Origin of the sequence: Nonomuraea sp. NPDC050663, assembly GCF_044456985.1 — a bacterium.
Lineage (GTDB): Bacteria > Actinomycetota > Actinomycetes > Streptosporangiales > Streptosporangiaceae > Nonomuraea.
On the sequence record NZ_JBITGL010000022.1, the window covers coordinates 55,768 to 111,231 of the forward strand.

Consider the following 55,464-nt stretch of genomic DNA (forward strand, 5'->3'; position numbering starts at 1 on the left):
CTGCCGACCGACAAGGCCTTCCAGACCAGCGGATGCGCCGAATGGGTGCGTCAGGGCTAGCCAGCGGCGTCGCGGCGCACGAAGATGCCCTCATGTCGGTCCTGCAAAGCTTCGTCACCAGCATCCGCAGCGGCGCCATCGAGGTCATCGACCTCACCGCGCCCTTGTCGTCCGAGACGCCCATCCTCCAGCTGCCCGAACCCTTCGGCAACACGATCCCCTTCAGCCTGGAGGAGATCAGCCGCTACGACGACCGGGGCCCGGCGTGGTACTGGAACGACATCCACACCGGTGAGCACACCGGCACCCACTTCGACGCGCCCGTCCACTGGGTGACCGGCCGCGAGGGCCACGACGTCGCCCAGGTGCCCGTCTCCCGGCTGCTCGCGCCCGCCGTGGTGCTCGACTTCACCGCCGAGGCCGGCAAGGACCCCGACTTCCTGCTGCAGATCGAGCACGTGCGCGAGTGGGAGCGTGCCAACGGCGCCCTGCCGGAGGGCGGCTGGCTGCTGTACCGCACCGGCTGGGACCGGCGCGCCGACAACGCCGCCGACTTCCTCAACCAGGGCAGCTGGCCCGGCATCTCCATCGAGTGCGCCGACTACCTGGCCTCCCAGACGGCCATCCTGGGCCTGGGCGTCGAGACCGTCGGCACCGACGCGGGCGCCGCGCACTCCTTCGACCCGCCCTTCCCGTGCCACTCCTTCTTCCTGGGCAACGACAAGTACGGCCTGACCCAGCTGCGCAACCTGGAGCGCCTGCCGGTCACGGGCGCCGTGATCGTGGCGCCGCCTCTGCCCATCGTCGGCGGCTCCGGCAGCCCCGTGAGAGTGCTGGCGCTGGTCGAACGATGATCGTCGCCCAGGCCGTCGGCCGCGTCCTGGCCTCCCTGGGCTGCGACGCGGCCTTCGGCGTGGTCGGCAGCGGCAACTTCCACGTCACCAACGCCCTCATCGAGCACGGCGTGCGCTACGTCGCCGCCCGGCACGAGGCGGGCGCGGCGACCATGGCCGACGCCTACGCGCGCCTGAGCGGCACCGTCGGGCTGCTCACCGTGCACCAGGGGCCGGGCCTGACCAACACGATCACCGGCCTGGCCGAGGCGGCCAAGAGCCGCACGCCGATGATCGTGCTGGCGGGCGAGGCCACCGACCCGCGCTCGAACTTCGCCGTCGACCAGGAGGCGCTCGTGCGCGCGGTGGGCGGCGTCGCCGCCCGCGTCCGCAGCGGCCACACCTGCGTCGAGAAGACCATCGCCGCCTACCGCACGGCGGTGCGGGACCGCACCGTGGTGCTGCTCAACCTGCCCCTCGACGTGCAGGAGGAGCAGGTGCCCTGGGACGGCGTCATGGGGGAGTTCTACGAGCAGCTCATCCAGGGCGCGGACGTGAGCCCCGCGCAGCCCGCGCTCGCAGCCGGGCCGCGCACCCTGGAACGGACCGCGGTCGAGGCCCTGGCCGACATGCTCGCCACGGCCGAGCGTCCCGTCTTCATCGCCGGGCGCGGCGCCAGGCACGCCAGGGCCGAGCTGGAGGAGCTGGCCGGCCGTACCGGGGTGCTGCTGGCCACCTCGGCCGTGGCCAGGGGCCTGTTCCGCGGCAGCCCGTGGGACCTCGACGTCAGCGGCGGCTTCGCCACCCCGCTGGCCGCCGAGCTGATCGGCGCCGCCGACGTGATCGTCGGATGGGGCTGCGCGCTCAACATGTGGACCACCCGGCACGGCAGGCTGATCGGACCGCGCACCAAGGTGGTGCAAGTTGACGTGGAGATGGCGGCGCTCGGACGGCAGCGCACCGTGCACCTGCCGATCCGCGGCGAGGTCTCGGCCGTCGCGTCGGCCGTCTCCCGCGCCCTCGACGACAGGCGCGGACGGCTGGACGAGCAGGGCGGCGCACCGGAGCCCGGATACCGCTCGCCTGACCTGGCCGAGCGCATCGCCGGACAGGGACGCTGGCGCGCCGTGCCGTACGAGGACGAGAGCGGCGGCGGCCGGATCGATCCGCGCACGCTCACCATCGGCCTCGACGACCTGCTGCCCGCCGAGCGGGTGATCGCCACCGACTCGGGCAACTTCATGGGCTACCCGGCCATGTTCCTGGAGGTCCCCGATGAGCAGGGCTTCTGCTTCACCCAGGCCTTCCAGTCGATCGGGCTCGGCCTGGCCACCGCCGTCGGCGCCGCCCTGGCCAGGCCGGACCGGCTGCCGGTGGCCGCGCTCGGCGACGGCGGTGCTCTCATGGGCGTCTCGGAGCTGGAGACCGTGGTCCGCCTGGGGCTGCCGATGGTGATCGTCGTCTACGACGACGAGGGATACGGGGCCGAGGTGCACCACTTCGTGGGCCGGCCCCTGCAGACCGTCACCTTCCCGCCCGTCGACTTCGCCGAACTGGCCAAGGGGTACGGCTGCGCGGCCGTCACCGTGACCGATGCCGGCGACCTGTCGGGCGTGGCCGAATGGCTGAAGGGGCCGCGCGAGCGCCCGCTCCTGGTGCACGCCAAGGTCACCAGGGAACGCGGATCGTGGTGGCTGGAGGAGGCGTTCAGGGGCCACTGACGCGCTCACCCCGTTTTGCGGAACCCCCGCGCCTCCTCCGCGGCGGCGAGCACCTGCTCCAGCGAACCGCCGCCGCCCGCCGTCACGGCGGCGGCGATGGCCCCCTCCACGAACGGCACGTCGGCCAGCACGATCCGGCCGGGCTCCTCCAGCAACCGCGCGGTCAGCACCGAGCTGCCCAGATCGGGCACCAGCACGACGCCGTCGCCCTGGTCGACCGCGGCGACGGCCGCCTCGATCAGGTCGACGCTCGTGCCCAGCCCGCCGCCCGCGTCGCCGCCCGCGGCCGCCACGGGTACGTCGGGCCCGGCGATGCCGCGCGCCAGCGCCGCCGCCTCCGCCGCCAGCCCCGCGCTGTGCGAGACCAGCACCAGGCCTACCACGTCACCGCCAGGGCCCTGATCAGCAACGCCGCCGAGGTCGCACCCGGGTCCTGATGGCCCTCGCTGCGCTCGCCCAGGTAGCTCGCGCGCCCCTTGCGCGCCCGCATCGGCGCCGTGGCCGCCGCGCCCTCCTCGGCCGCCCGCGCCGCCCGGTCGAGCGCCTCCCGCACGTCGAGACCCTCCTGTACGGCGAGCGCCATCGCCCTGGCCGCCGGGCGCAGCGCGTCGACCATCGTCTTGTCGCCCTCCACCGCCTTGCCGAGCTTCTCGACCGCCTCGACGGCCTGCTCCAGCGCGGTGCTCAGATCGGCGCCCTGGGACAGCGCCCTGCCCATGGACCGCAGCGCCGAGCCGTACAGGGGGCCGGAGGCCCCGCCGACGCGGCGGATCAGCAGCGAACCGGCCGCGACCAGCTGCGCGCCCGGCTCCGCCTCGTCGCCGAGGTCGAGTTCGGTCACGATCGCCTGGAAGCCGCGGTCGAGGTTGGCGCCGTGGTCGGCGTCGCCGATGGCCGCGTCGAGCTCGGTCAGCCGCTCGCGCTCGGCGGCGACGACCCTGGCGCACTCCTTCAGCCACGCCCCGGCGGCCATCAGCGCCCCCACCGCAGTCCGGGGGTGGACACCGGGGCGTCCCACAACCGGGTGAGGTCGTCGTCGAGACGGCACACGGTGACCGAGAAGCCCTGCATGTCGAGGCTCGTCACGTAGTTGCCGACCAGGCTCCTGGTGATCGTCGCCCCCTTGCCCTTCACGTAGGCGGCCACCTCGGCGAACACCCCGTACAGCTCGATGAGCGGCGTGCCGCCCATGCCGTTGACCAGCACCAGCAGCTCGCCCTCCAGTGGCAGGTCGCCGTGGACGGCGTCCATGGCCACCTCGGCCAGCTCCCGCGCGGCCGCCAGCGGCACCCGCCGCCTGCCCGGCTCGCCGTGGATGCCGATGCCCAGCTCCACCTGGTCCTCGGGCAGGTCGAAGGTGGGCTTGCCGGCCGCGGGCACCGTGCAGGAGGTGAGCGCCACGCCGAAGGAGCGGCTGCGCGCGTCGACGAGTTCGGCCACCGCGGCCACCGCGGCCAGCGGCGCGCCCGTCTCGGCCAGCGCCCCGGCGATCTTCTCCACGAACAACGTCGCGCCCGTGCCGCGGCGGCCCGCGGTGTAGAGGGAGTCCTCGACCGCCACGTCGTCGTCGACCAGCACGCTCGCGACCTCGATGCCCTCCTCGGCGCACAACTCGGCGGCCATCTCGAAGTTGAGCACGTCGCCGGTGTAGTTCTTGACGATGTGCAGCACCCCCGCGCCCCGGTCGGCGGCCTTGGTGGCCTCGATGAGCTGGTCGGGGACGGGGGAGGTGAAGATCTCGCCGGGACACGCCGCGTCGAGCATGCCGTACCCGACGAACCCGGCGTGCAGCGGCTCGTGCCCCGATCCGCCGCCGGAGACCAGCCCGACCTTGCCGGGCGTGAGCGACGCCCTGGTCACCACCTGGTTCTCGAGATCGACGGCCAGCTCGGGATGCGCGAGCGCCAGCCCGCGCAGCGCATCACGGACCACGGCGTCGGGGGCGTTGATGAGCTTCTTCATGGTCATAACCTGTACCCAAGCCTGCCTTATCGCAAGGTTACGGTGGCGTAGGTTACTGTTCGGTTCATGGCCGAGCTCGTCTACACCCCGGTGATCACCGCTGCCAAGACCGTCTTCCGCGTCATGGACTACCGCTTCCGCATCGAGGGCACGCACAACGTGCCGCGCAGCGGCGGCGCGGTCCTGGTGAGCAACCACATCAGCTACCTCGACTTCATCTTCGCCGGATACGGCGCGTTGTTGTCGGCGGGCAGGCTGACCAGGTTCATGGCCAAGAAGCCGGTCTTCGACCACCCCGTGTCGGGGCCGCTGATGCGCGGCATGCGCCACATCCCCGTCGACCGCGCGGCAGGCGCCGACTCCTACGCCCAGGCCGTCGGCATGCTGCGCGCGGGCGAGGTCGTCGGCGTCTTCGCCGAGGCCACCATCAGCCGCTCGTTCACGGTCAAGGAGATCAAGAACGGCTCCGTGCGCATGGCCCAGGAGGCCGGGGTGCCGCTCATCCCGATGGCGTTGTGGGGCACCCAGCGCCTGTGGACCAAGGGCCGGCCCAAGCAGCTCGGCCAGCGGCACGTGCCCATCACGATCGTGGTCGGCGAGCCGATGGACCTCACGCCCGACGACGACGTGGCCGCCGTGACCCTGGACCTGCGCGAGCGCATGACCTCGCTGGTCGAGCGGGCCCAGAGCGACTACCCCGACCGTACGGCCGGCGCCTGGTGGCTGCCCACCCACCTGGGCGGAAGCGCGCCCACCCCGGAGGAGGCGGCGGCGATGGACGCCGAGGAGGCGGCCTCCCGGCGCAAGGGCGACTGACCCCGCACACGGAAGGCGAGCCGCTCGGCAGATGGGGCGCTCACCAGACGGGGCGTTCAGATGGCGGGGCCGCTCAGATGGCGGCGGGGTAGGAAGGGCGCAGGTCGGCCAGGAGGATGGCGGCCTGCTCCTGGGTGAGGCGGCGCGCCGGGTCGGAGCGCAGCAGGCCCTCGATCACCGGTCGCAGCGCCCCCGCCCGGCGTGGGGGCGGGTAGGAGCCGCTCTGCACCATCGCCACGACGGTGGGCGCGTCCTTGCCGGGAAAGGGCGGCGTGCCCTCGACGGCGGAGTAGAGGGTGGCGCCGAACGACCACATGTCCGCCTCCTTCGTCGCCGCCCCGCCGTACAGGCGCTCGGGGGCCATGAAGGCGGGCGTGCCGCGCAGGCCGCGTGAGGTCGTGGCGGTCGCCGTGCCGCTGTCGGCGGTGGCGATGCCGAAGTCGGTGAGGACCACGCGGTCGCCGGTGAGCATGACGTTGGCGGGCTTGACGTCGCGGTGCAGGACGCTGGAGCGGTGCGCGTTGCGCAGGGCGGCGAGCAGGTGGCGGCCGATGCCGGCCACCGACTGGGCGGGCAGGGTGCCGACCTGGGAGAGCAGCTGGTGCAAGGAGAGCCCGTCGAGGTATTCCATGACGATCCAGAGCCGTCCGCTCTCCTCGATGAGGTCGTGGACGGTGACGATGTTGGGGTGCGACAGGCCTGCGGCCATGCGGGCCTCCCGCAGGACCCTGCGGCGCACGGCCGCGGCCTCCCCGGTCAGCGTCAGCTCCTTGAGCGCCACCTCTCGGTGGAGAAGCTGGTCGAACGCCCGCCAGACAACGCCCATCCCCCCACGACCGGCCTCCTCGTTCAGGAGGTACCGTCCGCCGATCTCCCGCATACCATCCCCTCGTCGCTCGATCGTAATCATGTCACTTGATCGAGGCGTGAGGGACACTTAACGTGATCCGGATATGCCAGCCAGAGCGGTCTCGCAGGTCAGGCGGGGCGAAATCAGTTGGGGGAAAATCAGCGCCCAGGCGATCAGGCACAGGGCCACCGCGGTGACGAAGACGGCGGGCAGGCCGAAGGCGGTGCCGATGAGACCGCCGATGAGCGAGCCGAGCGGCATGCCGCCCATCCCGATGAGCCGGTAGGCGGAGTTGACGCGGCCCATCAGCTCCGCCGGGATGAGGCGCTGGCGCATGGAGATGACGACGACGTTGCTGCCGGCGTTGGTGAGGCCGAGCAGGAAGGCGACGGGGAACAGCGCCCACAGCGTGGGCGCCAGCAGGGGCACCAGCAGCAGGAGGCTGTTGACCAGCCAGGCGGCCAGGACCGTGTGGCCCTCGCCGAGGGCGGCGCAGACGCGGGCGGCGAGCAGCGAGCCGATGATCGCGCCGGTGGCCAGGACCGCGGAGATCGGGGCGAAGGCGGCGGGCTCCAGGCCCATGCGGGAGCCGGGGCCGACGGCGTAGAGCACGAAGACGGCGAAGTAGGCGGAGTTGGCCAGGTTCATCAGGCCCGCGGAGGCGGCCAGGCGGCTCAGGAAGCGGTGGTCGCGCAGGTAGCGCAGGCCGGTGGCGATGTCGCTCATCAGTGGGGCGGTGGAGACCTTCGCGGGCCGGTAGGAGCCGCGCATGCCCAGCAGGAACAGCGCCGCCCCGGCGAACAGCAGCGCGGGCAGGCCCAGCACCGCCGCGGGGAGCGCCGCGACGACCAGCCCGGCCAGCGGCGCGCCGAGGAAGTCGTTGCCGATCGTCTGCGAGCTCACCACCCGCCCGTTGGCCCTGGCCAGGTCGCCGGGCTCGACCGTCATCGGCAGCACGCTCTGCGCCGAGGTGTCGGAGAAGACCTCGGCCACCCCGGCCAGCAGCACCGCCACCAGCAGGAGCCACAGGTTCAGCAGGCCGAGCGAGGCCAGCAGCGCCACGCCGCCGAGGGAGGCGGCGCGTGCCGTGCTGGCCAGCATCATGATGCGGCGCCGGTCTGCGCGGTCGGCGATGGCGCCCGCGTGCAGGGCCAGCAGCAGCCAAGGCAACGTGGTGGCCACGCCGATCAGGGAGACGAGCGCGGGGTTGCGCGTCATCGTCACCGCCAGCAGGGGAGCACCGGCCTTGAGCACGCCGTCGGCCAGGTTCGACACGACGCTCGAGGAGAGCAGGTAGCCGAAGGGTCGCATGGGATATCCTCGTTGCAGAGAAAGGTGTGCATAACTTCCTTTGCAAAGATAGGTGTGTAAGCCGTGAACCGCAAGCTGGACGCCCAGACCCTGAAGTCGTTCACGCATCCACTGCGCCTGAAGATCTACGAACTGCTCGAGGACCGTGGCCCCCAGACCGCCACCACCCTGGCCGTCGAGCTCGGCGAGAACACCGGCGCCACCAGCTACCACCTGCGCGAACTGGCCAAGCACGGCATGATCGAGATCGCCGAGGGCGTGGGGAAGGGCAAGGAGAAGTACTGGCGCGTCACGCCGGGCGGCTTCATGACCGGGCCGCCCTGGGAGGAGAAGGACCCCGCGGCAGCCGCGGGCGCGGAGGTCATGCTCGACAGCACGCTGCGCCGCCGGGGCGAGGAACTGGCCCGCTGGCGGGAGGAGGGCGCGTCGACGCCGCAGGAGTGGATCGAGGCGAGCGTCCTGGCCCACCGCGTCTTCCGGCTCACCGCGCCGCAGATGGGCGAGATGACCCGCGAGGTGCTGGCCGTGCTGGAGCGCTACCGGCTGATGAGCGAGGACCACGTCCAGCGGCCGGCCGAGGGCACCGAGCGGGTCGTGGTGCACTTCGACACCTTCCCGGTAGGGGTCAGCGCAGCACCACCGGCGTGAGGTCGGGGTCGGCCATCGAGGCGTCGAGCGGGTGGATCGGGCGCTCCAGGCGCCGGTAGCCGAGCGAGTGCAGGTCCTGGCAGACCCCGCCCAGGCTGAGCGCCAGCACCGAGCCCGCCGCCGCGCGGTGCAGGTCGGGCTCCAGGTACCCGATCTTGATGGCGGTCAGGTCGTGATCGCGCGGATCCAGGCCGAGCTCCAGCAGGTCCTTGACGAAGTGGTACGGCTTGCGCCGGCTCGTCAGCACCGCGTGCACGCCTCCCGCCCTGACCACCGCCAGGTCGCCCCCGACCGGGTCGCCGGGCCGTACGGCATGCACGACGCCGGACAGGCGGGTCGGCTCGTCACCGGAGAAGCAGCCGCCGACGGCCAGGTCGACCCGGCCCCCGGCACCGGCCGCGAGGCAGGCGGCCACGGCCGCGGCGTCGACGCAGGAGGCCCAGATCGCGCTCCTGCCGTCGGGCACGGTCTCCAGGAGATCGGCCAGCAGCCAGGTGGCGTCGCCGGAACCGCCCGCGGTCGGGTTGTCGCCCGAGTCGCTGACGAAGTACGGCCGGGCGGGCGAGGCCAGGGCCTCGGCGATCGCCTCGCGCGGCGCCAGCGCGGGCACGCAGAAGGCGAAGTCGTCACGTGCCTCCCACAACCGCGCGGCCAGCTCGCCGGCGCGCCGCTCCACGGCCGGGGCCGAGGTGCCGGAGACGAGCACGTTGACGCTGCTGCGCGGGGCGTCGGCCCAGGCGTACCCGATCCAGATCGAGGAGTCGAGCACCCCGTCCGGCTGCTCGCCCAGCTCCGCGTAGATCGACCGGGCGGGCTCCAGCCGCGTGCTGGTGCGCTCACCCGGCAGCAGCAGCGGCACCCGCACCCAGGCGCGCACCGGCCGCTCGCCCGAGCGCAGGCACTCCACCAGCATCCGGCACGCGCGCTCGCGGGTCTCCTCCACGTCGACGTGCGGCGCCGTGCGGTAGGCGGTGGGCAGCTCCACCAGCTCGGCGAACCGTCGCGAGACCTGGCCGTGCAGGTCCATGGAGGCGGCCATCGGGCAGCCGGGGCCCACCACCGAGCGGATGCGCCCGGCCAGCTCCGCCTCCACATCGTCACGGCCCTCGACGTGCATCGCGCCGTGCAGGTCCAGGTAGACGCCGTCGAAAGGTCCGGAGGCGGCCAGGCGCTCCACCAGCTCACCCTCCAGTGCGCTGTAGGCCGCCTCCGTCACCTGGCCGCCGGGCAGCGCCCGGGCGACCAGGAGCGGGACGAACTCCACCTCGTCCCGCCACTGGTCGAGGAAGGGATAGCGGGACAGGTCCCGCCACACGGTGAAGTCGCTGTCCACCGTGCGGTGGGCGCTGAAGGTGCTGGACTCGGTGCCGATGCCGGCGATGGCGACGCGCTTGCTCACCAGAGCTTTCTACAGGCGCTGCCAGAGGGCGGGCACGTTCGGGGGCTCCCAGCCGGCCTGGGCGGTGTGCCCCTGCAGGCAGCGGTAGCTCGCTCCGCCGTAGGTGACCTGGTCGCCCGCGCGGTAGGCCGTGCCGGCCCGCCACGTGCCGGTGGGCGGCGGCGAGGTGGGCGGGGGCGAGGTCGGAGGCGGCGACGTCGGCGGGACGCCGGGGACGTTCAGCACGAAGTCGAAGCTCGCCTCGCGGGCGTTGCCGACCGTGCGCACCGTCATCAGCAGCGCCGGGTTGAAGATGGTGTCGGTGGAGTTGCGCGGCTCGCCGGGGAAGTACAGCTGGGTGGTGAGCACCGGGCGGCCCGGCGCCTGCACCTTGACGTGGATGTGGCGGGTGCGGCCCGGATACAGGCCTGGCACGATCGTCGTCAGGCGGAAGGCGCCCGTGGCGTCGGAGAACTGGTGGCCGCGGAAGTTGTAGCCCACGTTGTCGTAGCCGCCGTTGTTGTCGGCCTGCCAGAAGTCCAGCAGCGCGTTGGCGATCGGCTGGCAGGCCAGGCCGAACACGAAGCCGCTGACCGTCAGCCGCACGCCGGGCGTGGTCGCGGTGATCAGCGAGGTGCGGCGGGGCGAGCTGGGCTTGAAGTAGGGCCCCTCGGTCTGCGGGGGCGTCGGGTCGTCGCCGTCGTCGCAGAAGGGCGTCGGGGTGAGCGGCTCGGTGGCGCTCCTGGCCAGCGCGGGCAGTTGTGGCACCAGCAAGGGCAGGGGAGCGGCCACCAGGGCGGCCTTCAGCAGAGTCTTGCGAGACAGGGGTGTGTCTTCGGACATGGGCTCGGCTCCAATCGGCTGTGCGGTCAACGCTGACAGCCGCGCCTTTCGGCGAACACCCTACGGATCCCTATCCGGTGCTGTTATGGGCTGCTCGCGAGGGGCCGCCTGGCCGAGCGGTAGTGCGCGGGCGGCGTGCCGTACTGGCTGGTGAAGGCCTGTCTGAGGGCCTCGGCCGTGCCGAAGCCGCAGCGGGCGGCGATCACCCCGACCGGCAGCGCCGTGGTCTCCAGGAGGTGCGCGGCGGCCTCGGTGCGCACCCGCCGCACGAACCTGGCCGGGCTGACGCCGAGATGGCGCGCGAACAGGCGGGCCAGGTGGCGCTCGCTGACGCCCGACGCGGCGGCGAGCGCGGGCGTCGACAGGTCGGCGGCCAGGTCCGCGGTGATCAGCTCGACCGCCTGGCGGACCACGGGGTCGCCCGCGGGCGGCGCGGCGGTGAAGATGCTCATCTGCGCCTGGTCGCCGGGACGCTGCAGGTAGGTGACCAGGTGGCGGGAGACCTCGCGGGCGACCTCGGGCCCGCGGTCCTCCTCGACGAAGGCCAGCGCCAGGTCGAGCGCGCTGGTGACCCCGGCGGCCGTGATCACCCTGCCGTCGCGGATGAAGATCGGCCGGGCGTCGAAGCACACCTCGGGATAACGGTCGGCGAAGATCGGCGCCCACATCCAGTGCGTGGTGGCCCGGCGCCCGTCGAGCAGGCCCGCGGCGGCCAGGACGGCCGAGCCGGTGCAGACCGAGGCGACGCGGCGGCTCTCGCGCGCCAGGCGGCGCACGTGGGCCACGATGCGGCGGTCGGCCGCGGCCTGCTCGCAGCCGACGCCTCCGGCGACGACCAGCGTGTCGAGCGGGCCCCTGACCCGCTCCAGGGCCTCGTGCGCCTGGACGGTCAGCCCGTTGCCGCAGGTGACGGGCCTGCCACCGGGAGCGGCCAGGCGGGTCTGGTAGATCGCCTGGCCGGGGTAGAGGTTGGCGGTCTCCAGGGTGGTGGTGACGGCGGCGATCTCCAAGAGCTCGGCCGCGTGGTAGCCGACGATGACGACCCGCTGGATGTCCACGCCCGCAATCTACGTCACGTGTCCCAAGATTTCCGACATGTTGCGGCGTGATCCTTGGGCGTCCCGCGCGAACCCGGCCACAGTGGGCCCATGAGATTCTGGCTGCACTACCTGGAGATGATCCTGGCGATGGTCGCGGGCATGCTCCTGCTCGGCCCCCTCGCCGACCTGCTGTTCGGTGACCTGCGGCCGGACGTCGACGCCCTCGTCATGGCCACGAACATGAGCATCGGCATGACCGTCTGGATGCTCATCAGGCGCCACTCGTGGCGGGAGATCCTCGAGATGGACGCCGTCATGTATCTGGCCTTCGCGGTGCTGCTGGTGCCGTACTGGACGGGCCTGCTCGACGAGCACGGCCTGATGATCGGCGGGCACGTGATCATGCTGCCCGCGATGCTCCTCGTCATGGTGGTTCACCAACGAAGGAATAGGTTAGCCTTGCCTAAGTCCTAAGGAGCAAACATGGTCGAACCCTTCCGAATCTTCGATGTCCGCGTGCGCCGCATGGAGCGGCTCAGCCCCCACTTCCAGCGGGTCACCTTCACCGGCGACCACCTGCACCTGTTCGCGGACAACGGGTTCGACCAGCGGATCAAGGTGATCTTCCCGCTGCCGGGCATCGGCGTCGCCACCTTCCCCCGCGGCGCCGACTGGTTCTCCGTCTGGCGCTCGACCCCCTCCGGCGAGCGGCACGAGATGCGCACCTACACCGTGCGCGCCGTGCGCCCCGAGGCCAAGGAGGTCGACGTCGACTTCGTCATGCACGGCGACGAGGGCCCGGCCGCCCAGTGGATCAACCGCGCCGAACCCGGCGTCGAGGCCGCCCTGTTCGGCCCGCAGGCGGGCTACGACGAGCGGCACGGCGGCCTGGAGTTCCGGCCGCCGGCCGACTGCGGCACCGTGCTGCTGGCCGGAGACGAGACCGCCACCCCGGCGATCCTGACGATCCTCGAGGGACTGCCGGCCGGATTCACCGGCGAAGCGCTGCTGGAGGTTCCGGGGCCCGAGGACTTCCTGGAGGTGCGCGGCTCCAGCGACGTCAAGGTCACCTGGCTGGCGCGCGGCGACGGCGGCTGGGGCAGCAAGCTGCAGCCCGCCGTGGAGCTGGCCGCGGGCCGCCTGCTGGTGCGCGGCGACGGCGCCGAGTCCTTCGTCGACGTCGACGTCGACGCGGAGGAGCTGTGGGAGGTGCCGGAGGAGACGCTGCCCTCCGGCTCGGTCTACGCGTGGCTGGCCGGCGAGGCCGCGATGATCCGCGGGCTGCGCCGTCACCTGGTGGCCGAGCGCGGCATGGACCGGCGCGCGGTCGCCTTCATGGGCTACTGGCGCATGGGCCGCGCGGAAGTCACCGAGTAACGGGCACCCCGGTGTTGGCACCGGGGTAAGGCAAGGCTAACCTAAGGGTACTTGCTGTCGCCTTCCCCCCGGAGAACCCATGTCCGACGCCCTGTCCGGCACCGACCTGGTTTTGGGCTACGCGGGCGGCACCGTCGTCGACGGCGCCTGCCTGAGCCTGTCCACGGGACGCATCACCGCCCTGGTGGGACCCAACGGCAGCGGCAAGTCCACGCTCCTGCGGGCGCTGGCCAGACTGCACCGGCCGCAGGCCGGCGACGTGCGCCTCGGCGACGGAACCTCCGCGCTGGGGCTGTCGGCCCGCGACTTCGCCCGCCGGGTGACCCTGCTGTCGCAGAGCAGGCCCACCCCGACCGGAGTGCGGGTCTGCGACGTGGTCGGCTACGGCCGCCACCCCTACCGGGGACGCTGGCGCACCGGCGACCCCGACGGAGAACGCGCCATCGCCCGCGCGATGGAGCTGACCGGCGTCGGCACCATGGCCGAACGCGCGGTCGACGAGCTGTCCGGCGGCGAGATGCAGCGGGTCTGGCTGGCCACGTGCCTGGCCCAGGACACCCGCGTGCTCCTGCTGGACGAGCCGACCAACCACCTCGACCTGCGCTACCAGGTCGAGCTGCTGGAACTGGTGCGCGACCTGGCCGACAACCACGACGTCGCCGTCGGGGTCGTGCTGCACGACCTCAACCAGGCCGCCGAGATCGCCGACCGCGTGGTGCTCCTGCACCACGGCCGGGTGCTCGCCGACGGCACACCCGCCGAGGTGCTCACCGAGGACCTCCTGACCCAGGCGTACGGCATCCGCGTGGAGGCCACGATCGACCCCCTCTCCGGGACGGTGCGGACGCGGCCGGTGGGCCGCCACCTCCTGGCGAGAACCTGAAAGGACATCCCCGAGTCATGCGTTCCCTCCTGGCCGTGCTCGCCGCCGCCCTGACACTGACGGCCTGCGGCACCACCGAGGCCCCGGTCGACACCGCGGCCGGCTCGAGCCCCGCCCCGAGCGCCTCCGCCACCCCCATCACCATCACCGACGGCCACGGCCGCGAGGTCAAGCTCGACAAGCCCGCCACCCGCGTCGTCGGCCTGGAGTGGGGCGAGATCGAGATGCTCGTCACCCTCGGCGTGATGCCGGTCGGCGCCGCCGACGTCAAGGGCTACGGCACCTGGGTGACCTCCGCCCCGCTCGACGCCTCCGTCAAGGACGTCGGCACCCGCCAGGAGCCCAGCGTCGACTCCATCGTCGCCCTCCAGCCCGACCTCGTCGTCATGGAGTCCGAGCGCGACGCCGCGCTGGTCCAGCAGCTGGAGAAGTTCGTCCCCGTCCTGGTCGCCAAGGGCAGCGACGCCTCGGGCAACCTCCAGCGTATGCGCGACGACCTCACCATGATCGCCACCGCCGTCGGCAAGACCGACGTGGCCACCAAGGTCCTGGGCGACTTCGACGCCGCCCTCGCCGACAACAAGGCCAAGCTCGCCGCCGCCGGCGCGGCCGGCAAGAAGTTCGTCATGGCCGACGGCTGGAAGGAAGGCAGCAACGTCAACGTCCGCCTCTTCGGCAAGGGCGCGCTGGTCTCCGACGTCGCCACCGAGCTCGGCCTGGTCAACGCCTGGACCGGCGAGGTCGACCCCGCCTGGGGCCTGGGCACCACCGACGTGGAGGGCCTGACCGCGCTGAAGAAGCAGGACGTGCGCTTCTTCTACAACGCCTCCGACGGCGACGACGTCTTCGCCGACGGCCTCAAGGACAACGCCATCTGGAAGTCGCTCGACTTCGTGGCCAAGGAGCAGGTCACCAAGCTGCCCGACGGCATCTGGACCTTCGGCGGCCCGCTGTCGTGCCAGCAGTACGCCGAAGCGCTGGTCAAGGCCTTCTCAGCGTGACCGACACTGTCAAGGCCCCCGTCGAGCCCATGACCCCCCTGCGGGGGCTGGGCGTGGCGGGGGCCTTCGCCCTGGTGCTGGCCGCCGTCGTCGTGCTCTCGGCCGTGCACCTGACCCAGGGCACCTCCAGCGTGGGCGCGACCGACCTGGCCAGGCTCGTCTTCGGCGGCGACGACCAGGAGACGCTCAGCGTCCTGGTCGCCTCCCGCCTGCCCCGCCTGCTCGCCGGCATCGCCGTGGGCGTCGCCCTGGGCGCGGCGGGCACCCTGCTGCAGTCGATCGCCCGCAACCCGCTCGCCTCGCCCGACACCCTGGCCGTCAGCAACGGCGCCTACCTCGCCGTCGTCATGGCCTCCGCCCTGGGCATCGCCCTGCCCGCCCTGCCCTCGGGCGGGCTGTCGTTCCTCGGCGGCCTGGCCGCCGCCGCGCTCGTGCTGGCCCTGTCGGGCGGCGGGCGCACCGGCACCACCCGGCTCATTCTGGCCGGCTCGGCAGCCTCGCTGGCCTTCAGCTCGCTGGCCACCCTCCTCATGATCCTCTTCGAGGAGCAGACCACCGGCCTGTTCGCCTGGGGCAGCGGCTCGCTCACCCAGAGCGACCTGGTCGCCGTCACCCAGATGGGCCCGCTCATCCTGCTGGCCCTCCTGGCGGCCATGCTGCTCGGGCCCCGCCTCGACATCCTCGGCCTCGGCGACGACACCGCCGCGGTGCTCGGCGTCAACGTGCGCAACCTGCGCCTGATCGTCACCCTGCTGGCCGTGCTCCTGTCGGCCGCCGCGGTGACCGTCGCAGGACCGATCGGCTTCGTGGGCCTGTGCGCCCCCGTCATCGTCCGCCTCATCGGCCGGATCCTGCCGGGCGTGCACCGCCACCGCGTCATGCTGCCGCTGTCCGGCCTCGCCGGCGTCGCGATCATGCTCGCCGCCGATATCATCCTGCGGGCCGTCCTCGGCGGCCAGGCGGGCGTCGACATCCCGCCCGGCGTGGTGACCAGCATGATCGGCGCGGTCGTGCTCATGTGGCTGGCCCGGCGCCACCGCGACGCCGGGCCCACCCGCCAGCCCCCGACCGTGCGCACCGGGCACCGCTCGCGCACGGGCTTCCTGGTCATCGTCTCGCTCTGCGCCGCGCTCCTGGTGGCCGCCGCCTTCGCCGGGATGCTGCTCGGCGACACCTGGCTGCTCGGCGGCGACGTCGCCAACTGGCTGCAGGGCCGTACGGGCAAGGCCCTCACCTACGTGCTCGACCAGCGCTACCCGCGCGTGCTGGCCGCCATCCTGGCCGGCGCCGCCCTGGCCGTCGCGGGCACCACCATCCAGGCGGTGTGCCGCAACCCCCTGGCCGAACCCAGCGTGCTGGGCATCACCGCCGGAGCGGGCGCGGGCGCCGTCGGCCTGCTCACGCTGGTGCCGCTCGCCGGCATCGGCGGGCTGTCGATCGCCGCCGGAGCGGGCGCGTTCGCCGCCTTCGCCCTGGTCTACCTGCTGTCGTGGAAGGGCGGGCTCAGCTCCGACCGGCTCCTGCTCATGGGCGTCGGCGCGCAGGCCCTCTTCACCGCGGTCACCGTACTGATCATCGTCAAGTCCGACCCGTGGAACACCGCCAAGGCGCTGACCTGGCTGTCGGGCTCGACCTACGGCCGCATCCCCGCGCAGCTCATCCCGGTCGCGCTGGCGCTGCTGCTGTTCCTGCCGCTCGCCTACCTGCTGCGGCGCGACTTCGACCTGCTGGCACTCGACGAGCAGACGCCGCGCATCCTCGGCGTGCCCCTGGAACCGGTACGGCTGGCGGCGCTCGGCGGGGCCGTGGTGCTCACCTCCACCGCCGTCGGGGCCGTCGGCGTGGTCGGCTTCGTGGGACTCGTCGCCCCGCACGCCGCCCGCGCGCTCGTCGGCGGACGCCACTCCCGCCTGCTGCCCGTCGCCGCCCTGCTGGGCGCGCTGCTGGTGAGCCTGGCCGACACGCTGGGCCGCACGGTCATCGCCCCGGCGCAGGTGCCGGCGGGCCTCGTCACGGCTCTGCTCGGGACGCCCTACTTCGTCTGGCTGTTGTGGCGATCCCGGGCCCGATAGAACTGGGGGCATGGACTCCAGCCAGCTCCTCCCGTACGGCGGCGCCCTGTTAGGTCTGTTCCTGCTGCTGTGGGTGCTCGACAAGTTCACCGGCGGCATCGTGGAGGAGCTCGGCAAGCGCAGCCTCGACAGGCTGGTGCGCCGCCCCCGCCAGGGCGGCCTGTTCGGGCGCCGCGCGCTGCGCTCCTACGCCGCCGCCGTACGGCACGCCTTCGGCACCCACACCATGGGCTTCCGCAAGGACGACGCCCCGGTGACGGTCGAAGAGGTCTACGTCCCGGTGCGATACGAAAGCGAGGGGCGGGGCGCCGAGCTGGAACAGCTGCTGGCCACCCGCACCCGCACTATCGTCGTCGGCGAGCCGGGCGCGGGCAAGTCGATGCTGCTCAAGCACCTCATGCTCGGCTGGGCCCGCGAACCGCGACGCGACCGGCGTGTCCCGGTCCTGGCCGACCTGCACCAGTTCGGCGACCTGACTCTGCTCGACCTGCTGACGCGTTCCCTCAGCGGCGGACGTCACCCGGTCACCGCCGAGCAGGTCCGCGAGGCGCTCGGCGGCGGGCGGCTGCGGGTCTACTTCGACGGGCTCGACGAGGTGGGCCGCGATCACCAGCCCGCTCTCCTGGCCGAGCTGCGGGAGCTGGCCCGCGACCACCCCGACTGCCCGATGGTGGTCACCTGCCGGGAGTCGGTCTACCAGGGCGAGCTGGCGGCCGAGTTCGGGGCCCCCGTCAAGGTCGTCGAGCTCGACGACGCTGCCCTGCGGGTGCTGCTGCGTCACCTGGTCGGCGCGGGGGAGCGCGCCGACCGGCTGCGGGGCGCGCTGCACGCCAACCACGCGGTGCTCGAACTGGCCCGCAGCCCCATGCTGCTCACCATGATCTCCTACCTGTTCCTGGAGGGCGTCTTCGGCGAGCGCGCCGAGAGGCTGCCCAGGTCCCGCTCGGAGTTCTACGAGCTGGCCGTGTCATACCTGCTGCGCCGCGACGCCGCCCGCGGTCTGGGCGGCGCGACGCGCTTCGACGCGCCGGTGAAGCTGGCGGTGCTGCGACGGCTGGCGCTGCACCTGATGAGCAGCGGCGACGGGCGCACCATCGGCCATCGCGACCTGCTGGCGCTGGTGCGGGCCGAGGCCGGCGACTTCAACCTCGACCCCGGCCAGGCGGGGGCGCTCGTCGACGAGATCGTCGACCGCAGCCGGCTGCTCATCCGGCTGGCCTCGGACGAGGGGGTCTACGCCTTCCGGCACCTGTCACTCCAGGAATACCTGGCGGCCGTCGAACTGTCGAAGGGCGGCCAGGAGCTGGCGCGGCGATACCGCGCGGCCCCCGCCGCCTGGCACGAGGTCGTGCGGATCTGGTGCGCGGTGACCAGCGACGACTGCACCTGGCTGCTGCGCGACCTCTACGCCGACGCCGGCTCCCACGTCCTGGTGCTGCGCTGCCTGGCCGAGGCGACGCGGGTCGAGTCCGCCTTCGCCGACGTCGCCATTGACGCCTTCCTGGTGGAGGTCAGACTCCGTGCGCCGCTGCCCGATCCGGCGGTGAAGGCGCTGGGCGCGCTGGCGGCCATCGACACCCCGCGCGGTAACCGGGCCTTCACCGAACTGCTGAGCCTCACCTCCGACGACCCCGGCAACCAGACCGCCTACCTGGCGCTGGCCGCCTCGGGACGCCCCGGGGCGCTCAGCGCCATCGTCGCGGCCGCGCAGGACTCCGCAGCCGCGCGCGAGGCGCTGAGCTCGATGGGCGACCTGGCGGTGCCCGAGCTCCGCAGGGTCGGCACCGATTGGGCGATCGACGAGCTGGGCTGGATCGGCACCCCGGCCGCCGCCGAGGCGCTGGCGCGGCTCGTGACCGAGTCGCGCAGCGTCCGCGCCGCCTGGTGGCTGGCGGCCCGCCTCAACCGCGACGACGTGCGGGCCGGCTTCAACGCGCACCGCGACCCCGCGCCCACCTCCGCGCTGAGCGAGCCGTACCGCGACGACTGGTCGCCGCGCCTGCGCGCGGTCTTCGAGGAGGTGGTCCAGGCTCTCGGCGGCGCTGCCGCCCCCGGAGCGCGGCCGGAAGGGTTGCCGCCGATCTTCCCGCCGGTGGCGCTGGCGGTCGTGGCCCTCGACAGGTCGCCCGGCATCGGCACGGTGTCGCAGGCGCCGCTCACCGACCAGACCAAGCGGGCGGCGCTGATGGTCCTGTCACAGGTACGCACGAAGCCCCCGCTGTCTGGCCGTGACGAGATGCAGATGGCGCTCGTGGCGCTGGCGGAGGTCACCGAGAGGCACGGCGAGGACCAGGACGTGGCGGACGCCGTGCAGCGCCTGTCCACCCAGCTCGTGCTTCGCATGACGATGCTCCCCGCCACCAGGACCGTGCTCCGCTCCGTCGAGTGGCCCACGCAAGCGGCCATTCTTGGCCGCTTCCCCAAGGGCTGGGGCCTGGACCAGTGGAGGCTGCTGGCCGACGAGCGGCCGGAACCGAAAGCGCTGCGCTGGGCCTACCTCGCCTCCGTGGTCGTCTTGTCGCTGGTCATCGCCGGGATGGGAGGCTACGGGCTGCTGAGCGCCATGATCGGCTCCCGGCCCCTGGGCCCCGCGTTCCTGCCCGCGCTGACGCTCGTCGGCACGTTGGTGTTCATCGTGGGAGTCTTCGCCGTCAAGACGAACCTGGGCTTCGTACTCTTCCTCATCGGCGCCCTGGGGGGAGCCGTCGGCTGGTTCTGGTTCGCCGTCCTGACGATGACCGGCTCCCTCGGCTACAACGCGGGCGGTGGATTGATGGCGGTCCTGACGGTGCTGCCGTTCGTCCTGCGTTCGATCTACGCCCACCGCAGACGGCGCTGGGCCAACCCCTTCCGTGAGGTGCTGGCCCAGTGCGCTCCCCGCCTCCTGCCCCGCGGCTCACGTGCCCGCTGAGCCGAGTTTGCCGGTGGCCAGGAAGTCGACGGCGATCCGGTAGAAGCTGGAGATCGACTCGCCGCCCTCGGTCCCGTCGAGGAACTGCTTGCGCACCTTGGTGAAGGGGAAGGCGACGGCGTTGTTGGGGAAGCGCACACCCCAGCCGTCGTCGTCGGTGTGGCGCCACGCGCCGGCGGCGGCCTCGACGAGGCAGGCGCCGAGGAAGGAGCCGAGCACGCCCACGAGGCCGTCGATCCGCTCGGGGTCGAAGTCGGGGCGCTCCCGCTGGCGGTCGATGAAACCCTCGACCCAGGCGACGGAGCCGGCGTTGAGGCCGAAGTCGACGTCGCTCAGTGGGCCGAGCTGGTCGATGGCCAGGCGCACGTTCTCCTCGATCATGCGCATCTCGTCGTTGGTCATGGCGAAATGGTGACATCGGCCGTGACGGGCGATCAATCGGAATTGTCGCCGGAGCCGTTCCGGGAACGGCGCCCGTCCCCGGAACGGCGCCCGTCCCCTCAGGAACGCCCGTCCGACCAGGCGCGCCACAACGCCGCGTAGCGGCCGCCCGCGGTCAGGAGCTCGGCGTGGGTGCCGGTCTCGACGACCCGGCCGCCGTCCATGACCACGATCCGGTCCGCCGAGGCGGCCTGGGTGAGGCGGTGGGCGACGACGAGCGTCGTACGGCCGGCCGACGCCTGGTCGATGGCGCGTTCGAGCACGCGCGCACCGGCGCTGCCCGCCTCGGCGGTCGCCTCGTCGAGCACGGCGACCTCGGGGTCGGCCAGCACCAGGCGGGCCAGGGCGAGCTGCTGGCGCTGGGCGGGGGTCAGGCGGTGGCCGCCCTCCCCGACGACGGTGGACAGGCCGTCGGGCAGGGCCAGCGCCCAGTCCAGCGCGTCGACCAGCGACAGCGCCCGGCGCAGCTCGTCGTCGGTGGCCTCGGGCCTGGCCAGGCGCAGGTCCTCGGCGAGCGGCCCGGCGAACACGTGGACCTCCTGGGTGACCATGCCGACGCCGCGCGCGGCGACCTTGCCGCCGGTCGGGGTGTGCAGGCCGGAGATCAGCTTGGCCAGGGTGGTCTTGCCCGCGCCGCTCGCGCCGACCAGGGCGACGCGTTCGCCGCCGGCCACGACCAGGTCGACGTCGTGCAGGACGGGACGTCCCGTGACGTAGGCGTGGCCGAGGCCGCGCACCTCGACGGCGGCCTCGCCCGAGGGCTCGACGTGGGCGGCGGGCGCCGGGAGCGGCAGGTCGGTGACGCCGACCAGGCGGGCCAGCGCCGCGGTCGCCGACTGGGCGTCGTCGAGCAGCGCCAGCGCCGTGTTGACCGGTCCGAAGAGGCTGTGGAAGTAGAGTGCGGCGGCCGTCGCCTCGCCGATCGAGGCCTGGCCGTTGCGGACCAGCAGGAAGCCGGTGATGAGGACGGCCGCCAGACCGGCGTACTCGGCGATGTGCAGGCGGCTGTAGAAGCCCATCGCCAGGCGAAGCCCGCGCATGGTCAGCTCGACCGCCGCGAGCGAGCGGTTCTCGACCCGGCCGAGGTGCTCGTCGTGGCGCAGGAACGCGCGGACCGTCGGCGCGCCGCCGATGGTCTCCAGCAACTGCTGCTGCTGGGCCCCCGCCGCGACCCGCTGGGCGGCGTACAGGGGTACGGCGTGGCGGACGTACCAGCGGGCGGTCAGCACCTGCACCGGCACGGCGATCAGCGCCGCCACGAAGAAACGCCAGTCGACCAGGGCGAGCGCGCCGAGCGTGAGCACGATCGTGAGCGCCGAGCGGGCCAGCTCGGGCAGCGCGCTGCGCACCGCGTCGGCGACCCTGCTGACGTCGGCGGTGACCCGCGCGGTCAGGTCGCCGGAGCCCGCCCGCTCCACCTGCTCCAGGGGCAGCGTCAGAGCCCGCGCGACGAAGTGCTCGCGCAGCTCGGCCAGGACGGTCTCGCCCAGCTGGGCGACCTTGGCCAGGCCGAGCGCGGTCAGCGCGCCCGCGGCCAGGGCGACCACGACCAGCAGCGCGATCGGCGGCAGCAGCGCGCCCTCGCCCGCGGCGACCAGGTCGATGACCCAGCCGAGCAGCGGCTGGGTGGCCAGTCCCGTCGCGGTGGCGACGACCATGACGCCGAAGCCGTACACGGCCAGGCGGCGGTGCGGCCTGACCAGCTCGCGTACGGCGGAGCGGGTGCGCGCCGGGGTGGCGACGGGCAGCAGGTGACGCTCGGGGGCACTCATGCCAGCACCGCCGTCCGGTAGGTGTCGCTCTCGTGGACCAGTTCGGCGTGGGTGGCGTCGGCGGCCACGCGCCCGCCGTCGACCAGGACGACCCGGTCGGCCGCCGCCAGCAGGGCGGGGCTGGTCGTGACCAGGATGGTGGTGCGGCCGGGGCGCGCTTCTCGCAGTCCGGCGGCGATGCGGGCCTCGGTGACGGCGTCCACGGCGGTGGTGGGCTCGTGCAGCACCAGGACCGGGCGGTCGGCGGCCAGGGCGCGGGCGAGCGCGACGCGCTGGCGCTGCCCGCCCGACAGGCTGTTGCCGCGCTCGCCGACCAGGCTCTGCCCGCCTTCGGGGAGGGAGTCGAGGACCTCGTCGGCGCCCGAGGCGGTGAGCGCGACGGGGGAGTGGGCGCCCAGGTTCTCCGTCACGGTGCCCTCGAACAGGTCGGCGTCGTGCGCGGCCACCAGGATCGCTTCGCGCAGGGCCGCCGGGTCGACGCCGGTGAGGTCGACGCCGTCCAGCTCGACGACGCCGCCGAGGGGGTCGGCCGAGCGTCCCAGGCAGTGCAGCAGCGCTGACGCCGCCGCCGGATCGGGGGCGACCACGCCGAGCAGTTCGCCGGGCCGTACCTCGAGATCGAGGCCGTCGAGGCCGCCCAGACGCACGCCGCGCAGCCGTACGGAGCCCTGGACGGGGGAGGGCGGCGGGGCGGACCCCGCGGCGACGGCGGGCGGGGCCGCGAGGACCTCGGCGACGCGGGCGGCGGAGGCGCGCGCCTGCGCCAGCTCGCTGTTGACCCAGGCCAGCAGGTGCAGCGGCCCCATCAGGAACAGGGCGAGGCCCACGCACGAGACCAGCTGGCCCAGGCTGATGGTGCCTTCCTGGGCCAGGCGGGCGCCGATGTAGGCGACGAGCGCGACGAAGAGCCCGGTCAGCGCGAGCACCATGCCGTTCTGCAGCGCCTGGGCGCGCGCGGCGCGCATGGTCGCGGCGAGCGAGTCGCGGCTGGTGCGCCGGTAGCGGGCGACGGCGGCCTGTTCGGCGCCGATGCCCTTGAGCACGCGCAGCCCGGCGACCAGGTCGGCGGCGACGCCCGAGGCGTGGGCGGCGCGTTCCTGCTCGGTGGAGCTGCGCCGCTCCAGCGGTTTGGCCAGCAGGTGGCCGAGCCAGGCCAGGGCGGGTGTGCCGAGCAGGACCAGCAGGCCGAGCGGCAGCGAGGTGTTGAGCAGCACGACGGTGCCGACGGCCAGACCGGACAGTCCCGCCGCGGCCACCGCGACGACCAGGTTGACCGCGCCCGCGCGCCGCACGTCCTCGGTGGCGATGGTGGTCAGGGCGCCGGGCAGCCTGCCGTCCTCGGCGCCGCCGCCCGCGTGCAGCACCCGGCGCACCACCCGCAGGCGCAAATCGTGGGCGGCACGCTCGGCCGAACCCTCGGCGATGCGCCCGCCGAAGCGGTAGCTGAAGGACAGCACGACGTAGACGCCGGCCAGCACGCCCAGCCACGACAGCAGCGACGACAGCTCGGTCTCGTCGATCATGACGCCGATCAGGACCGGGATCAGCGCCTCCGTGGCCTGGTGGAGGGCCAGCAGGAACGCGCCGAGAATGACGGCGCCCCGCTGGCCGCCGATCGCCTGCCGCAGCACACGGACTCCTTCACGAAAGGGTTGAACTTAGGCAAAGCTAACCTAAGGGGCGCTTGGGGACCAACCTATGTCACCCTGGGACGGTGTACGTCCGCCCTGACGCCCGTGACTGGAGGTGCGAGCCCGCACCCGCCGGCGTGCGCGACTTCCACCGGAGCCTGCCCGGATACGCGCCCACCCCGCTGACCGGCGTGCCCGCGATAGCCGCCGAACTGGGCCTGGGCCGGGTGCTGGTCAAGGACGAGTCGCAGCGCCTGGGCCTGCCCGCCTTCAAGGTGCTCGGCGCCTCATGGGCCATCCACCGCGCCGTGCCCGCCGGAAGCCGGGCGCACCTGGTGACCGCCACCGACGGCAACCACGGCCGCGCGGTCGCCCGCATGGCCCGCCTGCTCGGCCACACCGCCGAGATCCTCATCCCCGGCGGGGTGCCCGAGGAGGCCGTCGCCGCCATCGAGGGCGAGGGCGCCACGGTGCGGCGCGCTGACGGCTCCTACGACGAGGCGGTACGGCAGGCGGCCGGGGTCGAGGGCGCCGTGGTCGTCCAGGACACCGCCTGGCCCGGCTACGAGGAGATCCCCGGCTGGATCGTCGAGGGCTACTCGACGTTGTTCTCCGAGATCGACGACGAGGTCGGGGAGCCCGACCTCGTCGTGGTCCCGGCCGGGGTCGGCTCCCTGACCCAGGCCGCCGTCACCCACTACCGGGGCCGCCCCGGACGCACCGCGCTCATGACGGTCGAGCCGGAATCGGCCGCCTGCGTGCTGGCCAGCCTGCTGGCGGGCGAGCCCGTCACCGTGGAGACCGGCTTCACCGTGATGACCGGGCTCAACTGCGGCACCGTCTCCAGCCTGGCCTGGCCCTACCTTCGGGACGGGCTGGACGCCGCGGTCGCGGTCGGCGAGGACGACAGCCTGCGGGCGGTGCGCGACCTGGGCGCGCTCGGGATCTCGGCCGGCCCGTGCGGCGCGGCGGCCCTGGCGGGGCTGCGCGCGGCCCGGCGGCGGCTCGACCTCGGACCGGATGCCACGGTGGTGCTGCTCAACACCGAAGGATTTGTCGGTGGTGCAGATTAATCTCCTGCCCGTGGAACCGTTACAGATGCCGCCCCTGGTTCTCTTCCAGGGCAACACCCCCGCGTTCCTGCTCGCCTGGCGCCGCGAGGAGTCATGGGAGGGCCGGCTGGCCATCCCGCAGTCCAGCCGCGACGTGCGCGGCGAGCTCGTCCACGGGCACAACTACCGCTGGGCCCCGGCCGCCGACTTCGCCAGCCTGCCGGGCGCCGACTACACCGGGGTGCCCAGGGACGGCGCCGAGCCGCTGCGCCTGCCGCCCCTGGTGCTCTACAGCGGGCACCCCGCCTTCCTGCTGGCCTGGCGCCCGTTCGAGACCGACGGGCGCCAGGGCTGGCAGGCGAGCCTGGCCGTGCCCCCGATCGCGGGTGAGCCGCCCGAGCTGACCTACCTGCAGGTCGGCGCGAGCAGCGTCACCCGGTTGCCGGAGGTCGACTACAGCCAGGTGAAGCGGGGCAGCGCGGTCAGCTGACCGTGATGGTGTGCAGCAGGCTGTTGAGGCCGGTGCCCGCCTCCCACGTGCCGGTGTTGGCCAGGCGGATGGCATAGTCCGGCCGGGAGCCGAGCTGCGGGTCCGGCAGCGACAGCAGCAGCGTGTACGAACCGGCGGGGATCGACGCCGGCACCGTCAGCGTGCGCGCGACCGTCGTGGTCGTGCCGCCGAGCCAGGTGCGCGGGTCGGCGCCCAGGGGCAGCCGGTAGGTCCCGCCGCTGCCGCGCAGCACCAGGTCCAGGCCGCGCGGGTTGACCGGTGCGGCCCAGCCCTCGTTCCTGATCGTGATGGCCACGGGCAGCGCGCCGCCCCTGGCCGCCGTCGCCGGATAGGTGCCGCTCTGCAGCGCCAGCCGGTAGCCGAGCTTGCGGGTGACGTCGGCCATGCAGCTCGACCAGCTCGCCAGCACGCCGGTGTGGTAGTCGGTGTTCAGGTAGGTCCAGTGGAAGCGCGACATCTCGCTGAGCGCCGTGGGGCAGTCGGAGCGAGGCGGGTTGGGGTTGCACGTCTCGCCGCCCATCGAGGTGTAGGCGGTCTCGGCCTCCAGGTAGGGGTACTCCACGGCGGGGTTGGTGTAGGTGCCGTAGTCGTCGGGGCTGGCCAGGAAGCAGTCGTTGTGGTGCCCAAGCCTGGCCGCCGCGCTGCCGTTGTGCGCCTGGCCGGGGGTCAGCGCGGCCGTGCCGTACATGGTGCGCTTGATCGCGGGCGTGCGCAGCTGCACCGTACGGCTCGCGGGCAGGACGCTCAGCAGCTTGTCGGTGACGGCCTTGCGGTTGGCCCAGTCGGTGGCGCTGACGACGCCGGCGTTGCCGAAGTTCTGCGTGTAGTACCACTCGCCCCAGGCGCCGATGAAGCCCGCCTGCATGACGTGGATGACGTCGGCGTTGGCCTGCAGGATCGGCCGGAGCTGGTCGAGGTGGGCCAGCACGCGGTCCCTGGGCGCGTCGGCGCCGTCGGTGGCGGCGGTGTAGGCGAAGCGCAGGATCATCTTCAGCCCCGCCGCGCGCACGGTGGCCAGCTGCTGCTGGAGCTGGTCGAGCGCCGCCTGGCCGATGGGGGCGTTGCGATACTCGGCCAGGTAGAACACGCACATCACCAGCGAGATGTGCTGGTTGACCCGGTAGTCCTGCAGGGTGGCCTGGGAGAAGTCGTTCTTGTCGCAGTCTCCGGTGTGGTGGTAGAAGCCGCGGTCGGGGTTGGCGAACGTCGCGGTGGTCGGGGTGTAGGTGACGGTCGTGCCCGTGCCGCCTCCTCCTCCGCCCGAGTAGACGTGGGTGAGCTTGGCGGAGGTGTCCAGCGGCGCCTCGGTCTGGAAGACCAGGTCGGCGTCGTTGGGCGTGGCGCCCTCGCCGAGGTCGGCGCGGTCGACGGTCCAGCGGGCGGTGCCGCCGGTGGCGCTGTGGGTGACGGTCTTGACGGTGGTCCAGCTCCAGCCGCCGCCGTTGTGCCGGTAGAGGGTGGCGTTCTCCAGCAGGTAGTCGGCGCCGACGCCGCCCTGGGCGAAGCCGGTGGCGGCGTTGCGGTCGGTGTCGACGTAGACGCGCGTGTAGGCCGGGGCGCCGGTGTAGGAGAACTGGTAGGTCACGGTGGTGGCGGTGTTGGTGGCCGTGCCGCCGGTGATGGCCAGCAACAACGCGAGGATCAGACGCATCGCGGTAGCTCCTAGGAGAGGGTGAAGGAGGCGAGCGTGCCGGACGCGGCGGGCAGCCGGTCCGCGGGGTGGTTGTTCTTGATGAAGCCGATCCTGAGCCTTTGACCCGCGCCCAGGGTGCTGAGCGGTATGGCCGCCTCGACGACGGTGTCGTTGCGGGCGAAGGGGACCTGACCGCGCGGGCTCCACGACCAGCCGGAGCCGCCGTGCCGGTAGAGGTTGGCGTTCTCGAGCATCCATTCGGCGCCCGAGGGGTTGCTCCAGCCTCCGGCGTTGTAGCCGGTGGCGGGGTCGTGGTCGGTGTCGAGGAAGAACTGCTCGAGCACGTTGAGGCCGCTGCCCTGGGCGAGCAGGTAGAGCTTGACGCCGTCGGTGGCGGCCTTGAGGGTGTGCACGCCCGCGGTCCCGGTCAGCAGCGGGGGCACGGCCGACCAGTCGGAGGCGTTGCCGTCGATCGTGAAACCGGCGCCAGGGGTCGGCGTGGGAGTCGGGGTCGGGGTCGGCGTGGGTGTCGGGGTCGGGGTGGGTGTCGGTGTGACGGTGGGTGTCGGCGTGGGCGTGGGAGTCGGAGTGGGCGTGGGGACGGTTCCCGGCACCGTGAACCTCACCGACGAACCGCCGAAGTTCGCCACCCGGAACCACGTCCAGATCTCCCGCCCCGCCATCGACGAGGGGAAGACGTGCTCGCGCGCGAACTCCAGCTCCGCCCGGTTGCCCGCCTGGGCGACCCGCACCGGCCAGCCCCGGTTGCCGGGCGCGCCCGCGCTGGAGAAGCGGAACACGTCGCCCTGCCCGGCCACGTGCGGCAGCAGGTAGGCCTGGTGCAGCGACTCCAGGTAGACGCGCGCGTCGGGCGAGGTCGGCCACCACGGCTGCCACCCCGACGGCCCGTCCTTATCGACGTCGAAGTAGATCATCTCCTGGGCCAGGCTGAGCGCCTGTTTGGCCTCGACCATCAGCAGGAACCGGTCGCCCGCGAACCGGGCGAACACCTTCGTGATGCCCTTGCCGTTGGCCCCGGCCGGGTCGTTGAAAATCGGAGTCTCGCCCGACCACTCGCCGAAGGAGCCGTCGGCGGCGAAGCCCCCGCTCGGGTGCACCCCGGCCTGCGACGGCGCGGCACGGCCCTGCGCGTCGAGCCAGTTCTTGGCGTCGTCGTAGATCGCGGAGTTGAAGTGGGTGGCCCCGCTGACGTCGTAGGCCAGGTAGCCGCTGTTGGCGACCACCTCGTTCATCCACTTGTGGGTCCCGCCGGACGGCACGCGGAAGTCGATGATGACGACGTTGAACCCGTCGGCGGCGCCGGCCTGGGCGTTGACGTAGTCCTTCCAGAAGCCGCCGAAGTTGTCGCGGTGCCGGTAGGTCGCCGACGCGCGGTCGGTGTTCCAGTTGTCCGCGTAGCCGGGGCTGGTGTCGTAGAAGCCGGGAATGTAGGCGTTGTAGTACCACGACTCGGTGACGAAGACGTTGATCGCGCGCCGGTAGCGCGCCGCGAACTGCGAGGTTCCCTCGTCGGGGTTGAAGTACCAGTAGCCCCGGTTGGCCGCGACCACCTTCGACGGGTCGACGGCCTTGATCTTCTCCACCAGCTCGACCATGCCCTCGGCGGTGAAGCCGAAGTTGCCGCGCGGGCCCCACGACACCGAGGGCCCCGCCCCGCCGATCGGGTCGGGCGTGTCGACGGTGTCGAGGAAGACGCCGTCGTAGCCGCCGTCGTTGACGATCTTGTCGGTCTGGTAGGTGACGAACGTCTGCCAGGCCGGGTCGCCGCCGTTGACGTAGCCGCCGCCGTAGGTCTTGTTGACGTCGACCACGCCGTCGCCGTTCCTCCAGTACCCGCCGTAGGGGTAGCGGGCGTCGGCCACCCACGTGCCCTGCTGATCCAGGTACCAGGGCATGACGCCCTTGTTGCCCCACCTCAGGCGCTGCTCCCAGGAGGGGAAGGAGGCGTCGTAGGTCCCGTCCGGCGTGGCGCCGCCCTCGACGTCGAGGTAGCGGCCCGAGGCGTCGTAGTTCCACGGGTTGGGCCCGTGCACCGGCCCCGACGGGCCGCCGTAGCCCGCCGGGAGCAGCCCCATCTCGATGCCCTTGGCGACGCTCAGGTGCCCCGACGAGCCGGGGATGATCGTCGGCAGCATCTCGCCGATCGACAGGTAGCCGAGCACGATGACGTCGTCGGCGTTGCCCATCACGCCGTCGAGGCCGCGCTTGATCTCCTGCACCTGCGAGCTGGTCACCGACTCGAAGTAGAACTCGTCGCGCGTCACGTTCAGCACGCGCAGGGTGGGTTCGAGCACCACCAGGTCGTAGCCCTTGAGCTGGGTGAGCTTGGCCTGGTCGAGCTGGCCGTACCAGAAGGCGGTCCGGCTGTTGGCGCTGAGCGTCGGCACCTTGCCGTAGAAGGCGGCGCCGGCGGTGCTCTGCGCCGCGGGTAAGGGCAGCAGGAGGGCCATGGACAACAGCAGCCTCGATAACATGCGCTACCCCACCTCGACGATCGCGCTGTAGGCCTCGGGCGAGCTGCCGGAGCCGTGGAAGAGCACGCGGTGCGGTCCCGCGTCGCCGCGCGGGACCCGCCAGACGTACAGGTCGTCGGCGGAGGAGACCAGCGGGCTCGGCCCTTCGACGGGCGTCCAGTTCCATCCGGTGCCGGTGTGCCGGTAGTACCAGCCGTTCTCGATCAGGTAGTCGGCGCCGATGCCCTGGACCCCGAAGCCGGTGGCGGCGTCGGCGTCGACGTCCACGTACACGTGGTGGAAGTCGAAGGGCAGCGTGTACTGCGCGCGGTAGGTGACGGTGTCGCCCTCGATCGAGCCGGAGGCGTCGGTGATCGGCTCGCCGCTGGGCAGCGGCGTGGTCACCGTGAGCGGCCCGGCGGCCGGCGACAGGTTGCCGCTGGCGTCGCGCGCGGTGACGGTGAAGGCGTACGTCCCGCCCGGCGTCAACCCGCTGACCGGGATCTCCGTCGTGCCCGCGGGCAGCCGCAGCAGGGTGCGGCCGTCGAGCGCCACGTCGTAGGAGGCCGCGTCGGGCACCGCGTCCCAGGCCAGCCTCACGCTCGCGACCTTGACCTGGGTCGGGCGCAGGTTCGCGGGCGAGGCGGGCGCCGCCGGGTCGGCCGCGCGGGTGGAGATCTGGACGGCGCGGCCCAGCTCGGAGGTGTTGCCCGCCGCGTCGCGGGCGCGCACGGCCACGGTGTGCCGGGCGCCCGGCGGCAGGTCCCGCACGGTGGCGGCAGGCGTACGGCCGGCCGTTCCGGTGACGCGCACGCCGTCGACGTAGACGTCGTAGCCGACGGCGTCACGCACAGGAGGCCAGGCCAGCGTCAGCGAGGTGGAGCCGCGCGAGAGCGCCACCGGCGCGAGCGGGCGGCCGGGCGGCCGGGTGTCGGTGGAGCGGGCGGCGGCCAGCTCGGACTCCCAGTAGTCGGGCAGCGTGTCCCACGGGTTGGCCAGCACGTCGGGCGTGACGTAGATGAAGCCCGCCCCGCGCTCCTTGCCCAGGCGCATCGCCTCGGCCATCTGCTCGGCCGTCGAGGTGGCGTGCACGAGGTGCCAGAACCTGCGGGGATCCCTGCCGCGGTGCCAGTCCGGCGGCTGCCAGGTCCGGTAGGTCTCGTAGGTGCCCTCGAAGGTGAGGCTCACGTCGCCGATGTCGGCGTAGCACTCCTCGGTGCCGATGCCCGGGTTGATGACGGTGAACGCGCCCCGGTTCAGGCTCTTGACCGAGCGGTCGAGCCAGCGGTAGGTCCCGGCGTGCTGGCAGACGTTCTGCACCTCGTCGAGGAAGACGCCGCCCAGGCCGTGCTCGCCGTACAGCCGGTACCAGGTCGCCACGTCCTGCTGCGCCTGGGCCAGCCACGCGGCGTCGGTGGTCTCGCCCAGCCGGGTGGCGCGCCCGGTGCTGCCGAGGTAGCCGGTGGCGACGTAGCCGAGCACGGTGACGCCCTTGTCGCGGGCCCGGCGGATGGCGGCGGCGTAGTTGGGGTCGAAGTCCTTGCCGGGGCCGGAGAAGGGGTTGGCCACCACGACGGAGGCCTGGTCGAGCTGGTCCCAGAGCGGGCCCGGGTAGAAGTAGGCGGGCACGGCGATTCCCTGGCCGCTCGCGACGGAGACGGCCAGCATGATTTTCCCTAACATTTCAGCCCTTGATTCCGGTGTGGGCGATGCCCTGGATGAACTGGCGTTGCAGGAACACGAAGACGGCGATGACCGGCAGCGAGGCCAGCAGCGAGCCGGCCATCAGCACGGGGTAGTCGGTCTGGAACTGGCCCTGCAGCGAGGCCAGACCCGCGGAAAGGGTCATCTTCTCGGGGTCGGTGTTGACCACCAGCGGCCAGAACAGGTCGTTCCACGACCACAGCAGCACCAGCACCGCCAGCGCGACCAGGCCGGGACGGGCCAGCGGCAGCATGATCGACCAGTACACGCGCACCGGTCCCGCGCCGTCGAGGCGGGCGGCCTCCTCCAGTTCCTTCGGCAGGCTCATGAAGAACTGCCGCAGCAGGAAGACGCCGAACGCGCTGAACAGGCCGGGCACGATCAGCGCCTGGAGGCTGTTGAGCCAGCCGAGGTCGGCCATGATCTGGTACTGCGGGATGACGAACAGCTGCGGGGGCACCATCAGCACCGACAGGAACACCCCGAAGATGACGTTCTTGAACGGGAAGCGCAGCCGGGCGAAGGCGTAGGCGGCCATCGAGCACAACAGCACCTGCCCCGCCGTACGGCCCACCGCCATGAGGACGGTGTTGAGGAACTGGTCGCCGAAGGGCAGCAGGTCGAACATGCGCCCGTAGTTCTGCCACCGGCCGCTCGGCAGCAGGCTGGGCGGCACCTGGGTGGCCTCGCTGAGCGTCTTGAGCGAGGTGACGATCTGCCAGGCGAACGGCGCGACCATCACCAGCGCGGCCGGGATCAGGACCGCGTGAACACGCTTAGCCATAGTGCACCCACCTGCGCTGGAGCCGGAACTGCAGGGCGGTCAGCGCGATGATGATCACCAGGAGCATCATGACGACCGCCGCCGCGTAGCCGCGGTCGTTGGTGACGAACGCGCGGTCGTAGAAGAGCTGCACGACCGTCTGGAGCCGCGGGAAGGCCGGGTTGGCCCGCGCCGCGGCGCCGGAGCCGCTCATCACGTAGACCAGGTCGAACAGCTGCAGCGAGCCGATCACCGACACCACCGAGACGAAGAAGGCGGTCGGCGACAGCAGCGGGACCGTCACCTTGAAGAACTGCCTGATCGGCCCGGCGCCGTCGATCGCCGCCGCCTCGTAGTACTCCTTCGGGATGGCCTGCATGCCCGCCAGGAAGATGATCAGGTTGTAGCCGAGACTGCTCCACACCCCCACGACGACCAGCGCGTACAGCGCGGTCGCCGGGTCCGACACCCAGTTGGGCCCGTCGAGGCCCACCAGCGCCAGCAGGTGGTTGATCAGGCCGTAGTCGCCGTTGTAGAGCCAGCGCCACACCATGGCGATCGCCACCGGCATGGTGACCACGGGCAGGAAGAACAGCGTGCGGTAGGCGCCCACGCCGCGCAGGCCCTTCACGTTGAGCAGCGCGGCGAAGACGATCGCGAGCGGGATGGCTGCCAGGCCGAGCGCGGTGTAGAGCAGCGTGTTGCGCAGCGCCTGGCCGACTTCGGGATCCTGGACCAGCCGCAGGTAGTTGTCGAAGCCGGTCCAGGTGTGGCCGCCGAACGCGCCCCACTCGGTGAGGGAGAAGTAGGCGGTCTGCAGCACCGGCCACAGGTAGAAGACGGCCAGGCCGAGCCCGGTGGGCGCGATGAAGGCCAGCCCCCACAGCGCCTCGGAGCGGCGGCTCCTGTCCTGCCCCTTCTCGGGCGCCGCGTGCGCGGCGCCCGATCGGGTGGTGGTGAGGGTCATGTCATTCCTTGGCGAGCAGGTCGTTCATCGCGGTGGCCAGCGTGGCGGCCGCCTGCTCGACGGGCACCTCCCCGGTCCAGGCCTTGGTGAGCTGGGTCAGCTCGGCCTCGTTCCACGCCGCGGTGTTCTTGGAGACCGGGAACGGCGCGGCGTAGGAGACCGCGTCGAGGAAGGTCTGCAGCTTGAACTCGGGGTGCGCGCCCACCCAGTCGCCCTGGGTGCCGGTGTAGGCGGGGATCGGGCCCTTCTTGCCCAGCAGCTCGGCGGCCTGCTTGGAGCCGAGGAACTTCACGAACGCCCACGCCTCGGCGGGGTGCGCGGTCTTGGCCGACATCACGTTGGCCACGCCGTGGATGATGGTCGCCTGCTTCTCACCCTTGGGCAGCGGCGCGACGTCGACCTTGTCCTTGGTGTAGTCGTTGCCGGAGAACTCGGTGACGTTCCAGCTCCCGCCCCAGTACATGGCGATCTTGCCCGCCTCGAACAGCTGCAGCGGGGTGGTGTCGGTCATGGTCTTGAGGTCGGGGGAGTGCTTGGCCGCGATGAGGTCGGTCCAGAACTTCAGCCCGGCGATGGTCTTGGGGTCGTCGTAGCCCGACTTCCTGCCGTCGGGCGAGATCACGAAGCCGCCGGCCTGGGTGATCGTGTTGTACTGGTACTCCTGGAAGCTGCCCAGCTGGGCGGCGGTGCCGTAGACGCCCTTGCCGGCGTCGGTCAGCTTGGCGGCCGCCTGCTGGAAGTCGGTCCAGGTCCAGCCGTCCTTCGGGTACGGCACGCCGGCGCCGTCGAAGAGGGTCTTGTTGTACCAGACGCCGATGGTGTCCATGTCCTTGGGCAGGCCGTACAGCTTGCCCTCGTAGGTGTAGAGATCGACCAGCGGCTTGGGGTAGACCGACGCGTCGACCTGCTCCTCGATCGGCTTGATCACCCCGTTCGAGGCGTAGAGCTGGAAGTTCGGGCCGTTCATCCAGAAGACGTCGGGGGCGGCGCCGCCGGTGGCCGCCGCCTTGAGCTTGGTCCAGTAGTCGGCCCACGGGGTGAGCTGGACCTGGACCTTGACGGCCGGGTTGGCCTTGGAGAACTCCGCCGCCAGCTCCTCCATCACGGGCTTCTGGTTGGCGTCCCACACCGCGTAGGACAGGGTGACCGGCCCGCTCGCCTCCTTGGGGGCCTGGTTCCCCGCCCCGCTCTCCGTCCCGCTCGAACAGGCTGACAGGGCCACGATCGCCCCGAAGACTCCCGCGCCGACGCGCGTCCACTTCCGCATTCCCGGCCTCCTATGAGTGCCCAAAACCTTGGGATAATCATGGATTCCAGGGAAATTAAGTCAAGCCTCGATTCGGTCACGCGAGGAAGCTGGAGGGGGCCGCCAGCTCACCAGGGCGGTTCAGAGCTGCGTCGACGTGGTCGAGAGCCAGGCGAAGAGCGCCCAGTGCGACGCCCTCGTCGGCGAGCGCGGAGGCGCGGACTTCGGGAGTCCTGATGCATCTTCTGTCGAGTTCCGCGCGCAGCGTGCCCAGGATCAGGTCGGCCGAGCGCGAGAATCCGCCGCCGACGACGACCAGTTCGGGGTCGAGGGTCAGCACGAGAGCGGAGGCGCCGACGGCGATGTCCTTGACGTAGCGGCGGATCGCGGAGACGGCCTTGCGGTCGCCGTCGCGCGCGGCCTGGAAGATGTTCGCGGCTCCGGGGCCGGGCGTCCAGGCCTTCAGGTGCTCCTGGGCCCTGATCCATCCCACCTGCGGCAACGCCCCTATCTCGCCCGCCGCGTTGCCGAAACCGCGGTGCAGCTTGCCGTCGATGATCAGGCCGGCGCCCGTGCGCAACCCGGCGAGCAGGAACACCACGTCCTTGGCGTAGCGCGCCACGCCCCGCCACGACTCGGCCAGCGCCGCCAGCTTGCTGTCGTTCTCGACCAGCACGGGACCGGAGACCCGGCGCGAGACGTGCGCGGCCACGTCCACCCCGGTCCACTCGGGCAGCGCCTCCGACAACATCACCCGCCCGGTGCCGTCGACCAGCCCGGTCGTGGCCACCCCCGTCGCCCACACGTCGGCGGTGGAGACCCCCGCCCCGGCCAGCGCCCCGGCGATGGCCCGGTCGACCGCGGCCAGGCGCTCCATGCGCCCCATCGACGGATCGACGCCCACGCGCTCGCTGTGCAGCACCTCGCCGTCGAGGTCGGACAGCAGCGCCAGCACCTTGTGCCCGCCGATGTCGACGCCGAGCACCCGCCCGGCGTCGGCGCGGAAGCGGTACCGGCGCGCGGGCCTGCCGACGGTGCCGACCTTGAGCTCCGCCTCGGCCACCCAGCCGCGTTCGAGCAGGTCGCGCACGACGTCCTCGGTCGAGGCGCGCGACAGGCCCGTACGCTGCGCCAGTTCCGTCAAGGTCAGCGCGGACCCGCCGCGCAGGGTGCGCATCACCGTCAGCGCGTTGAGCTGTCGCAGCCGGTGCAGATCGCCGCCGCTGAGTTCCTCGGTCACCGCTTCCCCCTTGAGCCTTGCTCGATCAGACCCTAATAATGATGGAATCCTGAATAATCATGGCGGAAGGATCCCATGTCCGGTGTGACTCTAGCCCTCGTCGGCGCCGGTTTGCGCGGTCAGTCGTACGCGCGTCACGCGGTCGCTGCCAGGAGCGGACGCGTGATCGCGATCGCCGAACCCGACCCGGATCGCAGGCGGGCGGTGGCCGAGGAATTCGGCGTGCCGCCCGAGCGGGTCTTCGCCGACTGGGCCGACCTGGCCGCGGCCGGACGCCTGGCGGAGGCGGCCATCGTCGCCACCCAGGACCGCATGCACACCGCGCCCGCGATCCGGCTGGCCGACCTCGGTTATCACATTCTCCTGGAGAAACCGATGGCCACCAGCGAGGACGAGGCGATGCAGATCGCCGACGCCGCGCAACGCAACCGCATCATGCTCGCCGTCTGCCACGTGCTGCGCTACACGCCCTACACGCGGCTGCTCAAGCAACTGCTCGACGAGGGCCGCATCGGACGGCTCATCAACGTGCAGCACCTGGAGCCGGTCGGCTGGTGGCACCACGCCCACTCGTTCGTGCGCGGCCACTGGCGCAGCCAGGAGACCTCGGCGCCGATGCTGCTCACCAAGGCCTGCCACGACATCGACTGGCTGATCTACCTGACCGGGCAGTTGCCCGCCCGCGTGAGCTCCTTCGGCAACCTCACCCACTTCCGCCCGGAGGAACGGCCCGAGGGCGCCGCCGACCGGTGCCTCGACTGCTCGATCGAGCCCACCTGCCCGTACTCCGCCAAGCGCCTCTACCTCGGCTGCCTGGGCGACCCGGCCAAGGAGTTCTGGCCGCTCGGAGCGCTCACCGAGCGGCGCGACCTGGAGGGCGTGCTCGACGCGCTGCGCACCGGGCCGTACGGCCGCTGCGTCTACGCCACCGACAACGACGTGGTCGACCACCAGGTGGTCACCATGGAGTTCCCCGACGGCACCACGTGCTCCTTCACGATGGCCGCCTTCACGCCGATGGAGCACCGCCGCACCCGGTTGCTGGGCACGCACGGCTACCTCGACGGCGACGGCCGGACGCTGCGCCTGGTCGACTTCCGCACGGGGGAGGAGGAGCTCATCGACGCCAGTCTCGCCGCCGGGCACAGCGCCGCCGACGGCCACGGCGGCGGCGACGAGGCGCTCACCGCCGCCTTCCTCGCCGCGGTGGCGGGGGGCGATCCGAGCCTCATCTCCTCGGACGCGGTGTCGAGCCTGGCCAGCCACCGCGTGGTCTGGGCCGCCGAGCTCGCCCGCACGACGGGAACGGTGGTCACCCTGACAGAGGAGTAGAGCCATCGGGAAATGCGAAATACATTCAATTTTCGGCTTTATTGGGAAAGTGGTTGACCGCCCGGCGAAGAAGCCGATTGGATATTTCCCGTGATACCGGAAATTTCCGGTTGATCGGGGGCTCCAATTTTCGGGCGTTCTGAGAATGGTAAATGCGTTGACCAGCCCTTCCGGCTTACCGGTGCCCGTCGGCTCCTCGGCCGCGCTGCAGCTGCTGCAGGCGCTGGCCAGGGTCCCCGCGGAACGCCTGAGCGGCACGCTCACCGTGACCGGCCACCCCGGTGGCGTCTTCCACCTGCGGGACGGTTCGGTCATGGCCGTCGAGTCGTCGGGCGCGCCGAGCGTCGCGACGATCCTGCTGGCCACCGGCCGCATCACCGAGGGGGAGTGGGCGGCGGGCTCCGGAGTGCTGGCCCCCGAGTCGCTCGCGCGTGCGTCCGTCGGTCCGGCGACGCTCCACGCGATGCAGGCGATGGTGACGCTCGACGGCGCGTTCGCCGTCGCGGCAGGTCGGATCGACGACGTCGAGCTGATCGAGGGGGAGCCGGCCGCCGGCTGGGACCCGGCTCACGGCGTCGAGCCGGGCGTGCTCCTGGGCGAGGCGGAGCGCCGCCTGCGGGCGCTGGCCCTGAGCCGGGTGCCGATCTGTCCCTTCGGCGACCGGCCCCTGCTCGCGGGCCCGGTCGCCGCCTGCGCCAACCGGGCTCGCCGCGAGGTCCTGGAGAAGGTGAACGGCAGGCGCAGCTGCCGCGACATCGCCTTCCTCCTGGGCCGCGGGCTGTACGTCACGACGATGGAGGTCGTGGGCCTGCTGGCCGAGGGGATGGTGAGCCTGCCCGAACCTCCGGGCGAGGATCCGCCGCGGGACGACGCGGCCCCTGAGGTGCTCGCCGCCGTGCTCCCGCGCCGTAGCCGGGGTGCGAGCGGTATAAATCGCCCAGAGGTTGTACAAGCCACCTTTCGCCCCCCTTTTCAAGCGAGAATACGCCATCCGGGAAAAGGGCATATCGAGCCGAACGAGAGACCGGAATAGCCGTTCTCCGTTCATTCTTGGCATTTGTTCTTGGTGGGAGGATTCGTGGCTTCCGACGACGACAGCGAGCTGATCGCGGTGATGAGGGCCCTGCGCGAGCAGGTGGTGGGAGTCACCGACGTCGCCGTCGCGACCAGGGACGGGCTGCTGATAGCGGCTGACTCCGACGAGGAGGTCGACCTGGACCGGCTGGCCGCCCTGGCGGCGGCCACCCTCGGCCTGGCCTCGGGCGGCGGCGCCGCGGTGGACCGGGGCGTGCCCGGCCAGGCGACCCTGGAGTACAGCAGCGGCTACCTGGCCGTGCGGCCCGTCGGCAGCACGGCGCTGATGGTGGTCCTGGGCGACCGCGGGATGGACCTGGCCGGATTCCGGGCGCACGCGCAGGCCGCGGTCGAGAGCCTCGGCACCCTGCTCGCCGCCGAGAAGGCGCACGCGCACACAGACATCTGAGCGGACACGAGAAAGGACCGTGATGAACATGTCCTCCAAGTCGGACACCAACGCCGGGCTGAGCCTCAGCGACCGGGTCGGGCTCCTCGTCAAGGACCTGCGGACGGAGGTGCCCGACTGCGTCGCCACCGGGGTCATCGACATGTCGACCGGCATGCTGATGTCGGTCGAGACCGTCGACTCCCACCCGCCGGAGGTGCTCGACATGCTGGCGGCGGCGACGCTGGAGCTCTTCCAGGGCCGCAACGTGACGATGATCGAGAACATCTTCAAGGAGCGCCGCGGCATCGTCAGCGACCGCCACTACTTCCAGGAGATCCTCGTCAACAGCGAGAACCTGGCCCACCTGTTCCTCCGCCTCGACAGCGCCGACGACGTGGTCGCGGTGGTGGTGTGCCGCAAGACGGTCAACGTGGGCATGCTCTTCGCCCAGTCCAGGCGCGTCCTGAAGGACCACGGCCGGCTCTGAGCACCAGGGGTTTGCCGCCGCGGCTCCCGGATAGCTGAAGGGTCCATGACGCCGGACAGGGAGGAAGATCATGGGCCTGGACGACAAGGTGAACAACAAGGCCGAGGAGCTGGGGGGCAAGGTCAAGGAGGGCGCCGGCCGGGCCACCGGTGACGAGCGTCTGGAGGCCGAGGGCAAGGCCCAGCAGGGCGAGAGCAAGCTCAAGCAGGCCGGGGAGAAGATCAAGGACGCGGCCAAGAACGTCAAGGACGCGATCACCCCTGATCACAAGGACCGGCGCTAGCGGGTCATTGCAGACGAAGGGGGCGGCATCCTCACCGGATGCCGCCCCCTTCGTCCGCCTGTCACCTGGACCAGGGGCGCTCGTTGACCCAGATCACCCCGGCGAGGATCAGCCCCGCGCAGCCGGCGAGGATGACCCCGGTGGCGATGTCGATGTCGACCGGGCGCAGCGCGATCCCGGCCACGAGGAGGACCGCGCCCAGGCCCAGCGACCAGCGAAGGATCTTCTTGTCGAGGCTTGTCACCGTGGCTCCGCATCGCGCTCGTGAATCGGGGGCGTCCATTCAAGCACGACGGCGGGCGGCACCCTCCCTCGGTGCCGCCCGCCGTACGACCGGGAGCCGTCAGCCCATGTGCGGGTAACGGTGGTCGGTCGGGGGCACGAACGTCTCCTTGATCGTGCGGGCGTTGACCCACCGGATCAGGTTGAAGATCGAGCCCGCCTTGTCGTTGGTGCCCGAGGCGCGGGCGCCGCCGAACGGCTGCTGGCCGACGACGGCCCCGGTGGGCTTGTCGTTGATGTAGTAGTTGCCCGCCGCGAACCGCAGCCGTTCGGAGGCGGAGGCGATCGCGTGCCGGTCCTGCGCGATGAGCGAGCCGGTCAGGGCGTACGGCGAGGCGGACTCCATCTGATCGAGCACGGCGTCGAAGTTCGCGTCGTCGTAGACGTGCACGCCCAGGATCGGCCCGAAGTACTCCTTGACGAAGATCTCGTCGGTCGGGTCCTGGCCCAGCAGGATCGTCGGCTTGACGAAGTAGCCGGTCGAGTCGTCGTAGGAGCCGGTGAGCACCTCGACGCCGTCGGTCGCGCGGGCCCGGTCGATGGCGGCCTTGTGCTTGGCGAAGGCGCGGTCGTCGATGACGGCGCCCATGAAGGTCGACAGGTCGGCGGCGACGTCGCCCACGGCGAGCGACTCGGCGGTCGAGATCAGCTCGTCCTTGATGGCCGACCAGAGCGAGCGGGGGACGTAGGCGCGCGAGGCTGCCGAGCACTTCTGGCCCTGGTACTCGAAGGCGCCGCGGATCAGGGCGGTGGTCAGGACGGCGGGGTCGGCCGACGGGTGGGCCAGCACGAAGTCCTTGCCGCCCGTCTCGCCGACCAGGCGCGGGTAGCCCTTGTAGCCGGTGATGTTCTCGCCGATCGTGCGCCACAGGTGCTGGAAGGTGGCGGTGGAGCCGGTGAAGTGCACGCCGGCCAGCTCCGGGTGGGTCATGGCGACCTCGGAGACGGCGGTGCCGTTGCCGGTGACCAGGTTGATGACACCGGGCGGCAGGCCGGCGGCCTCCAGCAGGCGCATGGTGAAGTGCGCGGCGAACTGCTGGGTGGGCGACGGCTTCCACACCACGACGTTGCCCATGAGGGCGGCCGAGGTGGGCAGGTTGCCGGCGATGGCGGTGAAGTTGAACGGCGTGATGGCCAGCACGAAGCCCTCGAGGGGCCGGTACTCCATGCGGTTCCACACGCCGGGGGAGGAGATCGGCTGCTCGGTGTAGAGCTGGCGCGCGTACTGCACGTTGAAGCGCAGGAAGTCGATCAGCTCGCACGCGGCGTCGATCTCCGCCTGCTGGGCCGACTTCGACTGGCCCAGGACCGTGGCGGCGTTCAGCGTCTGCCGCCACGGCCCGGCCAGCAGGTCGGCCGCCTTCAGGAAGACCGCCGCGCGCTCGTCGAAGGCCAGCGCCCGCCAGGCGGGTGCCGCGCGGAGAGCGGCGTCGATCGCGGACTGCACGTCCTGGGCCGTAGCGTCGTTGGTACGGCCCAGCACGCTGCTCGTGTTGTGCGGCTGCACGACGTCGATCGTCGCCCCGCCGCCCATCTTCTCCACGCCGTCGATCGTCATCGTCAGGTCGATGGCGTTGCCCGCCAGCTCCTTGATGCGGTTCTCCAGCGCGGTGCGCTCCGCGCTGCCGGGCGCGTAGCCGTACACCGGCTCGTTGACCGGAGCCGGGACGTTGGTGAAGGCATCCATGATCACTTACCCCCAAGGGCACGAAGGAAGAAGGCGACGTTGGCCGGGCGCTCGGCCAGGCGGCGCATGAAGTAGCCGTACCAGTCGTCGCCGTAGGGCACGTAGACACGGACCGTGTGCCCGGCGGCCGCCAGGGCCTCCTGCCGGTCGGTCCGGATGCCGTACAGCATCTGGTACTCGTAGTCGCCGAAGGAGCGGCCGAAGCGGTCGGCGAGCAGCTCGGTGATCGAGATGATCCGATCGTCGTGCGTGGCCACCATGGGGTAACCCTTCCCCGCCATGAGGATCCTCAAGGCCCGCACGTAGGCCTTGTCGACGTCGTTCTTGTTCTGGTGGGCGACCGAGGCGGGCTCGCGGTAGGCGCCCTTGACCAGGCGCACCCGCGATCCCTCGCCCGCGAGGTCGCGCAGGTCGCCCTCGGTGCGGTGCAGGTAGGCCTGGATGGCCACGCCGGTCTGCGGGAAGTCCTTGCGCAGCTCGGCCAGGATGCCCAGCGTCGAGTCGACGGTGGTGTGGTCCTCCATGTCGAGGGTGACCATCGGGCTGGCCGCGCAGATCTCCCGCGCGTGCTCCAGCGCCATCTTCTCGTCGAAGGCCTGGCCGACGGCCGACAGCTTGACCGAGGCCTCGGCGGTGACGCCTGCCTCGCGCAGCGCTCCCATGAGCGTGATGTAGGCCTTGGCCGTCGCGGTGGCCGCGGCGGCGTCGCGCGTCTCCTCGCCGAGGTGGTCGACGGTGACGGCGAGCTTGGCGTCAGCCAGGCGCTGGATGGCGGTGACCGCCTCCTGGGTCGTCTCACCTGCCACGAAACGATCCACGACCTTGCGCGTGAGCGGCATGCTGGACACCGAACGGCGTACCAGTGTGCTCCGCGAGGCGGCGAGCAGAAGTTGACCGAGCATGTACACAAGCCTAAATGCCCAGTTCAGAAGGCTTCCATCGACGTCCGTAACGCGGGATGTGGCATGCTGTCATACAAATGCTCAATACCCTTCAGCTCCAGGAGACCGTCGACGAAATCGCCCGTGTTCTCGGGGCTTCCGCGACCCTGGAAGATCGATCGTTTCGCCTGCTGGCGTACGGCGCGCAGCACGGCGAGCTCGACGCCGTGCGCCAGGAGTCGATCCTGCGCCGCGCCGCCTCGCCGTGGGTGCGCGACTACTTCGAGAGCTTCGGCATCGTCAAGGCGCAGGGCCCGGTGCGCATCCCGGCCACTCCCGACCTCCAGGCGAGAATCTGCTGGCCGCTGCGCCACAAGGCGGTGACCTACGGCTACCTGTGGCTGCTCGACTCCGGCGCCCTGCCCGATCTGGAGCAGATCGCGCCCCTGGTCGAGCGCACCGCCGCGCTGCTGGCCCAGGAGGCGCGCAGCCGCCGCGAACAGGGCCGCGAGCTCGACCTGCTGCTCTCGCCCGACCCCGAGGAACGGTCGTCGCTCGACCTCGCGGGCCCGGTGACCGCGATCGCCGTGCGCGAGTCCGACCGGGTCGCGGCGTTGTGGACCCTCCCGCGCGAGGTCCTGGCCCGCGCCGGCTCGCCGGTGGCGCTGCTGGCGCCGTCGCACCTGGCCGTCGAGGTCGCGCTGACGGTCCAGAGCAGGTACGGCACCGCGGCCGGCCTGGGCGGCCCCCGCCAGGAGGCCTCCGACGCGTGGCAGAGCTGGCGCGAGGCACGCCACGCGCTGCGCATCGCCGAACACTTCCCCCGTTTCGCCCCGGTGGCCCGCTGGGAGGATCTCGGCGTGCACCGGCTGCTGGCCCGCCTGTCCACCGCCGACCTGCGCGAGCTGGCGGCGTTCGTGTCGAGCCTCGACGCCGAGCTCGTCGCCACGGTCGAGACCTACCTCGACCTCGGCGGCCACGTGCAGAAGGCCGCCGCCGAGCTCGGCATCCACCGCCAGACGCTCTACTACCGGCTGGGCAAGGCCGAGAAGGCCCTGGGCCGCGACCTGGGCGACGGCGACGACCGGCTGGCCGTGCATCTCGGCCTGAAGGCATCGCGCCTGCTGGGCGGTCAGCGGCGGTAGACGCGCCCCTTCATCATCCGCGTCGGGACCGGCGCCATCGGGCTGACCGCCAGGTCGAGCGGCTCCGCCGTACCCTCGCCCGATCCCAGCAGCACGCGGGTGAGCGCGGCCCGGTCGTCCGTCATCTCCCGCAGCGCCTCCAGCAGGCGCGGCGGCGAGCCCGCGCGCAGCCCGGCCAGGACCGCCCGCCTGACCAGCTCCTTGAAGAACGAGGCCGTCACGCCCTCGGTGGCCTGCACCACCTCGTCGAGGTCGGCCGTCAGGTCCAGCTCCCGCCCGTACAGACGCAGCAGCTTGCCACGGGCGTCGGCGTCGGGCCTGGGCACCTCGACCGCCAGGTCGACGCGTCCCGGCCGGTCGGCCAGGGCCCGCTCCAGCACCTCCACCCGGTTGGTCGTCAGCACGAAGGTGACGTCGGCGTCGGAGCCGACCCCGTCCATCGCGTCGAGCAGGCTGAACAGCAGCGGATTGCCGTCGGCGCCGAAGCTGCGGTCACTGGCCACCAGGTCGACGTCCTCCAGCACCACGACCGCCGGCTGCAACCGCCTGGCCAGCGCCGCGCCTTCGGCGACGAACCGCATCGCGGCGCCCGTCATCACCACGACGGTGACCTCGGGCAGGCGGCCCATCAGGTAGCGCACGGTGTGCGTCTTGCCGGTGCCGGGGGCGCCGTACAGCAGCAGCCCGCGCTTCAGGTGCTGGCCGAGGGAACGCAGGGCCCCGGCGTGCTCGGCGATGCCCACCACGTGCCGCTCGATGCTCTCCAGCACCCCCTCCGGCAGGATGACCTGCTCGGAGCCGAGCACCGGCCTGGGCACGAAGCTGACGAGCTTGTTGCCCAGGTGCTCGGAGAAGCCGAAGGTGAGGATCTGGCCCTTGAAGACGTCGTTGGCGGTCATCAGGCGCTGGATCTCGTCGCGCGTGGCGGTGGCGTCGGCCCTGGCCGCCGCCAGGACCTCGATCCTGCAGCCCTCCATGCCGAACTGCTCGGCGGGCCCGCGCATCACGAGCACGACGGGCGCGCCGCCGGGCGCGCGCGAGAGCACGAATCCGAAGGTGACGACCTCGGTCGTCGAGTCGGGGCCCACGGCCGCCGTGGTGTAGTCGACCGAGCCGATCTCGAAGCGGTCGAGCCGCCGCTCCGCGACGGTCAGCATGTCGATGGTGTCCTGGTGGTGACGCCCCTGGCCGGCCAGGCCGAACCACTGCGCGCCGTCGTCCGGGCGGGCGTCGAGGTAGGCGTCGAGGCCTCGCTGCAGGTTGACGTGCTCCCAGACCGGGAAGGTCTGGGTGACCACCACCAGGTGCTTCAGCCCGCAGCCCACGTGATCGGTGATCCGGGTGACCAGCTCCGGCGCCGGCTGTGACTCGTCGATGACGTTGTGCGCCTGCTCCAGCAGCTTCTTCAACGCCAGGGCCAACGACCTGGCTTCGTCAGTCTCCATGCGGCCACCCTGGCACACGGGGGAGCGGGACGCGCGCCGTCTAACGCACCCGCTCGGCCACGTCGGCCTCGCCGCGCTCGACGAGCAGCTCGCGGACCCTGGCCCGGTGCTCGTCGCTCTTGTGGCCGTCGTACTTGAACTTGCCGCGGATCTCCTCGATCGTCAGGCGCAGCCCGCGGATGCCCGACAGCAGCCGCGGCATCCGCGCCGGATCGCCCAGCCCGGGGTCGAGCTCGGCCAGCTGGGCGCGCAGGATCTCCAGCTTGCCGTCGGCCCCGGTGACGATCTCGGCGTGGCAGACGAGCTGGACGGCCGAGTAGAAGGTGGTGGGCACGCCCAGGCTGGGATCGGTGCCGGGCTCGGCCCGCCAGGCGCCGGGCACGTAGGTCCAGTTCTCCGCGACCGACAGCACGACCTTGGGGTTCTCCTCGATGGCCGCCCAGATCGGGTTGGGCCTGGCCAGGTGCAGCGCCACGGTGCGCCCGGCCTCCAGGAGGAACTGGGTGGGCACCACGACCGGCACGTCGCGGCCGCGCCCCGAGGCGATGAGGTGGCCGAACTGGTGGGCGCCGACGTAGGCGAGCGCGCTGTCGTCGTCACCGGCGTCCCAGGGGTGAATCAGCATAGTGGGCACTGTAAGGCCCGTACGGCTGAGCCGTACGGGCCGGGGGTCGCAGCCGGTCAGGAGGCGGCGGCGAGGGTGTCGGAGTAGACCCGCAGGAGTTCCTGGCCGATTCGCTCCCAGCTGTAGCGGGAACGGGCCCGGTCGGCTCCGGCGTAGCCGATCGCCGTGCGGCGGGTCGGGTCGGCCAGCAGCTCGCGGGCCAGGCGTGCGGTCCTGGCGGGCTTGTCCGGCGGCACCAGCAGCCCGGTGACGCCGTCGACGACCGAGTCGAGGTGCGCACCCACCGCCGAGGCGATGACCGGCACGCCGCAGGCCATGGCCTCCAGCGCCACCGCGCCGGTGCCGGGCTCGGCGGGCAGGGTCACGACCACGTCGGCGCCGCGCATCAGCTTGGGCACCGTGGTGCGGGGCACGTGACCGAGGATGGTCACCCGCTCGGCCACGCCGAGCCGCTCGGCCAGCGCCCGCAGGCGGCGGGCGTCGGGGTCGCGCTCGAGCTCCTCGGGCGACGGGCCGCCGACGATGACCAGCTCCACGTCGGGAAGCCCGGCCAGCGCGCGCACGATCGTCTGCGCGCCCGCTCCGGCGCCGATGCGCCCCACGTGCAGCAGCCGCTGGTGCGTGCCGCGCGCGGCGGCCGGGCCCTGGCGGCGGAACTTGTCGGTGTCGACGCCGTACGGCACGACGGCGATGTGCTCGCGCGGCACACCCAGCCGGATGAGCGAGGCCTCCTCGTCGAGGCAGCCGGCGATGACGGCGTCGGCGCGCCGTCCGAGCGCCCGCTCCAGGCGCAGGTGCGCGGGCTGCTTGACCGGTCCGAAGGTCTGGGTGACCGGCACCCGCAGGCCGTCGGCGCCGGCCACCGCGGCCAGCCCTCCGGTCCAGTTGTGGGCGTGGATGAGGTCAGGCGGCTCGTGGCTCCACCGCTTGGCCAGCTCGTCGCCCACCTGAGCGAGGTAGGGGGCCACCTCGTCGGCGGCCAGGGCGCGGGCCGGGCCGATGTCGAGCTGCTCGAGCACGACGCCGGGCGCGGGCTTCGTCCTGGACTTTCCCTCGGTGCTTTCGCGGCGGGAATAGATGGTCACGCGATGCTCGCGGCCCAGCTCACGGGCGGTGGCGAGGATCTGCTGACGGCGGCTGCCTCCGGTGGAGGCGACGATGGCTATGTTCATGGCACACCTGTAAAGGGCAGGGGGCTCCTTAGGGTGTGCCTGCGTCTTAGGCACGTTCAGCTAATGACCATGTATACCCTGGTTTGCTGATTTTTCAAACCGCTCGCAGGGCAAGAACGACGACTTCGTCCCAAACCTGGCCGCCGGAGAAGGCGTGCCGGTCCTCCTCCAGGGTCTTCACCACCGCGGCGGGAGCCTGCCCGACGCACCTGGCCAGCACGTCCGCCAGGCGGTCCTCCCCGTAGGTCTCACCCCGGGCGTTGCGCGAGGACAGCAGGCCCTCGGAGTAGAAGACCAGCAGCTGGTCGTGGCCGAGGGTGATCTCCTCGACCTGCGTCTCGCTCTCGGGGGAGATGCCGAGCGGCACCCCGCCACCCGAGGCGAAGCGCACGGTGCCGTCGGGGTGAACCAGCGCGGCCGGGTGGTGACCGGCCGACGAGACCCGCAGGGTGCGACCGGAGACGTAACCGGAGACGGCCATCACGAACATGCCGGTGCCCTGCGACACGAGCGCCTCGTTGACCTTGCGCACGGCCTGGTCGGGATCGCTCTCCCAGGCGCTGAGCACGCGCAGGCCGCCGCGCACCACCGCGCTGACGGAGGCGGCCTCCTGGCCCTTGCCGACCGCCCCGCCCATGGTGAAACCCCAGCCGCCCGGCCTGGGGAAGACGTCGTAGAACTCCGCGCCGACCGACGAACCCGGGTTGTAGATGGCCGCCGCCTCGAAGCCGGGAACGTCGGGCAGGGTGCGCGGCACCACGCTCGTGACCAGCGCCTCGGCCGCGCGCGAGCGGCTGACGAAGCTCTCCTGCGCCCGCAGCGCCAGGCCCAGCTGCCGGCCCAGCTCCTCCACCAGGCCCAGGTCGGCCAGCGTGAACGGAGGGCGGTCGTGCGAGCGCAGCAACGTCAGCACGCCCTGGTCGCGACCGATCAGCGCGCACAGCAGCGAACCCGCCTCGACCACGGTCAGCAACGGGCCGTCGGCGGTCACGCCGAACAGCAGCTCGTCGTCGACCATCTCGTGCACCTCGCCGGAGCCGCGTTCCAGCACCTGCGTCACGACCGGGCAGGCCGAGGGCTCGGCCTGCTCCACCGTGCGGATCAGGCCGCCCAGCGGCTGGTCGCGCGGGGCCACCACCGAGCTGCGGTGCAGGCGGCCGTCGCGCACCAGGTCGGCCACCACCCAGTCGGCCAGCTCGCCGCCCAGCAGGCGGGCGGCGCGGGCCAGAGCCACGGGCTGCAGCAGGCTGTCGGGGTCGAGCAGCAGGGCCGCCATCCTGGACAGCAACTCCTGGCGGCGGGCCGCCGCCACCAGCAGCTCGGCCTGGTCGAGGCTGGCCACGGTCAGCGCGGGACGCGGCGGCTCCACCTCGGTCGGCAGCGCCACCGCGAGCACCATCTGCTGCGGCTCGCCGGGAAGCTGCAACGGCGTGAGCACGAGCTGCACGGTGTGGGTGCGGCCCTGGTGGATCAGGCGCGTCTCGAACGCGGCACTCTGGCCCGTCTGTATCGCCGAGGTCAGGTGCGAGCGGAAGGCCGCCCGGCGCGAGACGTCGACCAGCAGCGGAAACGAGCGGCCGACCAGATAGCCGTCGGGGCTGCCGAGCACGCGGGTGGTTTCGGTGTTGACCCGGCGCACCACGCCTCCGCCGTCGAGCACCACGACGGGCACGGGGAAGGAGCGGAAGACCTGGCGCAGCAGCTTGAGCTCCCGCTGCCCACCGCCCCCGCCGCCCTTACGCGCCGCGCTGCCCGACCTGCGCATCTCCGCGCGAGCGCCGTACAGCAGCTCCACCGCGGTGTCGAGCTCGGCCATGGCGGCCTCGAGCGTCGGGGCCAGGTCCTTCGGATAGGCCGCACCGGCCCCCCGCAAGGATGAAACCCGCCTGGCCAGCTCGTCCACCGCGTGTTCGAGCGTGGCCAGCCCCATCGGCTCAGTCAAGGTCGCCTCCCATGGCTTCGACGCTACGCCATCGCGCATTAACGTAGCCATATCGGGAAGGAGTCTGCGCACCATGGAATCGACGGCTATGATCACGCCGGGCTTGGCGAGAGAGCTCGCCACGCTGGCCAGGCTGGGTGACGACACCTCCACCGAGAGCGTCCTGAGGTCGCTCACGACCACCCTGGCGGCGGGTGTGCCCGGCTGCTCGGGCGCCACGGTCGAGCAGTGGCGCGAACGGCGCGCCCTGGTCTCGGCCTCCCACAGCGAGCTCATCGCCCTCGTCGAGGGCGAACGCCGGCTCGGCGAAGGACCCTCCCTCGAGGCGCGCGGCACCGGACGCAGGGTGCTGGCCAGCGACCTGCTCACCGAGCGGCGCTGGCCCGGATACGCCGCGCTCGCCGTCACCTGCGGCGTGCGCTCCCAGCTGGTGCTGCCCATCGAGGTGGGCGCCGTGCAGTTTCTCGTGGGGCTGCACTCCGTGCGCGCCTCGGCCTTCGCCGACCAGGCCGCGCCGCCGCTCGCCTCCATGCTCGCCGAGCAGCTGAGCGTGGCGATGGCCAACCTGTGGGACTTCGAAGAGGTCCGCACCGACGCCGCCCAGCTGCAGGAGGCCATGGCCGGACGCGCCATCATCGACCAGGCCAAGGGCATCATCATGAAGACCAGCGGCTGCTCGGCCGAGGAGGCCTTCGACGAGCTGCGCCGCATCTCCCAGCACCATCAGGTCAAGGTCGCCGATCTGGCCAGGTTGCTGGTGGAGGAGCACTCACGCCGACGCTAGAGCCGTCTCGAGGTCTTCGAACATGGGCAGCCGCTCGGCCAGGCCGGTGATCCACATCACCTTGGCGGTGCTGTAACGCACCCCGACCAGGGCGAAACGGTGGCCCGCCGACACGTTGGTCTGCCAGCGGTGCACGATCAGGCCGAGCGCGCGAGAGTCCATGAACGTGACACCGGTGAGGTCCAGCAGCAGGTCTCCGGGCGATCCGGCCAGGCCGTCGGCGAAGCGCTCACGCGTGGTGGCGTCAAGGGCGCCCTCGACCCGAACCAGGGTGAACCCGTCGACCCTCGAAGAGGTCAGGCCAAAGGCGGGATCATCTGGGATAGTCACGAAGCAACCCTACTGTGACGGCCACCGACTTGAATACTCGGGCGGTTATGGGGCACACTTGTCGCAAGTCCAGCAGAGGGCTTGAGCGAACGTGTGGCCTCTGCATGGGCTTTTTTGCTTTCCCAGTGCAGAGGCTCTTGCCCATAGAAGGAGCGCAGAATGCTTCTGCGAGAGCTCGAAGAGATGACGGCCGAAGACCTGCTGGCCGACATGAACCGACCGGAGATCTCCGACTACGACCGCGAGCGGCTGCGGGAGCGCATCGTCGAGATGCACCGTCCCCTGGCCATGGAGATCGCCCGTCGCTACCGTTACCGCGGCGAGCCCCTGGAAGACCTGCTCCAGGCCGCCTACGTGGGCCTCATGAAGGCCATCAACGGGTTCGACGCCGAGCTCGGCCACGCCTTCAGGGGCTACGCCGTCGTCACCATGACCGGCGAGGTCAAGCGTCACTTCCGTGACCGTACCTGGGCCATCCGCGTACCCCGCCTCTACCAGGAACGCCGCTCCGAGCTCAACCGGCTGGTCTCCGACCTGTCGCAGGACCTCGGGCGTTCCCCGACGGTGGCCGAACTGGCCGCCAGGATGAACATCAGCGAGGAGGAGGTCCTGCTCACGCTCGACGCCTCCGCCGCCTACAGCACCCTGTCGCTCGACGCCCCCATGGGCTCCGACGACGACGCCGCCTCGCTCGGCGAGGTCATCCCCGAGGACGACGACACGCTCGGCACCCTGATCGACGCCGAGGCCGTGCGCCCCCTCATCGACGCGCTCCCGCACCGGGAGAAGAACATCCTCCTGCTGCGCTTCTTCGGCAACATGACCCAGGCCGAAATCGCGGCGGAGTTCGGAATATCACAGATGCACGTGTCCAGAATCCTGCGGAAGGTACTTGACCAGCTTCGTGCGGAGCTGGTCGGCTAATACAGCACATGGACGGTTTCCCTAGCCCGCCGGCTGGAGTGCGCACACTGGCATTCCGGCTGGCCGACCTGCCCCGAGTCCGGCAACTCACGGAGGAGTCGGCTCGCAGACTGGGCTTGGCAGAAGCCGTCATCGAGGACGTGGTGATCGCCGTCAACGAGGTCGCGACCAACGCCGTCACCCACGGCGAGCACCACACCGCCCAGCTGCGCCTCTGGATCGAGGAGGGCAGCCTCCTGGTGGAGGTCCACGACACCGGGTCGTGGACCCCGCCGGAAGACCGCAGACCCGGGCCCTACGCCACCAACGGCATGGGCCTATGGGTCGCCCGGCTGCTGGCCACCGAGATCTCCTTCACGAGCGGATCGGAGGGCAGCGCGGTAACCATGCGCTTCGCCGGGAAGGGGTGAGGGCATGAGTCCTCGCATCCTGATCCTGGGCGGCGGCTACGTGGGTATGTACACCGCGCTGCGCCTGCAAAGAAAGCTGAGGCGTGGTGAGGCGCGCGTCACCGTCATCGACGCCGACTCCTACATGACCTACCAGCCCTTCCTGCCCGAGGCGGCCGCGGGCAACCTGGAACCGCGCCACGTCGTGGTCCCCCTGCGCCGGGTCCTCAACCGGTGCACCCTGCTCAGCGGCTGGGCGACCGCCATCGACGTCGCCGGCCGTACCGTGGACTTCTCGCCCCACCGCGGCGAATCACGGAAGATCGAGTACGACGTGCTCATCGTGGCGCCCGGATCCGTCTCGCGCACGCTGCCCATCCCGGGACTCGCCGAATGCGGCATCGGCTTCAAGACCGTCGAAGAGGCCATCCACCTGCGCAACCACGTCCTGGCCCAGCTGGAGCTCGCCGCCTCCACCACCGACCGGGCCATACGGCGCGAGGCGCTCACCTTCGTCTTCGTCGGCGCCGGCTTCGCGGGCGTCGAGGCCCTCGCCGAGCTGGAGGACATGGCCCACGACGCGCTGCGCTACTACCCCGAGCTCAAGGCCGACGAGCTGCGCTGGTACCTCGTCGAGGCCACCGACCGCATCCTGCCCGAGGTCGGGCCCGAGATGGGCCGGTGGACCCTGGAGCAGCTGCGGGCCCGAGGCATCGACGTACGGCTCGGCACCAAGCTCGAGTCGGCCAAGGACGGGCACATCGTCCTCGACGACGGCACCGAGTTCGACGCGGCCACCCTCGTCTGGACCGCCGGCGTCAAACCGCACCCCATCGTGCGCCACAGCGACCTGCCCATCGACGCCAAGGGACGCGTCAAGGCGACCTCGCGGCTGACCGTCGAAGGGGTCGACGGGGTCTTCGCCGCCGGAGACTGCGCCGCCGTACCCGACCTGACCCATCCCGGCGAATACACCGCGCCCAACGCCCAGCACGCCGTACGCCAGACCAAGGTCCTGGCCGACAACGTCCTGGCCCACCTGCGCGGCGGGAAGATGGGCGACTACCGGCACGCCTACGCCGGATCGGTGGCCAGCCTCGGGCTGCACAAGGGCGTCGCCCAGATCTACGGCCGGCGGCTGCGGGGACCCCTGGCGTGGTTCGTGCACAGGACCTACCATCTGTCGCGGGTGCCGACCGTCAACCGGAAGGTGCGGGTGCTCATCGACTGGACGCTCGCGCTGTTCTTCCGGCGCGAGATCGTCGCGCTGGGGGCGCTGAGCGAGCCGCGCAGGGAGTTCGAGCTGGCCACGCGTGACAAGTGAGCTCTTCCCGACATTGCACGGGAAAGCGGCCACCTCCCTGCTCGGAGGTGGCCGCTTGGCTTCTTGGTTACCCTTACCGCCTGCTACGGCCGCGCCAGCCGCCGTAACTCCGCACGCTCGCCGTGCCGATCCCCGCCTGGTGCAGGGCCAGCAGAGCCAGGCCCAGCAGGATGAACGAGGTGTTCGAGATCCCCGCGATCTGCGCCCCGATCAGGTCCATCAGGAACCCGATACCGAAGATGATCGCCGCAACGATGGCCAGCATCGGTTACCGCCCTTCCGTGCTCGACAGCGACATCAGCCGCTCCAGCACCTGCCTGTAGTCACGCAGCGCCAGCCGCAGCTGCTCGGTGTCGTTGTCGCCCGCGTTCTTCCACCGGTCGCGCAGCTCGTTCGTGCGCGTCGACAGGGCGGTCGTCAGCGCGGTGACGACCTCGTCGATCAGCGAATCGGCGCGCTCCACCGACTCACGGGGCTCGTCGACGAAGCCCGACTGCACGTCGCGCCAGCGTTCGCGCAGCTGCGTGGTGTCCTGGTCGAACAGCTCCAGGTTCTGCGCCTGGTTCTGCCCCTGGTACGGCACGGCATGGGCCGGGACGTGCTGGTTCTCATCCCCGGCGATGAGGACGTCGCCGGGGGAGGCGCCGGGCGTGACGTCGGCGGTGCGCTGGCTCGGCACGAGCATCTCGTCCCGGTCGCCCTGCAGGTCGTCGTGATGGTCGACGGTGGCGCCCGTGTCATCGTGCAGCCGGTCGCGGTCGTTGTCCGTCACGTCGTGCAGCTGCCCATCACGGTCGTGGTCGGCCACGTCATGCAGGCCGTCACGGTCGTTGTCGTTGGCTACCGCGTCGTCGTGCAGCCCGTCTCGGTCACGGTCGCGGTCGTTGCCGGCCACGTCGTGCAGGCCGTCACGGTCGCGGTCGTTGTCGGCCACGTCATCGTGCAGCCCGTCGCGGTGGTCGCCCAGGACCCCCGGCTCCCCGTCCCCATCCCCATCTCGATGAACGCCGTCATGCGAGGTGGTGCCATGAGTGGTGGTGGCGGTGTCGTGAGCGTCGTCGACATCATTCGGCCGATCGCCCGTGAAGCCCTGCCCCTCGGGATCGGTCGTGATGTCCCGGCGCTCGTCATTGTCGCCAGTGTCGTGCTGATATGGGTGCGTACCGTGCCGATGAGCCTCTTCGTGGCCCACGTCCGGATCGTTCTCTCTCAGCGCCTCTTCGGCCGTCTTCCTGTCATTCATCATCATCATCGATCGTCACGTCCCGCTTCTCGAGGGTGGGGGGTCGCGTGGCCGTTGGCCGACTTGCGGTGGTGGTCATTGGCCGGCGTCTCGTCGAGCAGTTCCTGGAACAGCGCGCGATAGTGCACCATCGCCTGCCGCAGGTCCTCGGTCGAGGCCTCCTTGCGGGCGGCGCGGCTGCTGATCTCGTGCGCGCTGCGGTAGTGGTCGAGGGTCGCGCCGTGGCCCACCGACAGGGTGGACAGCCGCTCCTCGAAATCGTCGGTGGGGTAACCGCGCTCGGCCATCACCGCCGTCACCAGCTGGTCGGCCTCGGTCACCGCGAACCCAGGCGCGTCGACGAACCGCTCCTGGACCTCGTTCCACCGCTTGGCGTAATTGCTCCGGCTCTGCTGGTCGAGCGGCCGGATGTCGAGCTCGTCGAACCGCTGCTCGCGGGCGATGAGCTCCTGCTCGGCCTGCCGCCGGTTCTCCGACTCCGACATCAGGCGGTCGTATTCGGGGCCGAACCTCGTGCGGAGGCGGTTACGACGTTGCTGCTGCAGCACGACATAGCCGACTGCGGCGATCGCCACCACCGCGACCACGACGACGGCCACCCAGATCAAGGTCTCCGCGGACATATCTGCGCCTCCGGTCATCTCTTTCGTGACCCGGCGACTGCCCTCCCGATCGAGGTCGAAACGCCCGTGAGGCCCTCTGTCAGCGGTCTTGCAGCACCTTCAACGCCTCACCCAGCACGCGCGCCACGTGCGAGCCCCCAGCCCCTGCCGCCACCTCGCGAAACCCCTCCACGGGGTCGTAATCGACGTCCAGCCCCTGATCCACGAGCCGCTGCGCCCAGCGCACCGCCGTGTTCGCCTTCTCCCGCGTCACCGCCCCGCCCTGGGCGATCGCGGACAGATTCCGCAGATTCGTCGCCGGCCCGCTCTGGGTGTGCTCCCTGGCCAGCTTCCACGGAAGGGCGGCGCTGTGATCCATCATCGGCTTGGCCAGCCCGGCGGCACGCTTGGCCTGAAGCACCCCGGACTCGCTCACCCCGAAGTGCTCGGCCAGCTCCCGCACCGTCCGCCCCTCGGCGACCAGCCTCGCCAGCTCCCCCCTGTCGACCGCCGGCCTCCGGCCCACCAGCCACCTCCGCTCCGGGCCCGCGAGTGTGCGCAGGCACTCCGATGTGCGCTAAGGTTATGACGTCCCGCCGCGAAGAGCGGCCGGAGACACAACCGGGACGTAGCGCAGCTTGGTAGCGCACTTGACTGGGGGTCAAGGGGTCGCAGGTTCAAATCCTGTCGTCCCGACGGTTGGAACAGGCCGGTCGCCAAGGGTGAAAGCCCAGGTGGACCGGCCTTTCTGTTTGTGCGGGCTGTTGTGGTCACCATTCAGACCGCCTTCAGTTTGGGACCAGTTTGGGACCAAGATCCGGTGAGATGGGCGCTGAGAGCTGTCCCTGCTGCGGCGATGGCGTCGCGGTCGGGGTGAAGGTATCGCTGGGTCGTGGTGAGTGAGCCGTGGCCGGCGATCTTGCGGAGAACGTGGAGCGGGACCCCGGCATCGGCCATCCACGTGAGGCCGGTGTGGCGCAGGTCGTGTCGCCGGAGGTGTTCGTAGCCGAGCTTGGTGACGACCTCGTCCCAGTGGGTGGCGTCGCGCAGGACCGCGGTGCTGATCCGTCCCCCGCGAGGTCCGGTGAACAGGCGGGCAGCCGGATCCCGGTCTGCTGCTGCGATGCGGTCAAGGACGAGCTCACGCACTTCGGCGATGATGGGCACCTTCCTGGCCCGCTTGCCCTTCGTTCCCTTGTCGACCAGGCCGCCGGGGCTGGGTGTCGTCTGCCTGCGGACCGTCCAGGTCCAGGTGCTGGTGTCGATGTCGGCCACGCGAACGCCTGAGACTTCGCCGATGCGCGCAGCCGTACAAGCGGCGAACTTCACGACGTCGCCCCAGCCCCGATAGTTGCCATTGGAGCGTTCCAAAAGCGCGTCAGCGAGCTGCTCCAATGCGGCCCAATCTGGGAGCGCGAGCGTTCTAGGGTCGTCGAGTTCGTCCTCGAATTTCTTGTACTGAAGCGCTCCGGCTTCGATGGAGGCTAGTTCCCTTGAGAGGATCGAGTCATGGCAGCCAAGTCCCCCTACCCGGCCGAGCTGCGTAAGCGCGCGCGGTGCGGATGGTCGCTGAGGTCCGCCCGGACTACCCGACCGAGTGGGCCGCGATCAACGCGGTCGCCGCCAAGCTCGGCATCGGCACCGCCGAGACCCTGCGCAAATAGGTCCGCCAAGCCCAGATCGACGAAGGACAACGGCCAGGCACCACCACCGATGAGGCCGAAGAGTTGAAGCGGTTGCGGCGGGAGAACGCCGAGCTGCACCGGGCTAACGAGATCCTGAAGGCCGCCTCGGCTTTCTTCGCGGCCGAGCTCGACCGGCCGCACACGCACTCGTGACCTTTATCGACGAACACCGCGAGCTGTTCGGTGTCGAGCCGATCTGCCGTGTGCTGACCAAGCACGGCCTTGCCATCTCGCCCAGCACCTACTACGCCGCCAAGAACAGGCGGCCATCGGCTCGAGCGCTCCGCGACGCCGAGCTGGACGAGCACATCCGGCGCATCCACACCACCAACTACGGCGTATACGGCGCCCGCAAAG

General features: G+C 71.6%; 54 protein-coding genes, 1 tRNA gene and 1 pseudogene (2 of these 56 cut by a window edge). 25 read left to right on the plus strand and 31 right to left on the minus strand.

Annotated elements, in window-relative coordinates; all coding sequences use genetic code 11:
* The 3 genes in view from ACIBH1_RS42655 to ACIBH1_RS42665 are tightly spaced (at most 32 nt apart) and all read left to right on the plus strand, a layout consistent with a single transcriptional unit that may run on beyond the window.
* Positions 1-60, plus strand: the 3' portion of a protein-coding gene (locus tag ACIBH1_RS42655; protein ID WP_397319804.1) for a hypothetical protein. Its footprint begins 501 nt before the window's first position; only the last 60 of its 561 coding nucleotides appear in the window; the start codon falls outside the window, past its left edge; its stop codon occupies positions 58-60.
* Positions 61-92: 32 nt separating this feature from the next.
* Positions 93-854, plus strand: a complete 762-nt coding sequence (locus ACIBH1_RS42660; RefSeq protein WP_397319805.1) for a cyclase family protein — start codon at positions 93-95, stop codon at positions 852-854.
* Positions 851-2,554, plus strand: coding sequence for a thiamine pyrophosphate-binding protein (locus tag ACIBH1_RS42665; RefSeq protein WP_397319806.1), 1,704 nt, complete (start codon positions 851-853; stop codon positions 2,552-2,554). Before ACIBH1_RS42660 ends, ACIBH1_RS42665 begins: the two co-directional genes overlap by 4 nt.
* A gap of 5 nt (positions 2,555-2,559) precedes the next feature.
* On the opposite strand, the gene ACIBH1_RS42670 is transcribed toward ACIBH1_RS42665, so the two are convergent.
* The 3 genes from ACIBH1_RS42670 to dhaK are packed head-to-tail and all read right to left on the minus strand — an operon-like array spanning position 2,560 to position 4,516.
* Entirely contained in the window at positions 2,560-2,937 is a 378-nt protein-coding gene (locus tag ACIBH1_RS42670; RefSeq protein ID WP_397319807.1) for a PTS-dependent dihydroxyacetone kinase phosphotransferase subunit DhaM, read from the minus strand.
* The gene (gene dhaL / locus ACIBH1_RS42675; protein ID WP_397319808.1) at positions 2,931-3,527 is read right to left on the minus strand and encodes a dihydroxyacetone kinase subunit DhaL; all 597 of its coding nucleotides are present in this window, start codon (positions 3,525-3,527) and stop codon (positions 2,931-2,933) included. The genes ACIBH1_RS42670 and dhaL overlap by 7 nt, the downstream gene beginning before the upstream one ends.
* On the minus strand, positions 3,527-4,516 hold the full coding sequence (gene dhaK / locus ACIBH1_RS42680) for a dihydroxyacetone kinase subunit DhaK (protein WP_397319809.1): 990 nt from the start codon (positions 4,514-4,516) through the stop codon (positions 3,527-3,529). Before dhaK ends, dhaL begins: the two co-directional genes overlap by 1 nt.
* Before the next feature lie 66 nt (positions 4,517-4,582).
* Between dhaK and ACIBH1_RS42685 the strand changes: the two genes are divergently transcribed.
* Positions 4,583-5,332, plus strand: a complete 750-nt coding sequence (locus ACIBH1_RS42685) for a lysophospholipid acyltransferase family protein (RefSeq protein WP_397319810.1) — start codon at positions 4,583-4,585, stop codon at positions 5,330-5,332.
* A 73-nt stretch (positions 5,333-5,405) separates the two neighbouring features.
* Here ACIBH1_RS42685 and ACIBH1_RS42690 read toward each other — a convergent pair whose 3' ends face one another.
* Positions 5,406-6,242, minus strand: coding sequence for a serine/threonine-protein kinase (locus ACIBH1_RS42690; protein ID WP_376771728.1), 837 nt, complete (start codon positions 6,240-6,242; stop codon positions 5,406-5,408).
* A gap of 27 nt (positions 6,243-6,269) precedes the next feature.
* On the minus strand, positions 6,270-7,493 hold the full coding sequence (locus ACIBH1_RS42695; RefSeq protein WP_397319811.1) for an MFS transporter: 1,224 nt from the start codon (positions 7,491-7,493) through the stop codon (positions 6,270-6,272).
* Between the two features lie 63 nt (positions 7,494-7,556).
* Between ACIBH1_RS42695 and ACIBH1_RS42700 the strand changes: the two genes are divergently transcribed.
* Positions 7,557-8,141, plus strand: a complete 585-nt coding sequence (locus ACIBH1_RS42700; protein ID WP_397319812.1) for an ArsR/SmtB family transcription factor — start codon at positions 7,557-7,559, stop codon at positions 8,139-8,141.
* On the opposite strand, the gene ACIBH1_RS42705 is transcribed toward ACIBH1_RS42700, so the two are convergent.
* From ACIBH1_RS42705 to ACIBH1_RS42715, 3 genes are all read right to left on the minus strand, one after another.
* Positions 8,119-9,540, minus strand: a complete 1,422-nt coding sequence (locus ACIBH1_RS42705; RefSeq protein WP_397319813.1) for a M81 family metallopeptidase — start codon at positions 9,538-9,540, stop codon at positions 8,119-8,121. The two genes, ACIBH1_RS42700 and ACIBH1_RS42705, sit on opposite strands and share 23 nt — an antisense overlap.
* Before the next feature lie 9 nt (positions 9,541-9,549).
* Positions 9,550-10,362 (minus strand): carbohydrate-binding protein, encoded by an 813-nt coding sequence (locus ACIBH1_RS42710; protein ID WP_397319814.1) that lies wholly within the window; start codon positions 10,360-10,362, stop codon positions 9,550-9,552.
* Between the two features lie 83 nt (positions 10,363-10,445).
* Positions 10,446-11,420 carry a GlxA family transcriptional regulator gene (locus tag ACIBH1_RS42715; RefSeq protein ID WP_397319815.1) on the minus strand — a complete coding sequence of 325 codons (975 nt, stop codon included), beginning with the start codon at positions 11,418-11,420 and terminating at the stop codon, positions 10,446-10,448.
* Between the two features lie 90 nt (positions 11,421-11,510).
* Here ACIBH1_RS42715 and ACIBH1_RS42720 point away from each other — a divergent pair, with 90 nt between their 5' ends.
* The 6 genes from ACIBH1_RS42720 (at position 11,511) to ACIBH1_RS42745 (ending at position 19,646) form a co-directional block, all read left to right on the plus strand.
* Positions 11,511-11,876 (plus strand): hypothetical protein, encoded by a 366-nt coding sequence (locus ACIBH1_RS42720; RefSeq protein WP_397319816.1) that lies wholly within the window; start codon positions 11,511-11,513, stop codon positions 11,874-11,876.
* A 9-nt stretch (positions 11,877-11,885) separates the two neighbouring features.
* Entirely contained in the window at positions 11,886-12,779 is an 894-nt protein-coding gene (locus ACIBH1_RS42725) for a siderophore-interacting protein (protein WP_397319817.1), read from the plus strand.
* A gap of 79 nt (positions 12,780-12,858) precedes the next feature.
* On the plus strand, positions 12,859-13,662 hold the full coding sequence (locus ACIBH1_RS42730) for an ABC transporter ATP-binding protein (protein ID WP_397319818.1): 804 nt from the start codon (positions 12,859-12,861) through the stop codon (positions 13,660-13,662).
* A gap of 17 nt (positions 13,663-13,679) precedes the next feature.
* The gene (locus ACIBH1_RS42735) at positions 13,680-14,663 is read left to right on the plus strand and encodes an ABC transporter substrate-binding protein (protein WP_397319819.1); all 984 of its coding nucleotides are present in this window, start codon (positions 13,680-13,682) and stop codon (positions 14,661-14,663) included.
* Complete coding sequence (locus tag ACIBH1_RS42740; RefSeq protein WP_397319820.1) at positions 14,660-16,735, plus strand: iron ABC transporter permease; 2,076 nt, start codon at positions 14,660-14,662, stop codon at positions 16,733-16,735. The genes ACIBH1_RS42735 and ACIBH1_RS42740 overlap by 4 nt, the downstream gene beginning before the upstream one ends.
* A 10-nt stretch (positions 16,736-16,745) precedes the next feature.
* Entirely contained in the window at positions 16,746-19,646 is a 2,901-nt protein-coding gene (locus ACIBH1_RS42745) for an NACHT domain-containing protein (protein ID WP_397319821.1), read from the plus strand.
* On the opposite strand, the gene ACIBH1_RS42750 is transcribed toward ACIBH1_RS42745, so the two are convergent.
* From ACIBH1_RS42750 to ACIBH1_RS42760, 3 genes are all read right to left on the minus strand, one after another.
* Complete coding sequence (locus ACIBH1_RS42750; protein ID WP_397319822.1) at positions 19,632-20,048, minus strand: hypothetical protein; 417 nt, start codon at positions 20,046-20,048, stop codon at positions 19,632-19,634. The two genes, ACIBH1_RS42745 and ACIBH1_RS42750, sit on opposite strands and share 15 nt — an antisense overlap.
* Before the next feature lie 98 nt (positions 20,049-20,146).
* Positions 20,147-21,859 (minus strand): ABC transporter ATP-binding protein, encoded by a 1,713-nt coding sequence (locus ACIBH1_RS42755; protein WP_397319823.1) that lies wholly within the window; start codon positions 21,857-21,859, stop codon positions 20,147-20,149.
* Positions 21,856-23,490 (minus strand): ABC transporter ATP-binding protein, encoded by a 1,635-nt coding sequence (locus ACIBH1_RS42760; RefSeq protein WP_397319824.1) that lies wholly within the window; start codon positions 23,488-23,490, stop codon positions 21,856-21,858. The genes ACIBH1_RS42755 and ACIBH1_RS42760 overlap by 4 nt, the downstream gene beginning before the upstream one ends.
* 83 nt (positions 23,491-23,573) lie before the next feature.
* Here ACIBH1_RS42760 and ACIBH1_RS42765 point away from each other — a divergent pair, with 83 nt between their 5' ends.
* Positions 23,574-24,563 carry a pyridoxal-phosphate dependent enzyme gene (locus ACIBH1_RS42765; RefSeq protein WP_397319825.1) on the plus strand — a complete coding sequence of 330 codons (990 nt, stop codon included), beginning with the start codon at positions 23,574-23,576 and terminating at the stop codon, positions 24,561-24,563.
* 10 nt (positions 24,564-24,573) lie between these two features.
* Complete coding sequence (locus ACIBH1_RS42770; protein WP_397319826.1) at positions 24,574-25,032, plus strand: hypothetical protein; 459 nt, start codon at positions 24,574-24,576, stop codon at positions 25,030-25,032.
* On the opposite strand, the gene ACIBH1_RS42775 is transcribed toward ACIBH1_RS42770, so the two are convergent.
* The 7 genes from ACIBH1_RS42775 to ACIBH1_RS42805 all read right to left on the minus strand — a co-directional run bounded on the left by ACIBH1_RS42775 (position 25,025) and on the right by ACIBH1_RS42805 (position 35,080).
* Positions 25,025-26,704, minus strand: coding sequence for a DUF4832 domain-containing protein (locus ACIBH1_RS42775; protein ID WP_397319827.1), 1,680 nt, complete (start codon positions 26,702-26,704; stop codon positions 25,025-25,027). The two genes, ACIBH1_RS42770 and ACIBH1_RS42775, sit on opposite strands and share 8 nt — an antisense overlap.
* 11 nt (positions 26,705-26,715) lie before the next feature.
* Complete coding sequence (locus tag ACIBH1_RS42780) at positions 26,716-29,181, minus strand: hypothetical protein (RefSeq protein WP_397319828.1); 2,466 nt, start codon at positions 29,179-29,181, stop codon at positions 26,716-26,718.
* A gap of 3 nt (positions 29,182-29,184) precedes the next feature.
* Positions 29,185-30,828 (minus strand): spherulation-specific family 4 protein, encoded by a 1,644-nt coding sequence (locus tag ACIBH1_RS42785; RefSeq protein ID WP_397319829.1) that lies wholly within the window; start codon positions 30,826-30,828, stop codon positions 29,185-29,187.
* Between the two features lie 16 nt (positions 30,829-30,844).
* Entirely contained in the window at positions 30,845-31,648 is an 804-nt protein-coding gene (locus ACIBH1_RS42790; RefSeq protein ID WP_397319830.1) for a carbohydrate ABC transporter permease, read from the minus strand.
* Complete coding sequence (locus ACIBH1_RS42795; RefSeq protein ID WP_397319831.1) at positions 31,641-32,594, minus strand: carbohydrate ABC transporter permease; 954 nt, start codon at positions 32,592-32,594, stop codon at positions 31,641-31,643. Before ACIBH1_RS42795 ends, ACIBH1_RS42790 begins: the two co-directional genes overlap by 8 nt.
* Position 32,595: 1 nt before the next feature.
* The gene (locus tag ACIBH1_RS42800) at positions 32,596-33,861 is read right to left on the minus strand and encodes an ABC transporter substrate-binding protein (protein ID WP_397319832.1); all 1,266 of its coding nucleotides are present in this window, start codon (positions 33,859-33,861) and stop codon (positions 32,596-32,598) included.
* 76 nt (positions 33,862-33,937) lie between these two features.
* Positions 33,938-35,080: an ROK family protein gene (locus ACIBH1_RS42805; RefSeq protein WP_397319833.1), complete on the minus strand. Its 1,143-nt coding sequence runs from the start codon at positions 35,078-35,080 to the stop codon at positions 33,938-33,940.
* A gap of 75 nt (positions 35,081-35,155) precedes the next feature.
* On the opposite strand from ACIBH1_RS42805, the gene ACIBH1_RS42810 reads away from it, so the two are divergent.
* The 5 genes from ACIBH1_RS42810 to ACIBH1_RS42830 all read left to right on the plus strand — a co-directional run bounded on the left by ACIBH1_RS42810 (position 35,156) and on the right by ACIBH1_RS42830 (position 38,647).
* The gene (locus tag ACIBH1_RS42810; RefSeq protein WP_397319834.1) at positions 35,156-36,412 is read left to right on the plus strand and encodes a Gfo/Idh/MocA family protein; all 1,257 of its coding nucleotides are present in this window, start codon (positions 35,156-35,158) and stop codon (positions 36,410-36,412) included.
* Positions 36,413-36,569: 157 nt separating this feature from the next.
* Complete coding sequence (locus tag ACIBH1_RS42815) at positions 36,570-37,445, plus strand: hypothetical protein (protein ID WP_397319835.1); 876 nt, start codon at positions 36,570-36,572, stop codon at positions 37,443-37,445.
* 45 nt (positions 37,446-37,490) lie between these two features.
* The gene (locus tag ACIBH1_RS42820) at positions 37,491-37,895 is read left to right on the plus strand and encodes a roadblock/LC7 domain-containing protein (protein ID WP_397319836.1); all 405 of its coding nucleotides are present in this window, start codon (positions 37,491-37,493) and stop codon (positions 37,893-37,895) included.
* 28 nt (positions 37,896-37,923) lie between these two features.
* The gene (locus ACIBH1_RS42825; RefSeq protein WP_397319837.1) at positions 37,924-38,364 is read left to right on the plus strand and encodes a hypothetical protein; all 441 of its coding nucleotides are present in this window, start codon (positions 37,924-37,926) and stop codon (positions 38,362-38,364) included.
* A gap of 70 nt (positions 38,365-38,434) precedes the next feature.
* A complete protein-coding gene (locus ACIBH1_RS42830; protein WP_397319838.1) occupies positions 38,435-38,647 on the plus strand; it encodes a CsbD family protein in 213 nt (70 codons plus the stop codon).
* A gap of 61 nt (positions 38,648-38,708) precedes the next feature.
* On the opposite strand, the gene ACIBH1_RS42835 is transcribed toward ACIBH1_RS42830, so the two are convergent.
* The 3 genes from ACIBH1_RS42835 to ACIBH1_RS42845 all read right to left on the minus strand — a co-directional run bounded on the left by ACIBH1_RS42835 (position 38,709) and on the right by ACIBH1_RS42845 (position 41,518).
* The gene (locus ACIBH1_RS42835) at positions 38,709-38,891 is read right to left on the minus strand and encodes a hypothetical protein (RefSeq protein WP_397319839.1); all 183 of its coding nucleotides are present in this window, start codon (positions 38,889-38,891) and stop codon (positions 38,709-38,711) included.
* Positions 38,892-38,990: 99 nt separating this feature from the next.
* On the minus strand, positions 38,991-40,616 hold the full coding sequence (gene pruA / locus ACIBH1_RS42840; protein ID WP_397319840.1) for an L-glutamate gamma-semialdehyde dehydrogenase: 1,626 nt from the start codon (positions 40,614-40,616) through the stop codon (positions 38,991-38,993).
* A gap of 2 nt (positions 40,617-40,618) precedes the next feature.
* Positions 40,619-41,518 (minus strand): proline dehydrogenase family protein, encoded by a 900-nt coding sequence (locus ACIBH1_RS42845; protein ID WP_397319842.1) that lies wholly within the window; start codon positions 41,516-41,518, stop codon positions 40,619-40,621.
* 77 nt (positions 41,519-41,595) lie between these two features.
* On the opposite strand from ACIBH1_RS42845, the gene ACIBH1_RS42850 reads away from it, so the two are divergent.
* Positions 41,596-42,642 carry a PucR family transcriptional regulator gene (locus ACIBH1_RS42850; RefSeq protein ID WP_397319843.1) on the plus strand — a complete coding sequence of 349 codons (1,047 nt, stop codon included), beginning with the start codon at positions 41,596-41,598 and terminating at the stop codon, positions 42,640-42,642.
* Here the strand turns inward: ACIBH1_RS42850 and ACIBH1_RS42855 are convergent.
* The 4 genes from ACIBH1_RS42855 to ACIBH1_RS42870 all read right to left on the minus strand — a co-directional run bounded on the left by ACIBH1_RS42855 (position 42,630) and on the right by ACIBH1_RS42870 (position 47,826).
* Positions 42,630-44,087: an AAA family ATPase gene (locus ACIBH1_RS42855; protein ID WP_397319844.1), complete on the minus strand. Its 1,458-nt coding sequence runs from the start codon at positions 44,085-44,087 to the stop codon at positions 42,630-42,632. The two genes, ACIBH1_RS42850 and ACIBH1_RS42855, sit on opposite strands and share 13 nt — an antisense overlap.
* A gap of 40 nt (positions 44,088-44,127) precedes the next feature.
* Complete coding sequence (locus tag ACIBH1_RS42860) at positions 44,128-44,712, minus strand: FMN-binding negative transcriptional regulator (RefSeq protein ID WP_397319845.1); 585 nt, start codon at positions 44,710-44,712, stop codon at positions 44,128-44,130.
* A 56-nt stretch (positions 44,713-44,768) separates the two neighbouring features.
* Complete coding sequence (locus ACIBH1_RS42865; RefSeq protein ID WP_397319846.1) at positions 44,769-45,884, minus strand: glycosyltransferase; 1,116 nt, start codon at positions 45,882-45,884, stop codon at positions 44,769-44,771.
* A gap of 94 nt (positions 45,885-45,978) precedes the next feature.
* Complete coding sequence (locus tag ACIBH1_RS42870; protein ID WP_397319847.1) at positions 45,979-47,826, minus strand: SpoIIE family protein phosphatase; 1,848 nt, start codon at positions 47,824-47,826, stop codon at positions 45,979-45,981.
* Between the two features lie 73 nt (positions 47,827-47,899).
* Here ACIBH1_RS42870 and ACIBH1_RS42875 point away from each other — a divergent pair, with 73 nt between their 5' ends.
* Positions 47,900-48,610, plus strand: coding sequence for an ANTAR domain-containing protein (locus tag ACIBH1_RS42875; RefSeq protein WP_397319848.1), 711 nt, complete (start codon positions 47,900-47,902; stop codon positions 48,608-48,610).
* Here the strand turns inward: ACIBH1_RS42875 and ACIBH1_RS42880 are convergent.
* Positions 48,596-48,940, minus strand: coding sequence for an STAS domain-containing protein (locus ACIBH1_RS42880; RefSeq protein ID WP_397319849.1), 345 nt, complete (start codon positions 48,938-48,940; stop codon positions 48,596-48,598). The genes ACIBH1_RS42875 and ACIBH1_RS42880 overlap by 15 nt on opposite strands.
* 159 nt (positions 48,941-49,099) lie before the next feature.
* Here ACIBH1_RS42880 and ACIBH1_RS42885 point away from each other — a divergent pair, with 159 nt between their 5' ends.
* The 3 genes from ACIBH1_RS42885 to ACIBH1_RS42895 are packed head-to-tail and all read left to right on the plus strand — an operon-like array spanning position 49,100 to position 51,577.
* A complete protein-coding gene (locus ACIBH1_RS42885; protein ID WP_181608686.1) occupies positions 49,100-49,864 on the plus strand; it encodes a SigB/SigF/SigG family RNA polymerase sigma factor in 765 nt (254 codons plus the stop codon).
* A 38-nt stretch (positions 49,865-49,902) separates the two neighbouring features.
* On the plus strand, positions 49,903-50,274 hold the full coding sequence (locus tag ACIBH1_RS42890; protein WP_397319850.1) for an ATP-binding protein: 372 nt from the start codon (positions 49,903-49,905) through the stop codon (positions 50,272-50,274).
* A gap of 4 nt (positions 50,275-50,278) precedes the next feature.
* Entirely contained in the window at positions 50,279-51,577 is a 1,299-nt protein-coding gene (locus tag ACIBH1_RS42895; RefSeq protein WP_397319851.1) for an NAD(P)/FAD-dependent oxidoreductase, read from the plus strand.
* Between the two features lie 73 nt (positions 51,578-51,650).
* On the opposite strand, the gene ACIBH1_RS42900 is transcribed toward ACIBH1_RS42895, so the two are convergent.
* The 4 genes from ACIBH1_RS42900 to ACIBH1_RS42915 form a co-directional block, all read right to left on the minus strand.
* The gene (locus tag ACIBH1_RS42900; RefSeq protein ID WP_397319852.1) at positions 51,651-51,842 is read right to left on the minus strand and encodes a hypothetical protein; all 192 of its coding nucleotides are present in this window, start codon (positions 51,840-51,842) and stop codon (positions 51,651-51,653) included.
* A 3-nt stretch (positions 51,843-51,845) separates the two neighbouring features.
* On the minus strand, positions 51,846-52,511 hold the full coding sequence (locus ACIBH1_RS42905; protein WP_397319853.1) for a hypothetical protein: 666 nt from the start codon (positions 52,509-52,511) through the stop codon (positions 51,846-51,848).
* Positions 52,512-52,825: 314 nt separating this feature from the next.
* Positions 52,826-53,443: a hypothetical protein gene (locus ACIBH1_RS42910; protein ID WP_397319854.1), complete on the minus strand. Its 618-nt coding sequence runs from the start codon at positions 53,441-53,443 to the stop codon at positions 52,826-52,828.
* A gap of 79 nt (positions 53,444-53,522) precedes the next feature.
* Positions 53,523-53,948 (minus strand): hypothetical protein, encoded by a 426-nt coding sequence (locus tag ACIBH1_RS42915; RefSeq protein WP_397319855.1) that lies wholly within the window; start codon positions 53,946-53,948, stop codon positions 53,523-53,525.
* A gap of 96 nt (positions 53,949-54,044) precedes the next feature.
* Between ACIBH1_RS42915 and ACIBH1_RS42920 the strand changes: the two genes are divergently transcribed.
* Positions 54,045-54,118 (plus strand) — tRNA-Pro (locus ACIBH1_RS42920).
* An 81-nt stretch (positions 54,119-54,199) separates the two neighbouring features.
* Here the strand turns inward: ACIBH1_RS42920 and ACIBH1_RS42925 are convergent.
* Positions 54,200-54,817, minus strand: coding sequence for a tyrosine-type recombinase/integrase (locus ACIBH1_RS42925; protein ID WP_397319856.1), 618 nt, complete (start codon positions 54,815-54,817; stop codon positions 54,200-54,202).
* Positions 54,818-54,984: 167 nt separating this feature from the next.
* Here ACIBH1_RS42925 and ACIBH1_RS42930 point away from each other — a divergent pair.
* Positions 54,985-55,464, plus strand: a pseudogene (locus ACIBH1_RS42930) (IS3 family transposase) (it continues 713 nt past the right edge of the window).

Bases quoted from the DNA above. Each gene is read 5' to 3' on its own strand.
- ACIBH1_RS42785 (WP_397319829.1), bottom strand. From the start codon at position 30,828: ATGCTGGCCGTCTCCGTCGCGAGCGGCCAGGGAATCGCCGTGCCCGCC.
- ACIBH1_RS42775 (WP_397319827.1), bottom strand. From the start codon at position 26,704: ATGCGTCTGATCCTCGCGTTGTTGCTGGCCATCACCGGCGGCACGGCC.
- dhaK (WP_397319809.1), bottom strand. From the start codon at position 4,516: ATGAAGAAGCTCATCAACGCCCCCGACGCCGTGGTCCGTGATGCGCTG.
- ACIBH1_RS42745 (WP_397319821.1), top strand. From the start codon at position 16,746: ATGGACTCCAGCCAGCTCCTCCCGTACGGCGGCGCCCTGTTAGGTCTG.
- pruA (WP_397319840.1), bottom strand. From the start codon at position 40,616: ATGGATGCCTTCACCAACGTCCCGGCTCCGGTCAACGAGCCGGTGTAC.
- ACIBH1_RS42895 (WP_397319851.1), top strand. From the start codon at position 50,279: ATGAGTCCTCGCATCCTGATCCTGGGCGGCGGCTACGTGGGTATGTAC.
- ACIBH1_RS42800 (WP_397319832.1), bottom strand. From the start codon at position 33,861: ATGCGGAAGTGGACGCGCGTCGGCGCGGGAGTCTTCGGGGCGATCGTG.
- ACIBH1_RS42685 (WP_397319810.1), top strand. From the start codon at position 4,583: ATGGCCGAGCTCGTCTACACCCCGGTGATCACCGCTGCCAAGACCGTC.
- dhaL (WP_397319808.1), bottom strand. From the start codon at position 3,527: ATGGCCGCCGGGGCGTGGCTGAAGGAGTGCGCCAGGGTCGTCGCCGCC.
- ACIBH1_RS42735 (WP_397319819.1), top strand. From the start codon at position 13,680: ATGCGTTCCCTCCTGGCCGTGCTCGCCGCCGCCCTGACACTGACGGCC.
- ACIBH1_RS42755 (WP_397319823.1), bottom strand. From the start codon at position 21,859: ATGAGTGCCCCCGAGCGTCACCTGCTGCCCGTCGCCACCCCGGCGCGC.
- ACIBH1_RS42750 (WP_397319822.1), bottom strand. From the start codon at position 20,048: ATGACCAACGACGAGATGCGCATGATCGAGGAGAACGTGCGCCTGGCC.
- ACIBH1_RS42810 (WP_397319834.1), top strand. From the start codon at position 35,156: ATGTCCGGTGTGACTCTAGCCCTCGTCGGCGCCGGTTTGCGCGGTCAG.
- ACIBH1_RS42845 (WP_397319842.1), bottom strand. From the start codon at position 41,518: ATGCTCGGTCAACTTCTGCTCGCCGCCTCGCGGAGCACACTGGTACGC.
- ACIBH1_RS42660 (WP_397319805.1), top strand. From the start codon at position 93: ATGTCGGTCCTGCAAAGCTTCGTCACCAGCATCCGCAGCGGCGCCATC.
- ACIBH1_RS42730 (WP_397319818.1), top strand. From the start codon at position 12,859: ATGTCCGACGCCCTGTCCGGCACCGACCTGGTTTTGGGCTACGCGGGC.
- ACIBH1_RS42665 (WP_397319806.1), top strand. From the start codon at position 851: ATGATCGTCGCCCAGGCCGTCGGCCGCGTCCTGGCCTCCCTGGGCTGC.
- ACIBH1_RS42910 (WP_397319854.1), bottom strand. From the start codon at position 53,443: ATGTCCGCGGAGACCTTGATCTGGGTGGCCGTCGTCGTGGTCGCGGTG.
- ACIBH1_RS42710 (WP_397319814.1), bottom strand. From the start codon at position 10,362: ATGTCCGAAGACACACCCCTGTCTCGCAAGACTCTGCTGAAGGCCGCC.
- ACIBH1_RS42885 (WP_181608686.1), top strand. From the start codon at position 49,100: ATGCTTCTGCGAGAGCTCGAAGAGATGACGGCCGAAGACCTGCTGGCC.
- ACIBH1_RS42825 (WP_397319837.1), top strand. From the start codon at position 37,924: ATGTCCTCCAAGTCGGACACCAACGCCGGGCTGAGCCTCAGCGACCGG.
- ACIBH1_RS42830 (WP_397319838.1), top strand. From the start codon at position 38,435: ATGGGCCTGGACGACAAGGTGAACAACAAGGCCGAGGAGCTGGGGGGC.
- ACIBH1_RS42865 (WP_397319846.1), bottom strand. From the start codon at position 45,884: ATGAACATAGCCATCGTCGCCTCCACCGGAGGCAGCCGCCGTCAGCAG.
- ACIBH1_RS42850 (WP_397319843.1), top strand. From the start codon at position 41,596: ATGCTCAATACCCTTCAGCTCCAGGAGACCGTCGACGAAATCGCCCGT.
- ACIBH1_RS42695 (WP_397319811.1), bottom strand. From the start codon at position 7,493: ATGCGACCCTTCGGCTACCTGCTCTCCTCGAGCGTCGTGTCGAACCTG.
- ACIBH1_RS42900 (WP_397319852.1), bottom strand. From the start codon at position 51,842: ATGCTGGCCATCGTTGCGGCGATCATCTTCGGTATCGGGTTCCTGATG.
- ACIBH1_RS42795 (WP_397319831.1), bottom strand. From the start codon at position 32,594: ATGACCCTCACCACCACCCGATCGGGCGCCGCGCACGCGGCGCCCGAG.
- ACIBH1_RS42875 (WP_397319848.1), top strand. From the start codon at position 47,900: ATGGAATCGACGGCTATGATCACGCCGGGCTTGGCGAGAGAGCTCGCC.
- ACIBH1_RS42855 (WP_397319844.1), bottom strand. From the start codon at position 44,087: ATGGAGACTGACGAAGCCAGGTCGTTGGCCCTGGCGTTGAAGAAGCTG.
- ACIBH1_RS42780 (WP_397319828.1), bottom strand. From the start codon at position 29,181: ATGTTATCGAGGCTGCTGTTGTCCATGGCCCTCCTGCTGCCCTTACCC.
- ACIBH1_RS42790 (WP_397319830.1), bottom strand. From the start codon at position 31,648: ATGGCTAAGCGTGTTCACGCGGTCCTGATCCCGGCCGCGCTGGTGATG.
- ACIBH1_RS42690 (WP_376771728.1), bottom strand. From the start codon at position 6,242: ATGATTACGATCGAGCGACGAGGGGATGGTATGCGGGAGATCGGCGGA.
- ACIBH1_RS42860 (WP_397319845.1), bottom strand. From the start codon at position 44,712: ATGCTGATTCACCCCTGGGACGCCGGTGACGACGACAGCGCGCTCGCC.
- ACIBH1_RS42725 (WP_397319817.1), top strand. From the start codon at position 11,886: ATGGTCGAACCCTTCCGAATCTTCGATGTCCGCGTGCGCCGCATGGAG.
- ACIBH1_RS42720 (WP_397319816.1), top strand. From the start codon at position 11,511: ATGAGATTCTGGCTGCACTACCTGGAGATGATCCTGGCGATGGTCGCG.